Raw genomic sequence first — 56,052 nt, 5'->3', positions numbered from 1 at the left:
CTTGGGGGGAAAACCCACCCCAGTTTCTCACTGATCTCTTCGCCACCGATCCCTATTTTTGTCTCGTCTGCACCGCGCCTGCCAGCGCCACGCCACGATCGACAGGGGGATTGAAGGATGATGCAACCTCAAGGCACGCTCAAGGTCTCGATGGGCCGCACGTTTTCGGCTGCACTGTTTCGGATTGCGATCCCGGCCTGGAGAATGGCGGGGATCAAGACAGAGCCTGAAATCGATACGACCGATACGGTCACGCGCGAGGAAATCGTCGCCCTGTTTCGCTCGGATCTGACCCTGACCGCAGCGCGGCCCAAGCCGCGCATCCTCTCGCGCGCACGCCGCCCGAACTGATCCCGAATCCGGCGGCGATTAGGGCCGCGTCCGAAGCTGTGTTTCGAGATGCGCCAGAACGAAAAGCCTGATTGCCGTGGCCAGACCGGTTTCCATGCCGCGCGCCGCGTCGATTTCCGCCGCCAGCGCATTGATCCCTTTACCTTCGTCGCGGGCGATCTTGCGAAACGCCGCCCAAAACTCATCTTCGAGCGTCACCGAGGTCCGGTGCCCGCCAAGAGTCAAAGAGTGCTTTCGCGGTCGGCTCATGTGTCGCGGTCGCGTAAGTGCTGATCGAGCGCGCGCGTGGCTTTCTCGGTCTGCGCCGCCTCGATCTGGCGCTGCGCCTTGCTGCGTCCGAATTTCGCCGCATTCGCATCGCCCGCAGCCCGCTTTTCGGCGCGGGCGCGTTGCTTGCGGACCTGGTTCAAATTGGTGACCTTGGACATGAATCTATTCTGGCAGGAAGCGGCGCGCGGGGGAAGGGGGCTGTCTGCCCCCTCGGGCCTGCGGCCCTCACCCCCGAGGATATTGAGCGCGATTGGAAGACGGGACATGTTTCCAATCGCCTGAAAATATCCCGGGGGAGGCTGACGCAGGCAGCCGGGGGCAGCGCCCCCATAAAAAAGGGCGGCCAAAAGGGCCGCCCTTCGGGGTTCACAGAGCGCCAGTATCAGCCTTTCGGACCGATCATGTCTTCGGGGCGCACGATACGGTCGAAGGTCTCTTCATCCACGAAGCCAAGCGCGATGGCTTCTTCCTTGAGCGTGGTGCCGTTCTTATGCGCGGTTTTTGCGACCTTGGTGGCGTTGTCGTAGCCGATGGTCGGCGCGAGTGCGGTAACGAGCATCAGCGATTCTTTCATCAGCTTGTCGATGCGCGCCACGTTCGCTTGCGTGCCTGCGACCATGTTGTCGGTGAAGGCCGAGGCCGAGTCGCCGAGCAGTTGCATGGATTGCAGGACGTTATAGCTCATCATCGGGTTATAGACGTTGAGCTCGAAATGGCCTTGGCTGCCCGCGAAGCCGACGGCGGCGTCATTGCCCATCACATGGGCGCAGACCATGGTGAGCGCTTCGGCTTGGGTCGGGTTGACCTTGCCCGGCATGATCGACGAGCCCGGTTCGTTCTCCGGCAGGATCAGCTCGCCCAGACCCGAGCGCGGGCCCGAGCCCAGAAGGCGCAGGTCGTTTGCGATCTTGAAGAGCGAGGCGGCCACGGTCTTGAGCGCGCCCGAGAACATCACCATCGCGTCATGCGCGGCCAGAGCCTCGAACTTGTTCGGCGCGGTGACGAAGGGCAGGTCGGTGATTTCGGCGATTTGGGCCGCCACGCGGGTGTCCCAGCCCACGCGGGTGTTCAGCCCGGTGCCGACGGCGGTGCCGCCCTGCGCCAGCTCATAGATATGCGGCAGGCACATTTTCACCCGCTCGATGCCGCGCTCGACTTGCTTGGCGTAGCCCGAGAATTCCTGGCCGAGCGTCAAGGGCGTCGCATCCTGCGTGTGGGTGCGGCCGATCTTGATGATGTCCTTGAACTCTTCGGCCTTGGCGGCGAGGGCCGCGTGCAGCTTTTCGAGGCCGGGGATCAGAACGTCGCGCGCCTGCATCGCGATCGCGACATGCATCGCGGTCGGGAAGGTGTCGTTCGAGGACTGACCCATGTTGCAGTGATCGTTGGGGTGGACGGGCTTTTTCGAGCCCATAACGCCGCCCAGCATCTCGATGGCGCGGTTCGAAATGACCTCGTTCGCATTCATGTTCGACTGGGTGCCCGAGCCGGTCTGCCAGACGACCAGCGGGAAGTTGTCATCGAATTTGCCTTCGATCACTTCGGTGGCGGCAGCCGCGATGGCGTCTGCGATTTCCGCTTCCATGTCGCCTTGCGCCTTGTTGACCAGCGCACAGGCTTTCTTGATCACGCCGAGCGCGCGGATGATCGGCACCGGCTGGCGCTCCCAGCCGATCGGGAAGTTCATGATCGAGCGCTGCGTCTGCGCGCCCCAGTATTTGTCGGCGGGAACTTCGAGCGGGCCGAAGCTGTCGGTTTCGGTGCGGGTCGCGGTCATGGTGGGCCTCCGTGCGCTACAAGTGCGACAATGCAGAACTGTCGAGCGCGTCATAGAGCGCGCGCGTCGATTTTGCAATCGGTATGCGGTTGTATACGGGGGTTTGGACCGATTTTAACGTCGCCCGAACGTAGCCCGACGAGAGCAGCTCAACGGACCACGTGGATCACTTGCGCCATTGATCGAGGCTGACGACTTCGGCATCGCCCCGGATCGGCGGATCATCGGCGTCGTCTTCTTCGTCTTCGGTCTCATCCTCGTCGTCGTAAGACTGGGTTTCAAAGCGGAGGCCGAACTCGACCGAAGGGTCCACGAAGGTCGAAATGGCGTCAAAGGGAACGCGGAGCCTCTCGGGGGCGTCGCCGAAATTCAGCGTGATCGCAAAGCCGTCATCATCCACTTCGAGATTGTCGAACCAATGCTGGATGACGATCGTCATTTCCTCAGGGTAGCGGTCGCGCAGCCAACTCGCCAGCTCTGCATCGGGATGCTGCGTGTTGAAGGTGATGAAGAAATGATGGGCGCCGGGCAGACCGTGCTCAGAGGTTTCGGTCAGAACCTGCTGGATCAGGCCACGCATGGCACTGTGCATCAGGTTGCCGTAATCGATGCTGCGCGTCATTCCCCACCTATTCTGACTGCTTGGGCACAGCATAGGGGATTCGTCTGCCAAGGGAAGAGGGGCGCGGTCGCACAAGGACGCGCCCCATTCTAAAGCGATAGCTGTTCGCCCGACATGCACAAGAGCACCGTATCGGGCGGCATGGCCCCGATCTGCTCGGCAAAGCTGACAAAGTCGAAATGGTTGTAGGCCTCTGCGAATTTGTCGCCTTCGAAGCGGATGGCCAACTGCCCAGAGAACTCCATCGGTTCCAGCGTCGCGGCGCTGCGGGCTTTGATCCCGACCAGAACCCACAGCCACTCTCCCGCATCGATATGGCGCAGCACGGTGAATTCGACATCGCGGGTATGGGCGCGCAAGGCAGGAATGAACTCTTTGAAATCTTCGGGCCGGGCCTCCAGCCCGTCGATGATGCCATGTGCCGAGACCGTCGGGGCGAAAAAGCCATCCACGGCGTCCATATCGCCCTGCATCCAGACCTTTTCGAACCAGTCCTGTAGAATATCGAGTTTTGACATGGGCCACTCCATCTATGTCCGGAGGGCAGACTGCGCCGAGTCGCTTTACGGTAAGGTTAAAGCGCATGAGAATCTTCGCGCCAGCGCACGGGATTTCGATCCGAAAGAGGGGGGAAGGTGCAGGATTCTGTTGCAAGGCTCCTGCGGGCCCCGCCTTACGCTGCTAAGCGCAAGGAGTTAGGTTTCGGTTACCCGAGCTGCTTACGCAGCCAGAGCGACCGGAGCACGGTTGTCGTTGGCAACTGTACAATTTGCACCGATAACGGTGGTCGCTCACCGGGACAAAGCTAACATCTTTAGACGTTCGTCGATCCTGTTTCGGCCCCATTCGCCCCCAACGAGGGATGTTTGGTGGAGCCGCCGGGTACCGCCCCCGGGTCCGATCCGTTTATTACATGCGCGTTTATGTCCATAGTCCCCGAGGGAACACGCTCAATATAGGGAGCGCGGGGCAGGGCTTCAAGCGGCGATGCGTGCGCCGCTGGTCTTGTGCGAAAGTCGTAGGCGCTGCGTTCGGCCGGGTTTCTGCGACTGCACCTGTCTCAGGGCTGAGACATCTCAGCCATCGCCAGAGGGCAGGGCGGCTATGCAGCCCATGCAGGGATTGAGCAGGATTTCCCTATGCCGGACCCAGCACGGGCTCCGGGGTTTTATGGGAGGAAGACACAATGGCCACTGACATGGCAGCAGAATTCAAAGGCGTGATGGTTTCGCCGTTCAAATCGCGCTACGACAACTTCATCGGCGGCAAGTTCGTGCCCCCGGTGAGCGGCAAATATTTCGACAACATCACGCCGATCACCGGCGAGAAGGTCTGCGAGGTCGCCCGGTCCGACGCGGCCGATATCGAGCTTGCGCTGGACGCGGCCCATGCCGCCAAGGACGGCTGGGGCACCACTTCGGCCGCGCATCGCTCGAACGTGCTGCTGGCGATCGCGGATCGGCTCGAGGCCAATCTCGACCTGCTCGCCGCTGCAGAGACCTGGGATAACGGCAAGCCGATCCGGGAAACGACGGCTGCGGATATCCCGCTTTCGGTCGACCACTTCCGTTACTTCGCGGGCGTCCTGCGCAGCCAGGAAGGCTCGATGTCGGAGATCGACAACGATACCGTCGCCTATCACTACCACGAGCCGCTGGGCGTCGTCGGCCAGATCATTCCGTGGAACTTCTCGATCCTGATGGCGGCGTGGAAACTCGCGCCCGCACTGGCCGCCGGGAACTGCATCGTGATGAAACCGGCCGAACAAACCCCGGCTGCGATCATGGTGCTGGCGGAGCTGATCGCAGACCTGCTTCCCCCGGGCGTTCTGAACCTCGTGAACGGCTATGGTGCCGAAGTCGGCGCGCCGCTCGCCAAATCGCCGCGCATCGCCAAGATCGCCTTCACCGGCTCGACCGCGACCGGCCGCAAGATCATGCAGGCCGCGACCGAGAACCTGATCCCGGTGACGCTCGAACTGGGCGGCAAGTCGCCCAACATCTTCTTCTCGGACGTGATGGCCAAGGACGATGCGTTCCTCGACAAAGCGGTCGAAGGCTTCGTGCTCTTTGCCTTCAACCAGGGTGAGGTGTGCACCTGCCCGTCGCGCGCACTGGTCCAGGAAGACATCTATGAGGCCTTCATCGAGCGCTGCATCGAGCGCGTCAAAGCCATCAAGCAGGGCGACCCGCGTCTGATGGAGACCATGGTTGGCGCTCAGGCGAGCCAGGAGCAGCAGGACAAGATCATGTCCTACCTGCAGATCGGCAAGCAGGAAGGCGCCGAAGTTCTGGTCGGCGGTGACGCCGCGCGCTTCAATGGTGAGCTGGCGAACGGCTTCTACATCCAGCCGACGATCCTCAAGGGCCACAACAAGATGCGCGTGTTCCAGGAAGAGATCTTCGGGCCGGTCGTCTCGGTGACCACCTTCAAGGACGAGGAAGAAGCGCTCGCGATCGCCAACGACACGATGTACGGCCTCGGTGCCGGCGTCTGGTCGCGCGACATCAACACCTGCTACCGCTTCGGGCGCCATATTCAGGCGGGCCGCGTCTGGGTCAACAACTACCACGCCTATCCGGCGCATGCGGCCTTTGGCGGCTACAAGCAGTCGGGGATCGGCCGCGAGACCCACAAGATGATGCTCGACCACTACCAGCAGACCAAGAACATGCTGGTCAGCTACAACCCGAACAAGCTCGGCTTCTTCTGAGGCCAGCGGTGGGGGGCTGTCTGCCCCCCACACCCCCCGAGGATATTTCGGGCAGACTGACAAGGCGGGCCGGGATCACGATCGATCCCGGCCCGTTTTGCATGGCATCCTGAAAGGGCGCGATGTTAAGGCGCGCGGCGGAACTCGGACGGGGTCTTGCCGGTTTTCGCGTGGAAGCTGCGGGCGAAATAGGCCGCGGAGCTGAAGCCGAGCGATTGTGCGATTGTCTTGACGGGGGCCTTGGTTTCGCTGAGCAGGCGGCGGGCCTCGTAGAGGCGGCGATCCTGCAAGAGTTCGGAGGCACCGCGCCCGCAGCTTTGGCGGCAGACGCGGGTGAGGTGCGTGGGTGTCACGCCAAGCTCGCGGGCGAAATCGGCCACGCTATGACCCGAGCGGAAATCACGTTCAAGAAGCGCACTGTAGCGCGCGACGAGCCGGCGGGCGGCGGTGCTGGCTTGCCGCTCATGCGTGGGCGCGCCGATCTGGCGCTCCAGCCAGACGCCGATCAGGCCGAGATGGTGGCGGGCGGCGCGGTCGGAACCGGGACGATCGCTCGCCATTTCGCGCTGGACGGCCTCGATCTCGCTGGAAAGCTCGTTCTGGGTATGGGCCTCGCGGATGCGCAGATGTTCAACCGCGTGGGGCAGGGTGACATCGCTGTTGCGCCCGAAATAGAGCACCCAGCCATGGGTCTGCGGGCCGATCTCGAAGCCGTGCATGACGCCGGGCGGAATGAAGATCGCGTTATGCGGGCCATAGCCGCGGGTCACGCCGCCGATGGTGATCCGGCCCTGACCACGGGTGAACCACAAGAGGCACGGCTCGGACAGCGCGCGCATCGCCTCGGCGCGCCAGCGGCCGCCCTGCGCCAGACGCTGCATCTGAAGGATGCGGGTCTGCGACGGCGTCTCGGGCAAGAGACCCGCCATCCGCGGCACCTCGGTCTTTTGGGCGGGCTTGCCGGGTTTGGCGAATTGCGACAGCGGAGGGGCGGTGAAGAGTTTCACGCGAGCAGCTTTCAATGGTTCAGGGCGCGTGAAGAATAGGCCCGAACCCCTTTGAAACCAACAATTTTCTGACATCTCGGCAAGGACTCGCCATGCGGCGGTCAAGGACACGCGATCTTGTGCCAGCGGCGCATCTTGCTACGAAACCATGTGCGTTGGCGCTTTGCATATTGGCGAGAAGCCGCCTGCGCGCGCTCCGTCGCGGTCTCCAGATCGGTCTCGCCTTGCAGAAATGCAACAAGTTCGGGGGCGCCGATGGCCCGCGCCCAGAGCGCCTGCGAATCCCAGATCGGCAGCACCGCGCGGACCTCGTCGAGCGCGCCTTGGGCCAGCATCAGATCGAACCGGCGGTCGATCCGCTCGGCCAGCCAGTCGCGCTCGGCGTCAAGCAGAAGGGCATCAGTTTGGGCGAGCGGCAGGACAGGCGCGGGCGTATCGTCCTGCCATGCGGCCAGACCACGCCCGGTGGCGCGCATCACCTCCCAGGCGCGCTGGACGCGCATCGGGTTGAGCGGATCGACGCGGGATGCGGTCTCGGGGTCCAACTCGGCCAGGAGCGCCGCGTGTCCTTCGGCTTCGCGGCGTGCATCTGCCTCGGCGCGGATTTCGGGCGGGGTCGCGGGGATTTCGGCAAGCCCTTCGGTCAGAGCGGTAAAATAAAGCCCGGTCCCGCCCACGATGATCGGACGCGGCCCGCCGGCGCGATGGGTCTCAAGGATCGGGACGATATCGCGCAGCCAATGCCCGACCGAGTAATCGTCCCCCGGCGCCACATGGCCGTAAAGCCGGTGCGGCGCGCGGGCCTCTTCCTCGGCGGAGGGGCGCGCGGAAAGCACGCGCCAGCATGACCAGACCTGAAGCGCATCGGCATTGACCACAACGCCGCCCTGCGTTTCGGCAATTTCCAGCGCGAGCGCCGATTTGCCGCTGGCCGTGGGTCCTGCGATCAGCACCGGGCGCTTGGGTGAAATCTGGGGCATTTTGCCAAGCATATAAGACCGTTTCGCGTCATGGCTGGGGGGAATTTCCGCGCATCGCACGCAGAACCCATTCCCGAGGTTGAACACCGCCGCCATTTGGGACATTTTGCGCCCCGAAGACAACCGGCAATGGGGACCCGATATGAGCGCGGATGGCGAAACGAAAACGACGTATAAACGGGTCCTTCTGAAAATCTCGGGCGAGGCGCTGATGGGGACGCAGGGCTATGGCCTGCATCCGCCGACGGTCGACCGCATCGCCAAGGAAGTGAAATCGGTTCACGATCTGGGTGTCGAGATCTGCATGGTGATCGGGGGCGGCAACATCTTTCGCGGCCTCGCGGGCGCCGCGCAGGGGATGGAGCGCACCACCGCCGACTACATGGGGATGCTCGCCACCGTGATGAACGCGCTCGGCATGCAGGCCGCGCTCGAGGCGCTGAACGTGAATACGCGGGTGATCTCGGCGATTCCGATGGATCAGGTCTGCGAGCCCTATATCCGCCGCCGCGCCGTGCGTCACCTCGAGAAGAAGCGCGTCTGCATCTTCGCCGCCGGCACGGGCAACCCCTATTTCACCACCGACACCGCCGCCACGCTGCGCGCCAACGAGATGGGCTGCGAGGCGATCTTCAAGGGCACCAAGGTCGATGGGGTCTATGACAAGGACCCGAAAAAATTCGACGACGCCAAGCGTTACGATACGGTCAGCTACGACGAGGTGCTGCAAAAGAACCTCGGCGTAATGGATGCCTCGGCGATCGCGCTGGCCCGCGACAACAACAAGCCGATCATCGTGTTCTCGCTCGACGAGCCGGGCGGCTTCCGTGGCATCCTCGCGGGTGAGGGCACCTATACCCGCGTGCAGGGCTAAGCTATCTTTCCGGCCATACCTGGGCTAGAACCGGGGAAAGCCGCACCAACAAGACGGAAAACCAGACCATGTCCGACGATCTAGAGATTGACCTCGACGACCTGCAACGCCGCATGGATGGCGCGATGGGCGCGCTCAAGGCGGAATTCGCCTCGCTGCGCACCGGGCGTGCCTCTGCCACGATGGTGGAGCCGGTGATGGTCGACGCCTATGGCGCGATGACCCCGATCAACCAGGTCGGCACCGTGAACGTGCCCGAGCCGCGCATGGTCACCATCAACGTCTGGGACAAGGGCCTTGTGAACAAGGTCGAAAAGGCGATCCGCGAGTCGGGTCTGGGCATCAACCCGCAGACCAACGGTACGATCATCATGCTGCCGATCCCGGAGCTGAACGAGGAGCGCCGCAAGGAACTCACCCGTGTCGCCGCGCAATATGCCGAGCACGCACGCGTGGCCGTCCGCAACGTGCGCCGCGACGGGATGGATCAGGTCAAGAAGGCCAAGGCCGCGGGCATGTCCGAGGATGACGTGAAGCTTTGGGAGGGCGAGGTTCAGGACCTTACCGACAAGCATATCGCGCAGATCGACAAGGCGCTCGAGGCCAAGCAAGCCGAAATCATGCAGGTCTGAGGACGTGCGCAAGCCGGGAAGGCGTTTGATGGCCCTCACAGATCGCGACAATTCCGATACGCCGCCCGAAACTTCGGGGGTCGATTACGGTGTGCGCCACGTGGCGATCATCATGGATGGCAATGGCCGCTGGGCAACCAACAAGGGGTGGCCGCGGCTCGCCGGGCATCGGCGCGGCGCCGAACGGATCAAGCAGATCGTGCGCGCCGCCCCCGAGATGGGCGTGCAATACCTGACCGTCTATGCGTTCTCGACCGAGAACTGGAAGCGTTCGACCGAAGAAGTCCTTGGCCTGATGGGGATTTTCGCGCGCTATATCGAGAAAGAGGCGGATGAGCTGTCCGCGCTCGGTGTGCGGATGCGCTTCATCGGCGGGCGCGGGCGGCTCGATTCCAAGCTCAGCCGGCTGATGTCGGGGATCGAAGAGCGCACGGCGGTGAACACCCGGCTCAACCTGACGGTTGCGATCAACTATGGTGGCCGCAACGAGATCGCGCGGGCCGCAGCGCAGCTTGCACGCGATTACGCCGCAGGCCTGCTGACCGAGGATCAACTCGATGAGGCCGCTTTCGAAGCGCGGCTCGACACGGCGGGCCTGCCCGATCCGGATCTGGTGATCCGCACTTCCGGCGAGACCCGGACCTCGAACTTCCTCGCCTGGCAGGCGGCCTATTCCGAATACGAATTCACCGAGACGCTCTGGCCCGATTTCACGCCCGAGCAATTGGCCGAGATGCTGGCCCGCTTTGGTCGGCGCGACCGGCGCTTTGGCGGGGCCAAGTGATGAGCGCGCCGCAGAGCACGGCCCCGGCGGGACGCTGGGGGGACCTGAAGAAGCGCGTGGCCTCGGCCATCGTGATGCTGGCGCTTGGCGGGGTTGCGATCTGGCTGGGGGGCGCGGCCTTTGCGCTGCTGGCGATCGTCGTGACCGGGCTGATGATCTGGGAGCTTTCGACGATGACCGGGCCGAGCGCGTCCGGCAACGCAATTTTGCTGGGGGTGATCGCCGCGGGCGTTCTGGCGCTGGTGCTGTTCCTGCACTCGCCTTTCGCGCTGGCGCTGTTGGTCCTGCCGCCGCTCGCGGGGCTTTGGGGGAGCCGTCAGGACCGACCGATCTTCGGGCTGTACGCGCTTGGCATCATGCTCACGGGATACGGGCTGGTGGCGCTGCGCGAAGGGCAGGGGCTTGGCGCGATCACCTGGATCGTTGCGGTGGTGGTGATCTCGGATGTGGCGGGCTATTTCGCGGGCCGTACTCTGGGCGGCCCGAAATTCTGGCCGCGCATCAGCCCAAAGAAAACCTGGTCGGGCACGGTCGCAGGCTGGATCGGCGCGGCGGTGATCGGCTGGCTGTTCACGCTGGTGGGCGGGGGCGCGGCGCTGATCTGGATGTCGCCGCTCGTCGCCTTTGCAGGGCAGATGGGGGACATCGCGGAAAGCTGGATCAAGCGGCGCGCGGGCGTCAAGGACAGCTCGTCCCTGATCCCCGGTCATGGCGGCGTCATGGACCGCTTCGATGCGCTGTTGGGCGCGGTGCTGCTGTTACTGCTGATCTCGCAATTCATGCCCTTGCCGCTGACGGGGGGCTAAGGAATGCGCCGCGTTTCGGTTTTCGGCTCGACCGGCTCCATCGGGGTCAACACGCTCGACCTGCTGACGCGGCAGGGCGGGGCTGCGGCCTATCAGGTCGTCGCGCTTACGGGCGGACAGAATGTCGATCTGCTGGCCTCTCAGGCGCGCGCGCTGCGGGCCGAGGTGGCAGTCACGGCCTATGAAGACTGCCTGCCCGCGCTGCGCGATGCCCTGCATGGATCGGGGATCGAGGCCGCGGCGGGTGAGGCGGCGCTGATCGAGGCCGCAGACCGGCCCGCCGACTGGATCATGTCGGCCATCGTGGGGGCTGCGGGGCTGGCGCCGGGATTTCATGCGCTTCGGCACGGGACGACGCTTGCGCTTGCCAATAAGGAAAGCCTTGTGACCGCAGGGCCGCTCCTGCTGGCCGAGGCGGAACGGCACGGCGCCACGATCCTGCCCGTCGACAGCGAGCATTCCGCGATTTTTCAGGGCCTCGTCGGTGAGGATATCGCCGAGGTGGAGCGGATCATCATCACCGCCTCGGGCGGGGCGTTCCGCGACTGGCCCCTTGATAAGCTGCGCCACGCCACGGTGGCCGAAGCCTCGAGCCATCCGAATTGGGCGATGGGACAGCGGATCACCATCGACTCGGCCTCCATGTTCAATAAGGCCATGGAGGTTGTTGAAACCAAAGAATATTTCAAGGTTTCGCCCGGGATGATCGAAGTGCTCGTGCACCCGGAATCGCTGGTGCACGCGCTGGTCGGCTTTCGTGACGGGGCACTGATGGCGCATCTGGGTGCGCCCGATATGCGGCACGCGATCGGCTATGCGCTGAACTGGCCCAAGCGCGACGAATTGCCGGTTGCCCGGCTTGATCTCGCCAGGATCGGCACGCTGAATTTCAGCGCCCCGGATCTGACGCGCTTCCCGGCGCTGCGGCTTGCCCAAGAGGTAATGGCGACAGGCGGCATGGCGGGGGCGGCCTTCAATGCGGCTAAAGAGGCGGCGCTGGACCTGTTTATCGCCGAGAAGATCGGCTTTCTTGATATGGCTGAACGGGTCGAGCGCGTTCTGACGGAAATGTCAGCGCGTCAGGGCCTTGGAAATGCCGCTTTCAGCCTCGATAACATCATGGCCACCGACCGCGAGGCCCGCCGCCTTGCGCATGAGCTGACCTGAGAGGACCAGAGCATTGGATTTTCTGCCTGATTTCGGCAACCTGCTTTACACCGCCGGTGCCTTTGTCATCGCGCTCTCGATCATCGTCGCGGTCCATGAATATGGGCATTACATCATTGGCCGCCTGTCGGGCATCAAGGCCGAGGTGTTCAGTCTTGGCTTTGGCCCCAAGCTCATCAGCCGCGTGGATCGCCACGGCACGCGCTGGCAGATTTCGGCGATCCCGCTGGGCGGTTACGTGAAGTTTCTGGGCGATGCGAATGCCGCCTCGGCCGGGGTGGATGAGGCCGAGATGTCGCAACTCTCCCCCGAGGAGCGCCGCCACACGATGCATGGCGCGCCGCTCTGGGCACGCGCAGCGACGGTTGCTGCTGGCCCCATCTTCAACTTCATCCTGTCGATTTTCGTGATCGCGGGGCTGATGCTTTGGTCCGGCACGCCGATTGATGAGCCTGCCGTGGGTGAGCTGATCGAGCTTCCGGGCGGCACTTATGAGTTGCAGGCGGGCGACCGCATCTTGGCCGTGAACGGCGTCGAGACGCCCGATTACAGCGCGATGAACGCCATCGTCGAAAGCCTGCCGCCGACCGAAACGCTTCCTTGGCGGGTGAATCGCGCGGGCTCGGAGATCGAGATCACGGGTCCGCAACTCTTCCCGCCGGTTCTGATCGGTGTTGCGGCCGGTTCTGCTGCTTATGATGCGGGGATCGAGCCGGACGACGTGATCACCGCGATCGACGGCACGCCGGTTTGGCGCTTTGCCGATCTTCAAGCGGCGGTGAAGGCGGGTGAGGGGCGGCCCTTGGTCCTTGATCTGTGGCGCCCCGAAACCGGAGCACGCAGCGTTGTCACGCTCGCCCCGCGCCGCACCGATTTGCCCTTGGGCAATGGCGAGTTCGAGACGCGCTGGCTCATCGGGGCGACTGGTGCTTTCGTCTTCACGCCCGAAACCCGTCCGACGGGGATCGGTGAGGCCATGAGCGGCGGTGTGCGCCAGACATGGGGGATCATCGCGCAATCCGTGTCTGGCCTCAAGGCGATGATCTTACAGAAGATTTCGTCGTGCAACTTGTCGGGCGCGCTGCGTATCGCGGAAAGTTCTGCCGCAGCGGCCAAGGGCGGGCTTGAGGATTTCATCTGGTTCATCGCCGTGCTGTCGACGGCTGTCGGCTTCCTGAACCTGTTCCCGATTCCCGTCCTCGACGGCGGGCATTTGATGTTCCACATCTGGGAAGGCGTGACGGGCAAGCCACCTTCGGACAAGATCCTCAACGGGCTGATGGCGCTTGGCCTCTCGCTGGTGCTGACGCTCATGCTCTTCGGGCTCTGGAACGATATTTTCTGCTGAGCGGCGGCTCTGCGGCGCGGAAATCAGGCCTTTCGCCCAAATTCGGCCACATTGAGGCGTTAAACATCATCTTGTGATTTTTGTGCGCTTTCCGATAGCGCGCCGGTGAGGAGGTTCGCCATGCAGATGATGATCGCCGAAGGCTATCGCGGGCTGTCGCTGATGGTAGAGCTGTCGCTGGACCGTATTCTCGTGCCGCTGGCGACGATCGTTGCGCTGTGCGGTGCTGCGCTGATCGGTTTGCAACTGGCCGATATGTTCGGCATTGACCCGAGCCTCCTGCACCGTCTCTGAGCCAGTTCGCCCTCTGGGCCTGCGATAAACCGATACATCCGCAACAGCCGCCCCGCGATCCTGCCGGGCGGCTGTTGCGCTTTTGACAAGGTGGGCCTTTCCCGGTAGTCAATTCCCTAGACAAAACGACTGGCGGTCGGGGAGAGGGCGATGATGAAAAAGCCGCAACGGGCAAAGGGTCCGGGCATGGCGCGCAGCTTGTTGGGCAGCGCCGCAATTTTCCTTGCAATGGCAGTCACTTCGCCCGATATCGCATCGGCGCAAAGCTACAGCTTCTCCGCCCTTCAGATCGAAGGGAACGAGCGGATCGAGGCCCAGACGATCATCACCTATGCGGGAATCGCCCGCGGCGCGACGCTGTCGGCTGGTGCGCTCAACGACGCCTATCAGCGGCTTCAGGGCTCTGGTCTTTTCGAGAGCGTCGAGCTTGTGCCGCAGGGCAACACGCTGGTGATCCGCGTTTCGGAATATCCGACGGTGAATATCGTCAATTTCGAGGGCAACAAGAAGCTCAAGGACGAGGCACTTGCCGAGATCGTCTCGACCCAGTCGCGCAAGATCTATTCGCCCGCCGCCGTCGAGGCGGACGCGGCCAAGATCGTCGAAGCCTATGCTGCCGCGGGCCGTCTGGCGGCGCGTGTCGATCCCAAGGTCATCCGCCGCGATGGCAACCGCGTGGACGTCGCCTTCGAGATCAAGGAAGGCAAGGTCACCGAGATCGAGCGCATCTCCTTTACCGGCAACCGCGCCTATTCCGACCGCCGGCTGCGCCGCGTTCTGGCAACTAAACAGGCGGGCATCCTGCGCACCTTCGTGCAGCGCGACACATTCGTCCCCGAACGGGTCGAGTTCGATCGCCAGCTTCTGACCGATTTCTACCGCTCGCGCGGCTATGTCGATGTGCAGGTGACCGGCGTCAGCTCGGAAATGGCGCGCGACCGCGACGGGTTCTTCATGACCTTCAACATCCGCGAAGGTCAGCAATTCAAATTCGGCGCGGTCACGACCGTTTCGGAAATCCCGGAACTGGATGTCGCTGAGTTCGAGCGTCTGGCCAAGATCCGCTCAGGTGTCATCTACAGCCCCGCCGCCGTGGATCTTGCGATCACCCGGATGGAAGAGCAGGCGCTGCGCAAGGGCGCCAATTTCGTGCGCGTGGAGCCGCGGATCACCCGCAATGAGCGCGACCGCACGCTCGATATCGAATTCGCTCTGGTGCGCGGGCCGCGCATCTTCGTCGAGCGGATCGACATCGAGGGCAACAACACCACCCTTGACCGCGTCGTGCGCCGTCAGTTCCGCACGGTCGAAGGCGACCCCTTCAACCCGCGCGAAATCCGCGCCTCGGCAGAGCGTATCCGTGCGCTTGGCTTCTTCTCGAATGCCGAAGTCGAAGCCCGTCAGGGCAGTGCCGACGATCAGGTCGTGGTCGATGTGAACCTTGAAGAGCAGCCGACCGGCGCGCTGTCTTTCGGTGCGGCCTATGGTGCGGAATCGGGCCTCGGCCTGTCGATCAACCTTCAGGAATCGAACTTCCTCGGGCGTGGTCAATATGTCGGCCTTTCGGTCAGCTCGGCCTCGAGCGACAAGGGCGGCTCGCTGACCTTCATCGAACCGGCCTTCCTTGGGCGTGACCTGAAATTCGCCTTCCGCGGGTCGTATTCGACCACCGAGAACGCGAATTCCAACTACTCGACCAAGATGATGAGCCTCTCGCCCTCGATCGAGTTCCCGGTCTCGCGCAATGGCCGCTTCGAGCTGCGCTACACGCTGGCGCGCGACGAGCTGTTCGATGTCGATCGTGGAGACCCTGCGAACCCGGCGGATAATGGCAGCTCAATACTTCTGCAAAACGAAGAAGACAATTTCGGCCAGCTTTGGAAATCGGGGCTGGGTTACAGCTACACCTATGATACCCGCAATACCGGTCTCGACCCGCGCTATGGCGTTCTGTTCCGCTTTGGTCAGGATTACTACGGTCTGGGCGGCGATTACGAAGGCATCATGACCACCGCGCTTCTGCGCGGCCAGCGCAAGGTGTTCCAGGAAGAGGTGACGCTCAAGGCGACGCTGGAGGGCGGTGTGATGCACAGCCTTGGCGACAGCGAGTCGCGCATTCTCGAGCGGTTCTCGGGCAATGGCGTGATGCGCGGCTTCGAGCGCAACGGCATCGGTCCGCGTGATGTGACCGCCACCAATCAGGATGCTCTTGGCGGGAAATACTACGCCGTAGCCAGCGTTGAGGCGGAATTCCCGCTCGGACTGCCGTCTGAATATAACCTCTCGGGCGCCGTATTCTTCGATGTCGGCTCGGTCTGGGGGCTGGAGAATACCGCTGGCACGGCGGGCACGGTGGATGACGATCTGCACTGGCGTTCAGTCGTCGGCGCGTCGCTGCTGTGGTCCTCGCCGATCGGCCCGCTGCGTCTCGACTTTACCAAGGCGCTCGAAAAAGAGAGCTACGACAAGGAACAGACCTTCGACCTGACGATCACGACCGAGTTCTGAGGTCGTGATGGCGCGCGACACGCTGATTGCGGCGGCGCTGGCGGGGATCTGCGCGCTGGCGCCGCAGGCCGCGCTTGCGCAGGAGCAACCGGGCGCCGGCCAGTCGCGGATCGTTGTGCCCAGCCCGGTGCTGACGCTCGATTGGGAAACGCTCTACGATCAGTCGCAATGGGGCATTCGGGTGCGCCGCGAGATCGCGGCGGCTTCGCGTGCGCTTAACGCGGAGAATAACCGGATCGCCGATGATCTTGTGGCCGAGGAGCGTGCGCTGACCGACCGTCGCCCGGCGATGGACCCCAAGGCGTTCCGCCTTGAGGCGGATGCCTTCGACACCCGTGCGACCGAGATCCGGGCGGCCCAGAAAGCCAAGGCGCAGGCGATCCAGACGCAGCTTGAACAAGAGCGGCAGGCCTTTATCCAGTCCGTTGTGCCGGTGCTCGACACGATGCTGACTGAGCGGGGCGCCGTCGTCGTGCTTGACCGGCGCGCGATCATCCGCGGATTGGCCAATATCGACGTGACCGAGGATCTTGTGACCCTGATCGACCGCGATATCGGGGATGGGGCGGGCGTTGTCGCGCCGCTCGTCACGATAGACTCCGAAGGCGCGGGGGCCGACGCGCCCGCCGCCGTACCTGCGCCGACCGACCCTTCCGCGCAATAGCGCCGTCCTTGCCAAGCCCGCCGCACGTTGCTAGCAAGTTTCCCATCGGAGCGCCCCGGCGCACCCAAGAAGCCGAGGAGCCATCATGTCCGACAAGCCGACCCCCGCACCCTATACCGAGGCCGATCTCGATCTGATCAAGAAGATCATCCCGCATCGCTACCCGTTCCTGCTGGTGGACAAGGTGCGTGACATCGTGCCGAACCAGTCGGCGGTGGGCATCAAGATGGTGACCGCGAATGAGCCCCATTTCGAGGGTCATTTCCCGGCCAAGCCGATCATGCCGGGCGTGCTTATCATCGAGGCGCTGGCCCAGACTTCGGCGGTGCTGGTCGGCATCTCGATGGACATCATCGGCAAGGACCTGCTGACCTATTTCATGGGGATCGACAAAGCCAAGTTCCGCCGCATGGTCGTGCCGGGCGATTGCCTTGAGCTGCATGTCGAAGCCAAGCGTGGCGGCGGCAAGATCTGGAAATTCGAGGGTAAGGCGATGGTCGATGGCGAATTGGCCGCGCAGGCCGAATTCACCGCGATGATGGACCTCAAGGGCTGAGTCATGAGCGCGCGCATCCATAGCAGCGCCGTCATCGAAGAGGGCGCGGTCATTGGCCCCGATTGCGAGATCGGCCCCTTCTGCCATATCGGCCCCGAGGTGAAGCTCGGGCGCGCTGTGGTGCTCAAATCGCATGTCGTGGTGACCGGCGACACCGAGATCGGCGATGAGACGGTGGTCTTTCCCTTCGCCTCGCTCGGCCAGATCCCGCAAGACCTCAAGTTCAAGGGCGAGCATACGCGCCTCGTGATCGGCAAACGCAACCGCATCCGCGAATATGTCACGATGAACACCGGCACGGAGGGCGGTGGCGGGGTCACCAGGGTGGGCGATGACGGGCTGTTCATGGCGTCCTGCCACGTTGCCCACGACGCCCAGATCGGGGACCGCGTGATCCTTGTGAACTCGGTGGCGATTGCCGGGCATTGTGTGCTTGAGGATGACGTGATCGTTGGCGGGTTGTCGGGTGTGCACCAATGGGTGCGCATCGGGCGCGGCGCGATCATTGGTGCGCTCTCGATGGTGACCGCGGATGTGATCCCCCACGCCCTCGTTGCGGGACCGCGCGCGGGGCTTGAGGGGCTGAACCTCGTGGGCCTCAAGCGGCGCGGTGTTGCGCGCGCCGAAATCGGTGCCCTGCGCCAGCTTTACATGGGACTCTCCGAGGGGAATTTCCGTGAACAGGCCCGCAAACTCGCCGAAGAAGGCGCCGAGGGCGAACTCGCCCGCGAAGTGCTCGACTTCATCCTTGGCCCCTCCGACCGCTCCTTCCTGACGCCGCGATGACTGGGACGCCCGACACCGCGCTGATCGCCGGAACCGGTCTTCTGCCCGCCTTGCTGGCCAAGGCGCGGCCCGATCTGCTGATCTGCGAACTCGAAGGCTTCCCGAGCGCCGTGCCCGGTGCTACGCCAGAGCGCTTCCGGGTCGAGCGGCTGGTTCCGTTTCTGGACGGGTTGGTCGCGCGCGGGATCGAAACGGTGGTTTTCGCAGGCGCGATGCAGCGCCCGAAGCTGGAGCCCGAGTTTTTCGATCCGCAGACCGCGAGCCTCGTGCCGCGCCTTCTGGGAGCAATGCAGGCGGGTGACGATGAAACCCTGCGCGCCGTGATTGAACTCTTTGAAGAATGGGGCCTTCGGGTTGTTGGCGCGCATGAGATCGCGTCCGATCTGGTGCCCGAGGCGGGCATTCTCTGTGGGGATGTGACCGAGGCTGATCGCCGCGATCAGGCGCGTGCCGCCGAGATCGTGGCCGCGCTCGGATCGGTGGATGTCGGGCAGGGCGCTGTCGTGGCGCAGGGGTTGTGTCTGGCCGTGGAATCCCTTCCCGGCACCGATGCGATGCTCGCCTTCGCCGCCGATCATCAGGGGCTGCGCCCCGATCCGAAGGGCGCGGGCGGCGTCTTTTACAAGGCACCCAAGCCCGGTCAGGATCGCCGCATCGACCTCCCCGCAATCGGCCCGCAAACCGTTGCAAACGCTGCGAAAGCAGGTCTTTCAGGCATTGCGTGGGAAGCTGGCGGGGTGATGCTTCTCGACCGCGAGGCCACCGTTGCAGCCGCGCAAGAGGCGGGGCTGTTCCTCTGGGCCTGCGCGCCATGAGGCTTTTCGTCATCGCGGGCGAGGCCTCGGGCGACAAGCTCGGCGCTGCGCTGATGGCTGGGATCAAGCAGCTCGCCCCGGCGGTGACATTCGAAGGGATCGGTGGCCCGCTGATGGAGGCCGAAGGGCTTTCGAGCCGCTTCCCGATGGAAGACCTCTCGGTGATGGGATTGATGGAGGTCTTGCCGAAATACCGCCATCTGAAGCGCCGCATCGCGGAAACCGCCGAGGCCATCTGCGCCAATCCGCCGGACGCGGTTATCACTATCGACAGCCCCGATTTCTGTCTGCGCGTGCTGCGCGCGGCCCGTGCCGTCCGGCCCGATCTGCGCACCATCCACTATGTCGCGCCCTCAGTTTGGGCGTGGCGACCCGGTCGTGCGGCGAAAATGGCGGAGGTGGTGGATCACGTCCTCGCGCTGCTGCCCTTCGAGCCGCCCTATATGGAAGCCGCCGGGATGACCTGCGATTTCGTCGGGCATCCGGTGGTGGCCGAACCGCGCGCAAGCGCGCTTGAGGCCGAGGCCTTCCGCGAGACCCATATGATCGGCCCGGATCAGCCTTTGGTTCTGTGCCTGCCCGGCTCGCGCGCGGGCGAGGTCAAGCGGCTTGGTCCGCGCTTCGACGAGGCGCTGATGCGGCTGCGCGACCGGGAGCCGGGACTGCGTGTGGTGCTGCCGACCGTGCGCGGGGTGGCGCCCATGGTGCGCGAGATGACGGCGCGCTGGCCCGTTGCGCCAATTGTCGTCGAGGAGACCGCCGACAAGCGCGCGGCCTTTGCCGCCGCCGATCTGGCGCTGGCGGCGTCAGGAACGGTGAGCCTTGAACTCGCTGCCAGCCGAACGCCCATGGTGATCGCCTATGACATGGCGTGGCTCTCGCGTCTGATTATCGGGCGGCTCCTCAAGGTCGATACGGTGACGCTTGTGAATCTCGTCTCGGAGACGCGGGCGATCCCGGAATTTCTGGGCGCGCGTTGCGAGCCGGGGCCGATTGCGGCGGCGCTGTTCGATCTGATCGAAAACCCGGAGTCGCGCGCGGCCCAACACGCGGCGATGGCGCTGACGATGGAGCGTTTGGGCGAGGGCGGAGAGGACCCGGGTCTGCGCGCCGCGCGCTCGGTTCTCGCGCATTTGGGCAGGGCGTGAGCGCGCCTAGAGCCGCGCAAGCGTGATCCCTGCATCGTGCAGTGCCTCACGAATATCCCGGGCCATGCCGAGGGCTTCGGGCGTGTCTCCGTGCAGACAAATCGTGTTGATCCGAGCCGCTATGCGCGCCCCGTCCTCGGCAATGATCGCATCCGCCTCCAGCATGGCGAGGATACGGCGCGCGGCCAGCGCGCTGTCATGGATCACGGCGCCGGGCTTCGAGCGATCAACCAGCGTCGCATCCGGCTCATAGGCGCGGTCGGCAAAGATTTCACCAGCCCAAGGCGCGCCGAGTGCTTCGGCTGCTTCCTGTTGCCGGGTGGCGGCAAGCACAACGAGCTTCAACCCCGGATCGACGGCCAGCGCGGCCTCGAAACAGACCTTGGCGAGCGCCGCGTCCTCGCTCGCCATGTTCGCCAGCGCGCCGTGGAGCTTCAGGTGATCGAGTTTTGTCCCAAGTCCCTCGGCCACGGCCTTGGCCGCGCCGACCTGATAGGCAATCAGCGCGGTGAGGTCGAAGGTCGACAAGGCCATTCGGGTGCGCCCGAAATTGGCGCGATCGTCAAAGCCCGGATGCACCCCGATGCCCACGCCCGCATCGCGCGCCGCCGCCATCGTCTGCGCCATGATCGCGGGGCTGCCCGCGTGAAGCCCCGCGCAGATATTGGCCGAGTTCACGATCCGCAGCAGCGCCCGGTCATCGCCGCAGTTCTCGCCCAAATCCGCATTCAGATCGACCCTGCGCGCCATGGTTCCTCCTCATCGCCGCGAATGACCCCGCCGATCAGTTGATAGCTGAGCAGCGCGCGGCTGTCAGGCCCGAACCCGAATGGACGGCTGAGACGCCGAAGCGCCCGAAGCCACGTCTCTTCCGGCGGCGAGAGCGCCTCGGCGTCCTCCAGCGAGACGGGCTGAAACCGGAGCCGGGAGCCGGGGCGCGCCTGTGCGGTGCGAGGCAAATCCACAGGCAAGACGGTTCCGATCCGGGGATAGCCGCCAATGGTCTGGCAATCCGCCAACAAGATCGCAGGGTGCCCCGCGCCGGTCATCTGGATGTCGCCCGGGGTGATCGGTTCGGATAGGATCGTGGTGCCAGAGGCGATCTGAAAAGGGGCCGCTTGCCGCTCCAGCATCAAGCCCTGCCGGTTTCCCGTGGCCGCGATATGCGGACTTGCGAAAAACCGCGCCACGGTGGCAGGGTCGAAAAGCGCCGTTTGCGGGCCCGTGATCACGCGTAAAATCCCGCCCGTGCAGCGATCCTCGACAGGGAGCATCCGCGAAGGCGTGTCCGGGGCAGGGTCGGGCGCGATCGGCAGCCGATCCCCGGTCGCAATCCGCCGACCAAGCCCTGCCGCTGCCTGTGTCGCACGCGCGCCGAGACGCTCTTGGGTTCGGATGCCGCCCGCCACACTCAGGTAGCCATAAATCCCGGAGTCCGCCGGACCGATCTCGAGCACCGAACCGGCAGGCCAGAGGTGGCTCGCATTCCAGTGCAGCGGTTGGCCGTCGAGACTTGCGCGCATCGGCGCACCGGTCAGCGCGAGGCGAGTCGTCATGGTCGTGCGGAACCGCCCGCCCATGCCTGCGAGTTCCAACGCAGCCTCGGGCGCGGGATCGTTCAGGAGTGCCGCCGCCTCGTAAAGCGCGAGCCGGTCCGCTGCGCCGCCCCGCGCCAGACCAAAGGCGAGCCAGCCCTCGCGACCCATATCCTGCACGCTGAGCGCGGGACCAGCCGAGAGAACCTCGATGACGCCGCTCATGCCAGCTGCTCCAGCCGTGCCCCGCCATCCGGGTCGCGCGCGGCTTCTAGCGCTGCCAACTCGGCTCCGCCGATAGCGTGAAAGCGCATCATGTCGCCGGGACGAAGGACGAAAGGCACCTCCGCCTCGGGCCGAAACGGTCGAAACGCGCAACGCCCGATCTGGCGCCATCCGGTCGGCGAGGGATTGGCGAACAGCACGATCTGCCGGATCGCCGTGGTAATCGCCCCCGCGGGGACTTGCCCGGTGAGTGCGGATTGCCGGGGTATGTCCCAATGCGGGGGCAGGGTGCCGAGATAGGGTTGGCCCGGCGCAAAGCCAATCGCGAGAACGTTCAGCTCAAGCCCGCAAAGTTCAGCAATCAACGCCTCGGGACGCTGCCCGGCAAGGCTTGCTGTCTCGGCGAGCTGTGGGGCGGCATCACCGCCGAAATGCGCCGGCACATGCCAGATGCGGCGCGCCTGCCGCGCCACGTGACGAAGCCCCTCAAGCCTCTCCTCGATCTCACGGGCGAAACTCTGCCGGTCGGTCAGGAGCCGATTGAAGCGCAGGTGCAGGGACGCAAGCGCCGGGGCGCTCTCGACAAACCCGACGGGCGGCGTGCGCAACAGATCGGCGTGCAAAGCAGCCACACGCGCGTTTGCCTCTGGCGTGAATTGCGCGGCCATACGCACCAAGAGCCCGTCCAGCCCAAGCGGGTGGATCGTGGGTGTTCGAGGGGAAGGCGTGTCTGCTGTCATCACCCGCGCATCAAACGCGCAAAAGCCCCGCACCGCAAGCGGATGCAGATCTGAATTGACGTCGTCAGCCTTGGTGGAAAATGGCGGAGAGACAGGGATTCGAACCCTGGGTGGGCTCACACCCACAACGGTTTTCGAGACCGCCCCGTTCGACCGCTCCGGCACCTCTCCGCATCGGTGGTCTTTAGGTAGCGGTGGATTTATAGCGGCGCGCGGTGGCTTGCAACCGGTTTTTTCGGTTTTTTCACCCAAGCTTGCCGATCCCGCGATCCTGTCGCTGCACGGGGGTTGCGCCGCGGCGCGCGGCGGGTCACCGTGGGTGAGGCGGGCCGTTTCGGGCGCGCAATGGAGGGCAGGGATGGCGGCACGATTCACCCTTTGGTTTCGTCTGGGCGTCACGCTTCTCGGGTGCGCGCTTCTGGTGCTGAGCGGGCCTCAGGCGCGCGCGGATCAGGCGCGTCTTGCCGAGTTGCTACGCTCTGATGCCCTGTTCGAAATTCTTCAGCACGAGGCCGCGACCTATGGTGAGACGCTCGCCGAAGATGTGATGGGGCAGACTGCGGACCCGTCTTGGTTGGCACAGGTGGCCGAAATCCATGCGCCAAACCGTCTTGTGCCCGCTTTTGAAGCGGTTCTGTTTCGAGAGCTTCCCAAGCAATATGTCGGGCCGTTGGAGGCGTTTTTCGAAGCGCCGCTTGGCCAGCGGCTGATTACCCTCGAACTCACGGCGCGCGAAGCGTTGCTCGATCCGGCCCTCGAAGAGGCCGCCGAGGCGGAGCTTGACGCTGCAGAAATGGCGGGCGATCCGCGCCTTGAACTCATCCGGGAGATCATCGAGGTCTCCGATACGGTCGAGGCTAATGTTCTGGGCGGTCTGAATGCGAATCTGGTTTTCTACCGGGCGATGGTCGCGGGCGGAGCCTATCCCTACGATATTTCCGAGGAGGAGATGGTCGCAGATGTTCTCGCCCAAGAGCCGGAGATTCGCGCGGAAGTCTCGCGCTGGATCGAATCCTACCTGTTGCTCGCCTACCGGCCGCTGACTGACGCGGAATTGCAAAGCTGGATCGCGTTTGCCCGATCCGAGTCGGGTCAGGCCTTCGTGCGCGCGCAATTTGCGGCCTTCGACCATGTGTTTGAGCAAAGCTCGGCGGCGCTTGGGGCGGCATTGGCCTTGCGGCTGTCCGGGCAGGATCTTTGATTTCGGCAGGAGGGCCGTAAATTATACGGCGCAATCCGGTTATCACCTGTTCATGATCGTAAATTATGCAGATGCTCTGAAAATTATGTTGCGCCTCGCCTGAGACTGCCCGACACCTGTGGCTTATTGCAAACGGGGGGGGCGGGACGGAATGGACCGGACGGATCATGAGTTGCTGCGGCTGATGGGGGCGGATGCGCGCCAGTCTCTCGCCCAGCTTGGGGCTGCGGTCGGGCTTTCGCCATCGGCGGTGAACGAGCGGGTCCGGCGGTTGCAGGCAGCGGGCACGATCCGTGCCATCCGCGCCGATGTCGCCCCTGAACAGATCTCACGCCCTGTTCTCGCATTCATCTGGGTCGCGCTGGCGCCGGACGCGTCCGAGGACGGGTTTCGCCGCGCCATGAGGGATATGCCCGCGATTTGCGCCTGCCACCATGTCACGGGCGCGTGGTCTTATCTGCTGCAAATCCGCGTCGAAAGCCTCTCCGGGGTCGAGGCGTTTCTGGCAAGGCTCAAATCCGGCGGCTGGATCGCGCGTTCGGAAACCATGCTGGCGCTCTCGACGGTGGTGGATGCCCCCTTCATTTACAGGGGCGCGTGATGCTGTTTCTCAAGGCTTTGGCGATGGGGTTGGCGATTGCGGCGCCGGTCGGACCAATCGGCGCGCTCTGCATTCAGCGGGCGCTGCATCGCGGGTTCTGGGCAGGCGCGGCTGGCGGGTTGGGTACAGCACTGGCCGATGCGTTCTACGCGAGCCTCGCGGCGCTTGGCTTTGCAAGTTTCGCAGCCGTTCTCACGCGGATTTCGACACCGCTTGGGGTGATTGGCGGGCTGTTCCTGCTTTGGCTGGCCATGAGGTCATGGCCGCGCGACCTTGCCACGCCAAAGGCCGCGCAACTCGCATCCGCGACGCGGGGCCTGCTGGGGACGAGCGTTGCGACCTTTGCGCTCACGCTCACCAACCCGGCTACGATCCTCAGCTTTGCCGCGATCTTCGCGGGGCTGGGCCTTGCCGAAAGCGCGACCCCACAAACCGCCGCCGTGGTGGTGCTGGGTGTGTTTCTTGGCTCGATGGGCTGGTGGATCGCGCTGAGCGGCACCGTGGCGCTTTTGCATCGTCGGCTGCCCGCGGCATTCACACTCTGGGTCGGGCGTGTGTCGGCGCTGATGATGGCGGGTTTTGGTCTCTGGGCGATCGGCCATAGCGTGCTGACCCTCGGCACGCGTTGAAACGACCCCGGACCACGGCCCTCATCGGTCGGCGTCGATGATCCCGAGACCCCGCAGATAGACCCCGATCCCGGTCTCGAGCAAATCATCTGGCGGGAAAGGCGCCCGCGCCCCGGGCTCGCCGCGCGCATAAAGCTCCACGACACCATGGCTCATCGCCCAGATATGCGCGGCAACCATCGCTGGCAGCGGTCGCCTGTCAGCGGGCAAATGCGCCGTCAGCGCGGCCGTCGCCCGTTCCATCACAGCATGGGCGCGCTCGGCCAAGGGCGCCAGTGCCGGCACCCGGTTGGGTGAGATACCGCTTTCGAACATCGCCATGTAATGACCGGGGTAGCGCCGCGCAAACGCAAGATAGGCGCGCCCGACCGCGCCGAATGCGGCCAGCGCAGAGGGTTTGCCATCCGCCCAGGCATGCTCCATCAGATCGGCGAAGATCGCATAGCCTTGCCGGGCACCTTCCTCGATCAACGCCTCGCGGCCCTCGAAATGCCGATAGACCGCCGCCGGTGTCACGCCTGCCGACTTGGCCGCCTCCGAGAGCGTGAAACCCGTGGGCCCTTTCTCTTCGATGAGCCTGAGCGCCGCTTCGACCAGCGCCTGACGCAGATTGCCGTGATGATAGCCTTGCTTAGACATCGAGAAGATCGACGCCCCCGCAAATCAATTCATCAACAGCGCCAATGGCTTTTGCGTCTTTTTTCGCGTAATCCACCGCGTTGAGCACAGTCTGGATCGCGGCGATGCGGGCACGCTTCTTGTCATCCGAACGCACGACGGTCCAGGGCGCATGCGCTGTCGAGGATCGCTCCAGCGTCTCGGAAATCGCCGCAGAATAGGCGTCCCAACGTTTCAGCCCCTCGACATCGATCCAGCTCAGCTTCCACTGCTTGAGCGGGTCTTTCTCGCGTTCGAGAAACCGCTTGAGTTGCTCTGCGCGCCCGACATTGAGCCAGAGCTTGACCAGCACGATCCCCTCATCCACGAGCATCTTCTCAAAGTCCGGCAGCTGTGCAAAGAAATGCGCCCGTGCCTCGGGCGTGCAGAACCCGAACACATGCTCGACCACGCCGCGGTTATACCAGCTCCGGTCGAACAGCGCGATCTCGCCTGCCGCCGGCAACCAGTCGACATAACGCTGGAAATACCATTGCGTCGCCTCGGTCTCGGTCGGTTTGGGCAAAGCCACGACATAGGCCGAGCGCGGGTTCAGGTTCTCGCGCATCCGGCCGATTGTGCCACCCTTGCCAGCGGCGTCGCGGCCCTCGAACAGAACCACCAACCGCTTGCCGGTCGCCTTGAGGTCCCACAGCATCTTGACCAGTTCGATCTGAAGCGCCTCCATATGCGCCTCGTAATCCTTCTTCTTCATCTCCGATTTATACGGGTAGCTGGGCGACAGGATCTCATCCTTCTTCGCCTTATCGAGCGCCTTGCGGATTTCTTTCGGCGCCTCTTGCTCGAGATAGCTGGAGATATCGCCAACGAAAGGAATTTCGGTTGTTTTATCAGCCATTTGCATTTCCGCGTTCCGGATGTGAACTGGTTTCACTATAGCGGCGGCAGGTTGGGCCGCAAGCGCACAGTCCGGGGGCTCTGCCCCCACCTGCCTCTGGCAGGCTCCCCCGGGATATTTCGAGCGATTGGATTGGTGGAGAACCTCTTCTCTCCAATCGCGTCAAATATCCCGGGGGTGAATTTACGGAGTAAAGAGGGGGCAGCGCCCCCTCCGCGCGCTCACCGCCCGATTTCGGCCAGGTCGTAAGGTGTGTCTTGGTAGATCGCGTTTACCCAGTTGCCGTAGAGCAGATGCGCGTGGGATTTCCAGCGATTGGTCGGCGCCTTGGCCGGATCATCGTCAGGGTAGTAGTTGATCGGCACATTGATCGGCTTTCCGCTAGCGGCATCACGGTCATATTCTTCCTTGAGCGTGCCGGAATCATACTCGAAATGGTTGAAGACGTAGAGCGCGCGATGCGCGGTATCCTCGACAAGGCAAGGGCCGGTTTCGTCGCTGTCGAGCAGAATCCGCAGCCCCGCCGCCTCGATTTCGTCGCGTTTCATCTCAGTCCAGCGGCTCACCGGGACCAGAAGGTCATCCGAAAACCCGCGCAGATAGGGCGAGGCGGGCACGCAGTTGCGGTGCCGGAAGCAGCCGAAGGCCTTGTGGTCGAGGAGATGTTTCTGCACGCCGTGGAAATGATAGGCCATTGCCATGCCGCCCCAGCAGACGCCGAAGGTCGAGAAGACATGGCTCTGGGTCCAGTCAAACACGCGCTGCAACTCATCCCAATAGGTGACGTCCTCGAACGGAATCTGTTCGATGGGCGCGCCGGTAATGATCAGCCCGTCGAATTTTTCGCCGGTTTCCGCCACCTCCGCGAAGGGGCGATAGAAGGTCTCCATATGCTCTGCGGCGGTGTTCTTGGTCTGGTGCTCCGTCATCCGGATCAGTTGAAAGTCGATCTGGATGGGGGTTGCACCGATCAGCCGGGCGAACTGGTTTTCGGTCTGGATCTTTTTCGGCATCAGGTTGAGCAAGCCGATCCGCAGCGGCCGTATTTCCTGCCGCATCGCGCGCTCGGGCGTCATCACCATCACGCCTTCCCGCGACAGGATGTCGAAGGCAGGAAGCGTTTCCGGGAGGGTGATGGGCATTGTTTTCAGTCCTTTATCTGCCGAAGTTGATGTTTTGTCTTAACGGCGTGGCTCAGGCCGGGAGGGTCTGGGCTATCAGAGAGGTAAAATCTTTCTCGTCTCGCACAAGGGCGACATCCTCGGCCTTGACCTTGACGCCCCAGTTCTGCGCCATCGCGGCATAGCGCGGCTGGCGGTGTTCGAGTGCCTGACGGTAGGTCCAGCGCACGAAGTCATCGGGGTTGACCTCATCTTCCTTGAGGCCGCGCTTAACGCGGTATTCGACCCATTTCCGCTCGAGAAAATCGGGCTGATAATACATCGGTTTCGGCGCGCGGTCGAAGCGGCGGACCAACTCATCCGTATGCGCCTCCGACCCCTCGATCCAGACCATGAGCTGGTTCGAGGAAAGCGCCGTCAGGATCGGGTCTTTCGGATCAGCCGGGTCGACCACCTCGCAGATCGAACCGCCCGAGTCGCAGACGAAATGCGGGAGCTGGTAGATGTCCTTCGCGCGCTCGATGAAATGCGCGCTGTCGAGCAGCGCGGCCTTTTCGGCGGCGCGGTGCTGGTTCTGGCGGCGCATATATTCATCGAAGGGCAGGCCGCCTTTTGCGGGGCTGCCGGGCTTGCCCAGATAGGTTGAGAGCGGCGCGAGATTGTCGAAGGTGATGTTCGAAGCGATATAGACGCTGTCAGACAGCAGCAATTCGCGCAGGAACGGGACCTTCATCGCCTCGCGCTTGAAGTTGTCGGCGATGAACTCGCCCATGTAGCGGGTGCCGATGCGATAATCGACCGAGTAGTGGAACCAATCGCCCGTGCCTTCGCGCAGCATCGAGGCGAGATAGGTTTTGCCCAGACCTGACATGCCAAAAAGGAGCACGCGTTTGCGCGATGCGTTGAGCCAGTCCGAGCGCGTGGAATAGAACATGCCTTACCCCTTGATCCTGCGCAGGTTTAGCGCGGGCGGCGGCCAAGGTCACGGGGTTTTGCGACGGTTCAGCACGATCAGGCCCGCGGCGAGCAGCGCAAAGCCCAGCACCGCGTTCCAGCCGAGCCGCTCGCCATAGGCGATCCAGCCCGCAAGAATGGCGAAGGGCGGGATCAACAGGCCGACGAGCGACAGGTTCCCCATGCCCGCCAGCGCGAGCACCCGGTAATAGAGCAGATAGGCGATGGCCGAGCAGACGAAGGCCAGCCAGATCAGCCCGGCCCAAGTCGGCCACGCCCAATCGAATGTGGGTATGCCGTCCTGCCAGAGCATGACCGGGAGCATCCAGAGCGCGGCAGCGGTGAGCATCCCGGCCGCCGCCACTTCGGGGCGCAGCCCGGTGATCGCGCGGCGCGCATAGGCGGCGGCGATCCCATAAGTGATCGAAGCACCGACCACAGCCCATTGCCCGAGCGCCGTCGGATCGAGGCTGGTCAGCGCGCCGATGCCAATGGCTGTTACGACACCCGTAAAGCCGAGTGTGACGCCGATCGCCTTGCGCCGGGTCAACTGCTCGTCGGCGAAGACGAGGGCGGCGATCACGACGCCGAACACCGCGCTCGAGGCGTTCAGGATCGAGGCGAGGCTGCTCTCGATATGCTGTTGTCCCCACACGATAAGCGAGAATGGCACCGCGTTGTTCAGCAATCCCATGATCGCAAATCGGAGGAGAAAGCGCGGATCACGGGGCAGGGGCAGGCGACGGATCAGCACATAGGCCCAGAGCAGCGCTGCGCCGCCACTCACCCGAAGCGCGACGACGGTGAAAACGCTAATCTCGGTGAGTGCGGCCTTGTTCGAGATGAACGATCCACCCCAGATCATGGCCAGCAGCAAGAGCAGCAGCCACGCCAGCGGCGTCATCTGATGTTGTTGGGGCGGTGAATGGCTCATGCGATCTTCTAGGGGGATCGTGGCCAGCGATGCCACCCGGATCTTGTGCCAATTACAATTCACTCAAAGCAAAAGCCCCGCGCAGAGGGCGCGGGGCTTTCAGACTGTCGGGATCGTATCGGATCAGAAGCTGTAGCCGACGCGGATACCCGCGCCCCAGCCCGAGTTGTCCTTGAACGAGCCGCTGATCAGCGGGTTGGTGGTCGCGTTGCCGATATCGACATAGCGCAGGCCGCCCGTGATCTTCATGTTGTCACGCGTATAGGTCGCGGCTAGGCCCACGGATTTGAAGCCGTCGGTCGGGCCAAGCTGGCCTGTGGGGGTGCCGGTATGTTTTTCGTAGCCGAGGATCACGGCGCCCGACCAGTTCTCGGTGAACTTGCGGCCAAGGCCCAGCGTGTAAGTGGTCACGTTTTCGGTGTAATCCACCAAGGAGTCTTGGCCGGGAATTGAATCGTAGCCTGTGGGCGTAATATCAAAGGCTTTCCAGTCAACCCAGCGAATAGAACCAAAAAGAAGGGTATCTTTCGCAACACCTGTCTGGAACTCCAGGTTCACGGATTTCGGGATTGTAACAGTTTCGAAGCTATCTCCGGTTACGCCAGAAAAGTCTGCACTTTCGTGATAAGTAAAGTCGTGCTCAATCTCGGAATTGTAAGTGAGCGCAACGCGAGCAGCAATCTCGGGTTTTTCCCAAGCAACACCCAAAACATAGCCAAAGTCAGTCTCGGAAGTTGAGTTCATCGTATAAGCTGCAACTGCAGGCAGGTTAACGACTCCCTCAGTGCGCAGCGCCCGCACACCACCGATCAGCGAGATGTTCTGCGGCAGCTTGTAGCGCAGCAGCGCCGTCAGCGTGTGCGAGTCGATCTCGGCGGTCGAACCTTGCGCCGGATAGCCCGTCCCGGTCGGATAATCGACATCCGCCCCGATCGCCTGATCATAGATCAGAGCGAAGTCGAGCTGATCGGTCAGCGCGCGCTTATAGCCGAAGCTGAGCGAGCCATAGCTGGCCGCCATGTCGCCCGAAAGCGCAGCGCCGCCCCCGACGGAGCCACTCACATCCGGGTTGAAGCCGCCGAAGCTCAGTTCGACATAGTTGCCTTTTTCAAACAGAATGCCGACCGACTGGGTGGAACGCTCGATCCCCCCCGCGGTTGCGGCCGTTGCGCCAAGTGCCAGAGCACTGGCAGTCATCAAAACACGTCTCATTAGCGTTCCTCTTCCCTAGCGTGTTCAGTCGTATGTTTCCCCACACGAACCCTAGCATGACGTTAACGTGAATCAATTATCGCTGCGGCTTTACGTCACGTCTCGGGGTCGTGCTGCACCGCAGCTTGTGGCGCAATGGTCACGGACGGGGCGGTTTTGCGCAGGTTTATCCAGTTTGCCAACAGAATGATTGCGCCGCCGACGAGGACGGGTGCGGCAAATGGCTCTGCGTAAAACAGCGCGCCAACGACCGCGATCAGCGGCAGGCGCAGGAAATCGACGGGGGCCACGACCGAGGCTGGCGCAAGCGAGAGCGCCCGTGTCAGGCAGAAATGTGCCCCAAGCCCGGCCAGGCCAATCAACACCAGCCACGGTGCACTGTGCATGTTCGGCGGCGCCAGCGCCCCATCCGCAAGCCCCAGCACAAGACCAAAGCCGCATTGCATCACGGTCAGCCAGAACAGGATCTCGGTGATGGGCGCGGTCCGGGTCAGGCGTTTGGTGGTCAAGGCCGAACCTGCGAAACCAAAGGCGCAGCCGAGCGCCAGCAGCGTGCCAACGCCAAGACCGCCCGCCTGCCAGGGCTCGACGACGATCAGCACGCCGGCAAAACCGATCGCCGCTGCGATCAGCCGCCGCGCGCTCAGCCGTTCGTCGAGAAAGACCGGCGCCGCCAAAGCCACGATGATCGGATAGGTGAATTCCAGCGCGAAAAGCTGCGAGAGCGGGATCAGGGGCAGAGCCGCGAACCAAAGGTTCTGCCCGGTGAAATGGGCGACGTTGCGCAGCGTATGCAACCCGAGATGGCGGGCGCGGATCTCTCGGCTATGCCCTGTGAGCCATGCGCCAAACAGCACCGTCACGATGCCGACCAGTGACCGCCATGTCATGATCTCGAACGTATCGTGCCAAGGCGCGACCGCGCGGCCTGCAATCGCCATCGACACAAAGCCGGTGATCGCGCCCATCATCCAGAGGGCGGCGCGGCCGGGTCGGGCTGGCGGGTGCAAGGGCGCGAGGTCTGACATCTGGTCCTGTCCTGAGCAGGGATTTTGAATGGCGCGCCCACGGCTCTGTGTCCAGCGTTTTCACAGTGCCCCCAGCAGATGCCATGTGCCAAGGCCGATCAGCCAAAGCGCCGAAAGGGCCAATGCGATCAGCCCCGCCGCCCAAAGCGTCAGCCGTGGCGCGGGGGTCGGCGTGGTGCGTTTCGCTTGGGGCGGTCCGGCAGGTTTCATCGGTTTCCTCGGTCTTTCGCGGTGACCCTTGCGCTCATTAAGACTGTTTTAGGTAAAGCCTGTCTTAACGGGGGCATGAGAGCTTTTGAGATCCGCATCTGGGACGGGGATGACGCCGGTTGGGACGGCATGCTTGGCGCGTTTCCGACCGCGCCGATGCAGGCCTTCGCGGCCTATGGGGGTTTTGCGCGCCGCAGCGGGCGGCGGGTGCGGCGCGTTCTGTTCCAGCGCGCAGGCGGGCTGGTCGGGATGGCTCAGGTCCTGGGGCGCGGCGCGTTCTGGCTTTTGAGTCATGGCCCGGTTTTTGCCGAGGATCTGAGCGCGGATGAGCGGCGCCATCTGCTGCGCCGTCTGGCGCGGCTCTGCCCCGGTGTGCTGGTCGCCACGCTGGCTGAGCCGGTTTCAGGCTTCGGGCTGGTGCCCCTGGTGACACCGCGCCACCATGCGGTCTGGGACCTGACGCCCGAACCCGAGGCGCTGCGCGCGGCGCTGGCGGGGAAATGGCGCAACCGGCTCTGCGCGGCAGAGCGCGCCGGGCTGCGGATCACGGCCGATCCCGATCCCGTTTGGCTGCTGGAGGCCGAAGCCGCGCAGCGCAAGGCCCGCGGCTATCGCGCCTTGCCCCCCGCGCTGATCGCCGATTGGGCGCAGGCGCGACCGGGCGACGTGTGGTGCCTGCGCGCCGAGCGGCGCAACGGGCCGCCCTGCGCGGGCATCATTGTCCTGCGGCATGGGACGGGTGCACGCTACCAGATCGGCTGGAGTGGCGAGGAGGGGCGGCGGCCGGGGGCGCATAACCGGCTGCTCTGGGATGCCGCGATGCGGCTGCGCAGGGCGGGTGTGCGCCGCTTCGATCTTGGAGATGTCAACAGCGAGACGGGCGCGGGGCTGATGCATTTCAAGCGCGGCACGGGCGCGCGCCTTGAACGCCTCGGCGCGACGGTGCTGGTGCTCCCCGGTTGAGCGCGCATCGGCACACTTGCCTGCGTCACCACGCCTCGCTCGGCGCGAGTTTAGCGCTTTTCATCGCGCCTCCCACAAAATATTGCTATGTTCGTTGAAATATTCGATTGTCGGCACGAGCCTGTAGAGGAGTGCATCATGGCCTTTCACCCCCCGAAACCGACGCCCAAAGGGCTTTTTCGGCGCACCCCTCCGGCGATCTTCCCGCCCATCCTCGGGCTGTTGGGGCTGAGCATCGCCTGGCGGCGTGGGGCGGGGGAATTCGGGCTGCCGCAAGGGCTGGCCGAGGCTTTGGCTGGGGCGGTGGCGCTGCTCGCGCTTTTTGCCATCGCAGCCTATCTGGCGAAGTTCATGCGCCGTCCCTCGGTGATCCTTGACGATTTGCGCATCCTGCCGGGGCGGGCGGGGATCGCGGCGGCGGTGCTGTGCATCTATCTGCTCGCGGGCATTTTTGCGCCCTATTCCCCCGCCGAGGCCCGCCCGATCCTGTTTCTGGGCATGGGAGTTCATGCCGCGGTGACGGCGGCGGTGCTCTATGTCTTTGCCACCGGCCCGGCCGAGCAACGCCGCGTGAACCCGGTTTTTCAGCTCACCTTCACCGGCTGGATCGTGGCGGCGACTGTGGCGATTGGTCTGGGCATGACGACGCTCGCCTCGATCCTGTTCTGGATTTCGCTGCTTTCCGCGGTCTCGATCTGGGTGCTTCAGATGCAGCAACTCTCGCGCGAGACGATCCCCGCGCCGCTGCGCCCGCTGCTTGCCATTCACCTTGCTCCGGCAGCCCTCTTGGGCACGGTCGCCGCCGGTTTCCATTCCGAGGCGATCTGGGGCACGTTCGCATTGCTCAGCAGCGTCGGGGCTGTCGTGCTTGTGGCCGGTGCCTTCTGGCTGCTCAGGGCAGGGTTCAGCCCGATGTGGGGGGCACTGACCTTTCCGCTCGCGGCGCTGGCGAATTTCTGGCTGACGCTGGGCGATATGTGGCGGATCCCCGGCGGGATCGCATTGGTGGCGGCGACGCTCATCATCCCGCCAATCGCAATCCGCATCTTCAAGGATTGGGCCAAGGGTCAGCTTGCCATAAAAACCAACGCTGCGACCGCCTGAGGGCTTGCCTTTCGGGGCCATGCGTGAAACAGGGACGTGCCAATCGTTCCCTGCCACGGAGACCCCCCATGCAGATTCGTGAGGCCCTCACCTTCGACGACGTTCTTCTGGTTCCGGCGGCATCGTCCGTTCTCCCGTCCGAGGCCGATGTCTCGACGCATGTGACCAAGTCGATCCGTCTGAACATCCCGCTGCTGTCGTCGGCGATGGACACCGTGACCGAGGCGCGTATGGCGATCGCAATGGCGCAGGCGGGCGGCATGGGCGTGATCCACCGCAACCTGACCGTCGATCAGCAGGCCGCCGAAGTGAGCCGCGTGAAACGGTTCGAAAGCGGTATCGTCTACAACCCGATCACGCTCAGCCCGAACCAGACGCTGGCCGATGCCAAGGCGCTGCAAGAACGTTTCAACGTGACCGGTTTCCCGGTGGTCGATGATACGGGACGGGTGCTCGGCATCGTAACCAACCGCGACATGCGCTTTGCGTCCGACGAAAACACGCCGGTCAAGGCGATGATGACCTCGGACAATCTGGCGATGCTGACCGAGCCGGCCGATCTCGATGAGGCGAAATCGCTGATGAAGGCGCGGCGGATCGAAAAGCTTCTGGTGGTCAATCCCGAGGGCAAGCTGACGGGTCTGCTGACGCTCAAGGACAGCGAGAAGGCGGTTCTGCACCCGCTGGCCTGCAAGGACGAGCGCGGACGACTGCGTGTCGCGGCGGCCTCGACCGTGGGTGATGCGGGCTATGAGCGGTCCTGCGCGCTGATCGAGGCGGGCTGCGATCTGATCGTGATCGACACGGCGCATGGTCACTCGGAGGGCGTGGCCAAGGCAGTGGAGCGCGTGAAAGCGTATAATTCCGCCATTCAGGTCGTCGCCGGCAACGTCGCCACCGCAGAGGCCACGCGCGCGCTGATCGGCGCGGGCGCGGATGCGGTCAAGGTCGGGATCGGTCCGGGCTCGATCTGCACCACGCGGATCGTGGCAGGCGTCGGCGTGCCGCAGCTCACCGCGATCATGGATGCGTGCCAGGGGGCAGGCGACACCCCGATCATCGCCGATGGCGGCATCAAGTTCTCGGGCGACTTCGCCAAGGCCATCGCGGCGGGCGCAAGCTGCGCGATGGTCGGTTCGGCGATTGCCGGGACCGATGAATCGCCGGGCGAAGTGATCCTCTATCAGGGCCGTTCCTATAAATCCTATCGCGGCATGGGCAGCCTTGGCGCGATGGCGCGCGGCTCGGCGGATCGTTACTTCCAGAAGGACGCGGCCTCGGACAAGCTCGTGCCGGAAGGTATCGAAGGGCAGGTGCCTTACAAGGGGCCGGCAGGCGCGGTGATCCACCAGCTCGTCGGCGGTCTGCGCGCGGCCATGGGCTATACCGGCCACGCGACGGTCACTTCGATGCGCGGCGGGTGCAATTTCGTCCGTATCACCGGCGCGGGCCTCAAGGAGAGCCACGTCCATGACGTGCAGATCACCCGCGAGAGCCCGAACTACCGCATCGGCTGATCCGCAGCTATCGGACACTGAAAAACCCCGGCTTTGACCGGGGTTTTTTCATGGCGGTAAAGAAAACAAAGATCGAACAGAACGGGTTCGGCCAGTTGGTCAAGTTTCGAATCGTCTGCCGCCGAGGGCGCAGGTCCACCAAGCGGCGCGACCCGGTGAAATCCGGTCATGGCGATCTAATGGCATAATTTTGCAAAGAAATTTTGCACCAGCAAGGAGTTTGCATAAAATCCCCGGCCTGCGGGCCGTCCCGGCGCGACATTTTCTTGCGTGAGGCGAACAAAGCCTTTCGCAAATCTTTCCGCAGCGCTAGGCGATGCCATCTTTTTGAGGAGGGATGGATGGACGCCATTCAGGAAAAAATTCTGGCCAATCCCAAGTTCCATGAGCTTGTGGCCAAGAGAAACCGGTTCGCCCGCACGCTGACGCTGATCATTCTGGTGGTCTACGCGGCTTTCATCGCATTTGCGATCTTCGCGCCCAAGATGTTCGGCGCGCCTGTGCTGTCGGGGTCGGACTGGGCCATCGGGTTGCTGCTGGGCTGGCTGGTGCAGGCCTTTGCCTTCGTGATGACCGGGATCTACACGCGCCGCGCCAATGGCGAGTTCGATGCCCTGTCCAGAGACGTGCTGCGCAACTGAGGGATCAGCCATGAAACGCATTATTCTGAGTGCCGCGCTCACGCTCGCGGCGGGGGTGGCTTTTGCCGCCGGGGACGCGATCGAGGGCGATGTCGTCAAGCAGGCGACCAACTGGACCGCGATCGGGATGTTCCTGCTCTTCGTGGTGGCGACGTTGTTCCTTACCGGCTGGGCCGCACGGCGCACCAAATCGACCTCTGACTTCTACACCGCCGGCGGCGGCATCACCGGTTTCCAGAACGGTCTGGCCATCGCGGGCGACTATATGTCGGCGGCGGCGTTTCTGGGCGTGTCCGGCATGGTTTTCGCCAAGGGTGTGGACGGGGTGGTCTATACCGTGGGATTCACCATGGGCTGGCCCTTCATCCTGTTCCTGATCGCCGAGCGCCTGCGCAACCTCGGGAAATACACCTTCTCGGACATCTCGTCCTTCCGCCTTGAGCAGACCAAGATCCGCACGCTCAGCGCCTTTGGCGCGCTGACGGTCGTGGTGTTTTACCTGATCGCGCAGATGGTTGGCGCGGGTAAGCTCATCCAGCTCCTGTTCGGGCTCGATTACGCCTATGCGGTGCTGCTCGTGGGCGTGCTGATGATGCTCTACGTGACCTTCGGCGGCATGCTGGCGACGACCTGGGTGCAGATCGTGAAGGCGGTTCTGCTGCTCTCGGGGGCGACGGTCCTCGTGCTGCTGGGGCTGGCGCAGTTCGGCTTCGATCTTGAAGCCATGATGGCGGCGGCGGTGGATAACCACGCCAAGCACGACATCATCAAGATGCCGACCTCGCTGGTGACGGACCCGATCTCGGGGATCTCGCTGGCGCTGGCGCTGATGTTCGGCCCGGCGGGCCTGCCGCATATCCTGATGCGCTTCTTCACCGTGCCGGATGCGAAAGAGGCCCGCAAATCGGTCTTCTACGCGACCGGATTCATCGCCTATTTCTTCGTGCTGACGGTCACGATCGGCTTCCTTGCGGTGACGCTTGTCGGCACGCGGCCCGAGTTCCTGACCGATGGCGCGATCACCGGTGGCGGCAATATGGCGGCGATCCACCTTGCGAAAGCGGTGGGCGGCAACGTGTTCCTCGGTTTCATCTCGGCGGTGGCCTTTGCAACGATCTTGGCAGTGGTCTCGGGGCTGGCGCTTTCGGGGGCCTCGGCGGTCGCGCATGATCTTTATGCCAACGTGATCAAGAAGGGCGCGGCATCGGACAAGGCCGAGATGAAGGTCTCGCGCATTGCGACGCTCGTGCTTGGCGTGGTGGCGATCGTGCTTGGTCTCGCCTTCGAGAACCAGAACATCGCCTTCATGGTCGGTCTTGCCTTCGGCCTCGCGGCCTCGGTGAACTTCCCGGTCCTGTTCATGTCGATCTTCTGGCGCAAGATGACCACGCGCGGCGCGTTCATCGGGGGGCTGATGGGCCTCGTGACGGCGGTCGCGCTGGTGGTGCTGGGGCCGACGGTCTGGGTTGCCGTGCTCGGCTTCGAGACCCCGATCTTCCCCTATTCGCAATACGCGCTGTTCTCGATGGCGGCGGCGTTCGGGGGGATCTGGTTCTTCTCGATCACCGACAATTCGGCGCGCGCGCGGATCGACCGGGCCGGCTTCGACGCGCAGTTCGTGCGCTCCGAGACCGGGTTGGGTGCGGCGGGCGCCGTGGCGCACTAACCGCCCCACCGAAAATCAGGCAAAGGCCCCGCCCGCGCGGGGCCTTTTCACTTGGGGCGGGGCGCGTTAGGACGGGGCAAAGCCCGAGGACCCCATGACCCCAGCCGCCCGCCTTTCCGCCGCCATCGACATTCTCGATCAGATCCGCGCGGGCGGGCCTGCCGAGCAGGTCCTGACCAATTGGGCGCGGGGCAACCGGTTCGCGGGCTCGGGCGATCGCGCGGCGATCCGCGATCTGGTGTTCGACGCGCTGCGCTGCTGGCGGTCTTTCGCGGCTCTCGGAGGGGCCGAGACAGGGCGCGGGATGATGCTGGGCGCTTTGCGCGCGCGCGGCGTCGATCCGTCTACCCTGTTCACCGGCGCGCGGTTCGCACCCGCGCCACTCAGCGCCGCAGAATCCGCCGCGGGCCATGACCCCGGTCCGCAAGCCCGCGCGCGGATGGATTGGCCGGACTGGCTTATTCCCCAACTCGAAGAGTCTCTGGGTGAGGATTTTGCAGCGGTCAGCCTTCTGATGCAGGCGCGGGCACCTGGCTTCCTGCGCATCAACCATGCGCGCACGGACCGGGCCGGCGCCATTGCCGCGCTCGCGGCGGAGGGGATCGTCGCAGCGCCGCATCCGCTGGCAGAGACGGCACTCGAAGTGCAGGACGGCGCGCGCCGGGTTCAGCGTTCCAAGGCCTATGAGACAGGTCTCGTCGAGCTGCAGGATGCCGCGTCGCAGGCCGCGGTGGAGGACTTGCCGCTCGTGCCCGGACTGCGGGTTCTCGACTATTGTGCCGGGGGTGGGGGCAAGGCGCTCGCCATGGCGGCCGCTTGTCCCGAGGCGCGGATATCGGCGCATGACATTGATGCCGGACGGATGCGCGATCTTGCGCCTCGCGCTGCACGGGCCGGGGCACGGATCGAGACCTGCGCGCCGGGGCAGGCGCGCGGGGTTTACGATCTGGTGCTGGTCGACGCGCCGTGTTCGGGCTCCGGTACATGGCGGCGCACACCCGAGGCGAAATGGCGATTGACGCCAGAGCGACTGGCCGAGCTTTGCGCCCTTCAGGCTGATATTCTGACCCGCGCCTCTGACCACGTCGCGCCCGGCGGGAGGCTCGCTTATATGACCTGCTCGCTGCTGCGCGCCGAAAACGAAGACCGTATTGCGGCCTTTTCTGCGCAAGGCGGCTGGCGGATCGAGAGCCAGCGCCGTCTGGGGCCGCTGGCGGGGGGCGATGGCTTTTTTGTCACGGTTCTGAAAAAGGATTGATACAAATCAAAGGATACTGTGGAGCACAGGTTGCATCCTAGGGTTGTGTTTCTGGGCGGTGTTAATCGGGCTTTAAGCCTTTTGACGCGCAATATCAGGAGCCGATTCTGGGAGGGTATTGACCTTGGCGCATTCGGAACCGCCTTTGTTGCCACTGGCGCGCACGGCTTCGATGCTGGCGCCGGGGGCGATCTATTTGTTTTTGGTGGCACTGCTGGCCGGTGGGGCCGGGTTGATCGTTCCCGACCGCATCCTGGCGATGGTGTTGTTGTCGATCGCGGGCAGTCTTGGGTTTCTGGCGATGTTGATGCGGGGGGCGCATGCGTGGCAGAGCGCCCGCAAATCGCGGCTGCATGAGCTTCTGTCGGGGTTCATCGCGCATGATGCCTCGCCGAGCTTCACGACCGATCCGGATGGTGAAATCGGTTTTCAGAATCACGCCGCGCTGGAACGCTTCGGCGCTCGGAGCGGGCAAAGCCTGACGGGCGCACTCAGCGAATTGTTCGCCAATCCCGGCTCTGTCATCAAGCGGCTGCAAGGAAAGGCCGCGGTCCTTGGCGCCGCGCGCGAAGATCTCGTGACGCGGCGCGGTCACGTGCGGCTTTCGGTGCACCTTGTTGGTGAAGACGGGTTTTTGTGGCGGCTCGAGGATATGGCCGAGCGCGCGGCAGGCGGGCGCGGTGCGGAGACGATCAGCTTGCCGATGCTGACCGCGTCGAAGAACGGCACAATCCTGTTCATGAACGAGGCGATGCGTCGGCTCGTTGGTGAACGGGTGCGCACGCTGGATCGAATCTTCTCCGATCTGCCGCTTCAGACTGGCGAGGAGCATCAGATCATGACGCCCGGAGGGGCACTGCGTGCGACGGTTGCGCAGGTCGAAGGCAATGGCGGCCGGACAGAGATTTACCTGCTGCCCGGCGCCGAGGCCCGGACCCCTACGCATGATCCGGCCTCCTTCGAGACGCTGCCGGTGGCCTTGATGCGCATTGCCGCCGATGGACGGGTTATCGCGGTCAATCGCGCGGCACGGGGTCTGCTTGGCAAGGTCGAAGAGGAGTCTGTTTTCGGCGATCTCTTCGAGGGGCTTGGGCGGCCCGTATCCGACTGGGTTCAGGACGCGCTTTCGGGCCGTGCCGATCGCCGGCCAGAGGTGATCCGCACCCGCAGCAGCGATACCGAGGTGTTTCTCCAGGTAACCCTGAGCCGGGTGGTCGAGAATGGTGAGGCCGGGTTGATCGCAGTGCTCTCCGATGCCACGCAGCTCAAAACGCTGGAGGCACAATTCGTTCAGAGCCAGAAAATGCAGGCGATCGGTCAACTCGCCGGCGGGGTCGCACATGATTTCAACAATCTGCTGACGGCGATTTCGGGGCATTGCGACTTGTTGATGTTACGCCATGACAAGGGCGATCCGGATTACGCTGATCTCGACCAAATCAGTCAAAATGCCAATCGTGCTGCCTCTTTGGTCGGACAGTTGCTGGCCTTTTCGCGCAAACAGACCCTCAAGCCACGGATTATCGATCTGCGCGACACACTTTCCGATCTGACGCATCTTCTCAACCGACTCGTCGGAGAGAAAGTCTTCCTGAATTTCACCCATGATCCCGATCTGAGGCCGATCCGGGTCGACAAGCGGCAATTCGAGCAGGTTGTCATGAACCTGGTCGTGAATGCCCGAGACGCGATGCCGGGCGGCGGTGAGGTGCGTATCGAGACGGAAAATCTCTCACTGGCCGAGGATCTAAAACTGGACCGCGTTTCCGTTCCCAAGGGGAGCTATGTGCTCGTAAAGGTCTCAGATGAGGGAACGGGCATTGCCCCGGACAAACTCTCGAAGATATTCGAGCCGTTCTTCACGACCAAGCGCGCGGGTGAAGGCACGGGACTGGGCCTGTCCACCGCCTACGGTATTATCAAGCAGACGGGCGGATATATTTTCTGCGATTCCGTTCTTGGGTCGGGGACCTGTTTCACGATCTATCTTCCCGCGGATGAGCGTGTTGCAGAAGTCGATGCCGAGGTCGAGAAACCTGTCGTCAGCCCAGGGGCGACATCGCAAGAGAATGCAAGCGTGCTGCTGGTCGAAGATGAGGCGCCGGTGCGCGCTTTTGCCTCGCGTGCGCTCAAACTGCGTGGCTACACTGTCTTCGAAGCCGAGAACGCAGAAGAGGCGTTACAGATTCTCGAGGATGAGACGCTTTCGGTCGACGTGTTCGTAACCGATGTCATCATGCCAGGCATGGATGGTCCCACCTGGGTTGCAGAGGCCCTGAAACAACGTCCGGGAACAGCCGTCGTCTTCGTTTCGGGCTATGCCGAAGACGTCTTTACGGATGGCCGTCCGCCGGTTCCCAACTCGGTTTTCCTGCCCAAACCTTTCTCGCTGAGCGAGTTGACGGCGACGGTGCAGAATCAACTGCCCTGAAAGGCTGCCCGCCTGACTGCGGGCAACGGTTCAAAGGCTGTTGTAGAGTGTGAAATCGCGCTCGAGCACGCTACGCAACTGCACTTCAGTGCTCGGGCTCAGCGCGACATCTACCGCGGGCGGCACGTTGACACGGGGCAGGGTGATCGCGCAGTCGAGCCGATCTTCGAGGAAATGCACGAAGCCTTCAATATTCTCGTATCGGAAAATCTGGTCGATTGCGGGCCGTCCATCGGTGCCCAGCAGATAGTCGCCCTGGGTTCCAAGTCTTGCATGCGCCGGTGGGGTTTGGGCCATGTAGTCGTGAATGAACGCTTCGAAACTACGCCCCTGCATCGGATGCGTCGGGTCCTCGAAATCGTCGCGGAGACGGAAGCGATACCACGACCGTAGCCAACTGATCGGTTCACGCATGAGGGCGACCGTCGTGAATCGCGTCCCCGTCACAGATTCGAGATAGGGCGCGAGATGCGTGCGAAAGGCACTTGCGGTCATGTGTTTGAGCGGAGCCGGGCGCGGCATGGTCACGGCGGCAAGAGACTCGAGCGCGGCCTCGACAGCAGATGACCCGGCCTTCGGAGTCGCTAGAAAAACAAGCCGTTGATCCCAGAATATCAGCATGACTGCCCCATATTTTTGGTCTCAATACCCAGCTTCACCGGGCTGGTAAACCTTTCTTTAACCTCAATAGGAAATGAATGGGTGTGAAGAATTGGATTGAAATGTTCTTCTTTTGTATTCATACAGAGGCAGAACAAAGCGCAAACACCAAGGTGGCTCTGTCGATTGTCGTGCAGAGCACTCTGTGGGATAAGGAAGGCAGAAAACAGATGACGGGCCTTTTCGAGATGAAAGACAAAAGCAACGCAGACAAACAAAAAGCGCTCGAATCCGCGCTGGCGCAGATCGAGCGTCAATTCGGCAAGGGCTCGATCATGAAGCTTGGGGGGGACAACCCCGCGCCCGAGATCGAGGCGACCTCGACCGGCTCGCTGGGGCTCGATATCGCGCTCGGGATTGGTGGCCTGCCGAAGGGCCGGATCGTTGAAATTTATGGCCCCGAGAGCTCTGGGAAAACGACCCTGACGTTACATTGCGTGGCGGAAGAGCAGAAAAAGGGCGGGGTTTGCGCCTTTGTTGACGCCGAACATGCGCTCGATCCGCAATATGCCCGCAAGCTCGGCGTCAATCTCGAGGAATTGCTGATCTCGCAGCCCGATACGGGGGAGCAGGCGCTCGAGATTGTCGATACGCTGGTGCGCTCGGGCGCTGTCAGCCTTGTCGTTGTTGACTCGGTGGCGGCACTCACGCCGCGGGCTGAGATCGAGGGCGACATGGGCGATGCGACTGTCGGTGCCCAGGCCCGGTTGATGAGCCAGGCGATGCGCAAACTCACGGCGTCGATCGGGCGCTCGAACTGCATGGTGATCTTCATCAACCAGATCCGTATGAAGATCGGCGTCATGTTTGGCTCACCCGAAACCACCTCGGGCGGGAACGCACTGAAATTCTACGCCTCGGTCCGTCTCGATATTCGCCGGATCGGTTCGATCAAGGATCGTGACGAGGTCGTCGGCAGCCAGACTCGCGTCAAAGTGGTCAAGAACAAGGTCGCGCCGCCCTTCCGCGAGGTCGAATTCGACATCATGTATGGCGAGGGCATCTCGAAGATGGGCGAATTGGTCGATCTCGGTGTGAAGGCCGGCGTCGTGAACAAGTCGGGCGCCTGGTACTCCTATGGTGACGAGCGGATCGGTCAGGGCCGCGAGAACGCCAAGCAATATCTGCGCGACAATCCCGATCTCGCCTACGAGATCGAGGACAAGATCCGGGCCAGCCACGGGCTCGATTTTGGTGCGAGCGACGAGGATGCCGCGCTCACCGAAGAGTGAGACGCGCTGGCGCAGAATGCGCCGCAAGATGGCCGGGTCGATGACCCGGCCTTTTTGCTTTCTGGACAGGGCAGGGTGGGGGCGTTAAACGGGGGAAAATTTGCCCCGGAAGGCCGAAAGACATGCCCAGCCTGAACGATATCCGCTCGACTTTTCTGAACTACTTCGAACGCAACGGTCACCGGATCGTGGACAGCTCGCCGCTGGTGCCGCGCAATGACCCGACGCTCATGTTCACCAACTCGGGTATGGTGCAGTTCAAGAACTGTTTCACCGGCGTGGAAAAGCGCGATTATGTCCGCGCGACGACCGCGCAGAAATGCGTGCGCGCGGGCGGCAAGCACAACGATCTGGACAATGTCGGCTACACGGCGCGCCACCATACCTTCTTCGAAATGCTGGGGAATTTCAGCTTTGGTGATTATTTCAAGAAGGAAGCAATCCCCTTCGCCTGGGAGTTGATCACCAAGGATTTCGACATTGATCCGAAGCGTCTTTTGACGACGGTCTATCACACCGATGACGAGGCGTTCGAGATCTGGAAGAAGGTCGGCGTGCCGGAGGACCGGATCATCCGTATCGCGACGTCGGACAATTTCTGGCAGATGGGCCCGACCGGTCCTTGCGGCCCGTGCACCGAGATCTTCTACGACCATGGCGATCACATCTGGGGTGGACCGCCCGGCTCGGCCGAAGAAGACGGCGACCGTTTCATCGAGATCTGGAATGTCGTTTTCATGCAGAACGAGCAATTCGAGGACGGCTCGATGCGCGCGCTCGACATGCAGTCGATCGACACCGGCATGGGGTTGGAGCGGATCGGCGCGCTGTTGCAGGGGAAGCACGACAACTACGACACCGACCTGATGCGCGCGCTGATCGAGGCCTCGGCCAACGTGACGAACCATGACCCCGATGGGCCGGGCAACGTGCATCACCGGGTGATCGCGGACCACCTGCGGTCGACTTCGTTCCTTCTGGCGGATGGCGTGATGCCCTCGAATGATGGGCGCGGTTATGTGCTGCGCCGGATCATGCGCCGCGCGATGCGCCACGCGCATCTCTTGGGCGCCAAGGACCCGGTCATGTACAAGTTGGTGCCCGCGCTGGTGCGCCAGATGGGCGCGGCCTATCCGGAACTTGGGCGCGCGCAAGCACTGATCGAAGAGACGCTGAAGCTTGAGGAAACCCGCTTCAAGCAGACGCTCGATCGCGGCCTCAAGCTGCTCGACGACGAGCTGGGCAAGCTGCCCGAGGGGGCCGCGCTTCCGGGCGAAGCGGCGTTCAAGCTTTATGATACTTACGGCTTCCCGCTGGACCTGACGCAAGATGCGCTGCGTGAGAAGGGCCGCGAGGTCGATACCGCCGGGTTTGACAGCGCCATGGAAGAGCAAAAAGCCAAGGCGCGTGCGTCTTGGGCGGGCTCGGGCGAGGCAACCGACAGCACGCTCTGGTTTGACATCGCCGAGACCAAGGGCGTGACCGAGTTCCTTGGTTACGATACCGAAGAGGCCGAGGCGCAGATCGTCGCTCTGGTGGCGGACGGGGCTGAGCTCGCGTCGTCCAAAAGCGCGGTGCAGATCGTCGTCAACCAGACGCCGTTCTATGCCGAGGCCGGTGGTCAGGTCGGGGACCAGGGCCATATCCGGACCGAGACGGGTCTGGCGAAGGTCACCGACACCAAGAAAGTGGCCGGCGTCTTCATTCATATCGCGGAGGTGATCGAGGGCGAGATTTCGCGCGGTCAGCCCGCGAAGCTTGAGGTGGACCACGGCCGCCGGAGCGCGATCCGCGCCAACCACTCGGCAACGCACCTCTTGCACGAGGCCCTGCGCCGTGCGCTTGGTGCCCATGTGGCCCAGAAGGGCTCGCTCAATGCCGAGGATCGTCTGCGCTTCGACTTCAGCCATGCCAAGGCGCTGAGCGCCGAGGAAATGGCGCAGGTCGAGCAGGAGGTGAACGCCTTCATCCGCCAGAACAGCCCGGTCGAGACGCGGATCATGACGCCCGACGATGCGCGCGCCATCGGGGCGCAGGCACTCTTTGGCGAGAAATACGGCGATGAGGTCCGCGTCGTGTCGATGGGCGAAGAGCTTGGCTCGGGGAAGGGCGCGGACGGCAAGACCTATTCGCTGGAACTTTGCGGTGGCACGCATGTGAAGCGCACGGGCGATATCGGTGCCTTCGTCGCGCTTGGTGACAGCGCGTCGTCGGCGGGGGTGCGCCGCTTCGAGGCGCTGACCGGGCAGGCCGCGCTGGACTATCTGAACGCACAGAACGCGCGTCTGGCCGAGGTGGCCGCGACGCTCAAGACCTCGGTGAACGAGGTGGCCGACCGCGTCAAGGCGCTGGCGGACGAGCGCAAGGCACTCGCCAATGAGGTCGCGCAACTGCGCCGCGAGCTGGCCATGGGCGGCGGTGCGTCGGGTGGACTGGAAGCAATTGAAATCAATGGCTTGAAGTTCGTAGCTCAAGTGGTTTCGGGTGTCTCGGGTAAGGATCTTCCGCCGCTCGTCGACAGCCTCAAGGATCAGATTGGCAGCGGCGTGGTCCTGATCGTCGCGGATACCGGCGACAAGGCGGCCGTGGCTGCGGGCGTGACCGCCGACGCGACCGATCGTGTGAGCGCCGTCGATCTGGTGCGCGCAGCAGCGGCAGCACTGGGCGGCAAGGGCGGCGGTGGCCGTCCCGACATGGCGCAGGCCGGCGGGGCTGATCCGTCCAAGGCCGACGAGGCGATTGCCGCCGTCAAGGCCGTCATTGCAGGAGAAGCATGATGCCCACCGCTCTTTGGATTGCCCATGTGCATGTGACCGACCCCGAGCGTTACGGCGAATATGCCAAGCGCGCCACGCAGGCGATTGCCGATCACGGCGGGGTTTTCCTTGCACGCGCCACGCCTTATCACACGCTCGAGGGGGCCGAGCGCGCTCGCCACGTCGTCACGCGCTTTCCCTCGATGCAGGCGGCGGTCGATTGCTACAACTCGCCCGCCTATCAAGAGGCGCTCTCTTTCGCCAAGGGTGCGTCCGAGCGTGACCTCGTGATTGTCGAGGAAAATGCCTGATCTCCTCTTTCCCGCGAGGATGTGCTAGCATCCTTGCGGGGCAGGAATTTCAAAGTGCGGGTTAACCGCCAAGGGTCGGAAAATGTGCCGCTGGGCCGCCTATATCGGGCAAGAGATATTTCTCGATGAGATCGTGAGCCGTCCCGGCCACTCGCTGATCCATCAGTCGCAATGCGCCACGCAATGCCACACGGCAATCAATGCCGATGGCTTCGGGGTTGCGTGGTATGGCGAGAAGCGCGAGCCGGGACTTTACCGCGATGTAATGCCCGCCTGGTCCGACCCGAACCTGCGCTCGCTCACGGCCACGGTGAAATCGCATCTGTTCCTCGCCCATGTGCGCGCCTCGACGGGCACTGCGACGAGCCGCAATAACTGCCATCCATTCGTGCATGGGAACTGGTCCTTCATGCATAACGGGCAGGTCGGCGGCTATGAGGCCTTCCGGCGCGATGCCGAGATGATGATCCCGGATGGTCTTTATCCGCGTCGTCTGGGCGCCACGGATTCCGAGGCGCTGTTTCTTGTCGCGCTCGACATGGGGCTCGAGGCCGATCCGCAATGCGCGCTGGAACGTGCCACCGCGCGGTTTGAGGCGCTCAGCCGCGCGCGCGGCACCACGCCCCATATGCGGCTGACGGCGGCGTTTTCGGATGGGCAGCGGCTCTATGCCGTGCGCTATGCTTCGGACGATCAGGCGCCCTCGCTCTACCATCGCTGGTCGGACACGCGGCGGGGGCGGGCGGTCGTCTCTGAACCCCTGGAGGCGAATGAGGTCGATTGGATCGAAGTGCCGCCAAATTCCTTCTGTGTCTTCGAAGGAAAATCGGTCGAAATCCGGCCCTTCCAACCCGTTGCCGCCGACCGCGCGGCCTGACGCTTGGCAAGGCGCGCAGGCCACGCTATCAAGGCGCCATGACCACGATCCGCACCCAGATTACCATCCACATCTGCTGAGTTTTCTCAGGCGGGCCGTTTCCGAGTTTCCAAACCCTACTCGAAGCTGATAAGCCCCGCCGGGACCACCTGCGAGGGACCCATGACCCAGATCCATTTGCGTAACTCGAAGACCCGGAAGCTCGAGGAGTTCGTGCCGCTCGATCCCGCCAATGTGCGGATGTATCTGTGTGGGCCGACCGTCTATGACCGGGCGCATCTGGGCAACGCGCGACCTGTGGTGGTGTTCGACGTGCTCTACCGGCTCCTGCGCCATGTTTATGGCCCGGATCACGTTACTTACGTGCGCAATTTCACCGATGTGGACGACAAGATCAACGCGACGGCCCTTGCCCGCAAAGAGGCGGGGGCACCGGGCACGCTGGAGGAGCTGATCCGCGAGCGAACCGAAGAGACGATCGGTTGGTATCACGCGGATATGGACGCGCTTGGCGCGTTGCGCCCCGATCATGAGCCGCGCGCAACGGATTTCATTGGCGCGATGATCGCCATGATCGAGGATCTGATCGCCAAGGGCCATGCCTATGCCAAGGACGGCCATGTGCTGTTCCGCGTCCGCTCCTACAAGGAGTATGGCGCTCTGTCGGGGCGCTCGGTCGATGACATGATCGCGGGCGCGCGGGTCGAGGTCGCCCCCTTCAAGGAAGACCCGATGGATTTCGTGCTCTGGAAGCCCTCTGATGCGGGGCTGCCGGGCTGGGACAGCCCGTGGGGCCGCGGGCGGCCGGGCTGGCATATCGAGTGTTCGGCGATGAGCTATGAACTCTTGGGCGCGTCTTTCGACATTCATGCGGGCGGGATCGACCTGCAATTCCCGCATCACGAGAACGAAATCGCGCAAAGCTGCTGTGCCCATCCCGAGGGTGGCTTTGCCCGCTACTGGCTGCACAATGAGATGCTTCAGGTCGAGGGCAAGAAGATGTCCAAGAGCCTGGGCAATTTCTTCACCGTGCGCGATCTGCTTGATGGCCATGATGGCGAGCCGGGTATCCCCGGTGAGGTGATCCGGTTCGTCTTCTTGCAGACGCATTACGGCAAGCCGATGGACTGGACGGCCGAGAAGGCGCGTCAGGCGGAGGCGACGCTGCGCAAGTGGCGTGCGATGACGGCGGGGGTTGAGCCGGGCACCGTGGCGCCCGAGGTCATCGCGGCGTTGGCGGATGACCTGAATACCGCCGGGGCCATTGCGGTTTTGCACGGGATTAAAGACCCGGCCACTCTCAAGGCTTCGGCGGCGATGCTGGGGCTTCTGGAAGATGGGATGGGCGATTGGGCTCAAGCGCCCGAGGCAGACCTTTCGAGTCTCGCGGCCAAACTTGCCGCGCTCCGTGCCACCGCCATGGAAACCAAGGACTTCGCCCCCGTCGATGCGCTCAAATCCGCGCTGATCGAGGCAGGCGTCGAGGTGCGTATGTCGAAGGCGGGCGTGGAACTCGTGCCCGGAGCGGGCTTCGATTCCTCCAAGCTGGAGGGCCTGTGATGACGCGCGACCGTCTATACCTTTATGACACCACGCTGCGTGACGGGCAGCAGACGCAGGGCGTGCAATTCTCGGTCCCCGAAAAGATCGCCATCGCCGAGGCGCTCGACGCCATCGGGATCGACTATATCGAGGGCGGCTGGCCGGGTGCGAACCCCACGGATTCCGAGTTCTTCGCCGCCCGTCCGGACACGCAGGCGACCTTCACCGCCTTTGGCATGACCAAGCGGGCAGGGCGCTCGGCGGCCAATGACGATGTGCTCGCGGGCGTGATGAATGCCGGCACGCCGGCGGTCTGTCTGGTGGGCAAGACGCATGATTATCACGTGACCACCGCACTTGGGATCACGCTTGACGAAAACCTCGAAAACATCCGCGCGAGCGTCGCCCATATGGTCGCCCAGGGCCGCGAGGCGCTGTTCGATGCCGAGCATTTCTTCGACGGCTACAAGTCGAACGCGCCTTATGCGCTGCAATGCGTGCTGGCAGCCTATGAGGCGGGCGCGCGGTGGGTGGTGCTCTGCGATACCAATGGCGGCACGCTGCCCAATGAGGTGGCCGGGATCACGCGCGCTGTGATCGAGGCGGGCATACCCGGTGATCGGCTGGGGATCCATTGCCACGACGACACCGGCAATGCGGTCGCGGCGAGCCTTGCGGCGGTCGAGGCGGGCGTGCGCCAGATCCAGGGCACGCTGAACGGTCTGGGGGAGCGTTGCGGCAATGCCAACCTCACCACGCTGATCCCGACGCTGCTCCTCAAGGAGCCGTTCCGCTCGCAATTCGAGACCGGCATCACCGAGGCCGCGCTGGCGGGCATGACGAAACTTTCGCGCAAGCTCGACGATATCCTGAACCGCGTGCCGCTGCGCAGCGCGCCTTATGTCGGCGCCTCCGCCTTTGCGCATAAGGCCGGGCTGCATGCCAGCGCGATCCTGAAGGACCCCTCGACTTACGAGCATATCGACCCCGTTCTGGTCGGCAACGCGCGGCTCATTCCGATGTCCAATCAGGCGGGGCAGTCGAACCTGCGCGCGCGGCTGTCGGGCATGGGGATCGAGGTCGATCCCAAGGACCCGCGTCTGGCCGGTATCCTCGATGAGATCAAGCGCCGCGAGGATGAGGGCTATGCCTATGACGGCGCGCAGGCGAGCTTTGAACTGGTCGCGCGGCGTGAGCTTGGGCTCATGCCGAACTTCTTCGAGGTGAAGCGCTACCGCGTCACCGTGGAGCGCCGCAAGAACCGCTACGACAAGATGGTCAATTCCTCGGAGGCCGTGGTCGTCGTCAAGATCGGCGGCGAGAAGAAGCTGTCTGTCTCGGAGAGCTTCGACGAGCATGGCTGCGACCGCGGCCCGGTCAACGCGCTCTCCAAGGCGCTGGCCAAGGATCTCGGCCCCTATCAGGCCTATATCGACGACATGAAGCTCGTGGATTTCCGGGTGCGCATCACCCAAGGCGGCACCGAGGCCGTGACCCGCGTCATCATCGACAGCGAGGACGGCAAAGGCCAGCGTTGGTCGACCGTGGGGGTGTCCGCGAATATCGTGGACGCGTCCTTTGAGGCGCTGCTTGAGGCGGTCTACTGGAAGCTTCTGCGCGACGGGGCGCCTGCGGAATGACGCCGGACGACCGGATCGCGGCGGAACGGGTGCAGCGCGCGGACCCCATGCGCTTTGCCGCGATCATGGCCGCGCCCGCGCCGGTGCGACCGGTTCTCTTTGCGGTCGCCGCCTATAACGTTGAGATCGCGCGCGCCCCTTGGGCCTCGGCCGAGCCGATGGTCGCCGAGATGCGGCTGCAATGGTGGATCGACGCGCTGGAGCGCGGCCAGATCCCGCATGAAATCGGCCCGGCGCTTGAGGCTGCGATTGCGGACGGTGTGCCGGTTGCCCTGCTGGTTGAGGCCGCCGAGGCGCGCCGCTGGGATTGCTGGTCGGAGCCGTTCTCGGATCAGACAGCCTTCGAGAGCTATATCGATGCGACCTCGGGCGGGGTGCTGATGGCGGCGGCGCAGGGGCTTGGTGTGGGGACCGAGGCTGCGCCCGCGATGCGTTCAGCGGGTTGGGCTGCGGGGCTTGCCCAGTTTCTCTGCGCGATCCCGGAACTGGAGGCCCGCGGACGCGTGCCTTTGCTTGATGGCCGTCCCGAAGCCGTGTCGGCGCTGGCCCGGCAGGGGCTTGCGCGGCTTGCCGATGCAGAGGACGCCCGCAAAGCGCTGGAGGTGGACATCCGCGAACGGCTCGCGCCGGTCTGGCTTCAGACACATGCCGCGCCCGGCATCCTCAAACGTGCCGCTGCCAAACCTGTGCGCGTCGCCCAGAGCGCGCTCATGCCATCGGAATTCGCGCGCCGGGCTGGCCTGCTGTTTGCGGCGCTGCGTCGCCCCTGACCGGGGCTGGCTTAAACGAATCTTCAGGTCTTTTGTTCATGGTCCGGTCCAATGGGTCGCGGCGTTGCCGGCGCGCGTCCTCTCGATACTGGACCGGAGATTGGCCGATGAAGTTCTTTTCGAATGTGAAATTGAGTGTGAAACTGCCCCTTATTCTGGTGGCGATCTCAATCTTCGCGCTGACGATCATGGGCGTATCTGCCTATCGGTCGGCCAGCGCGATCCTTGCGGTGCAAAGCACGGAAACTCTTGAACAATCTGTGCAGGGTCAGGCGCGCCAAATTCAGGATTGGGCCGATCAGGTAGAGGCCAATCTGCGGGCAACGGCGGCCAATGCAGCCACGGCACGCGCGCTACGCGATTTCAGCGCCGCCTGGCGTCGTTTGGGGGACGATGCGCCCGCCTATCTCGAAAAGACCTTCCAGACCAAGAATCCTTACCCTGCGGAAGAACGCTACAAGCTCGAATTTTCGGGAGATGTGAACGATTATTCGATCCAGCATCGCAGCTTTCACCCCGGCATCGTGGTTCAAAATGCGCAATGGGGCTATGATGATTTTTTCCTGATCTCACCCGATGGTCGTGTTCTCTACTCAATGGCCAAAGGCCAAGAGTTTGCGCAAGATCTTATGGGGGAGAGCGCCGCCGCCTCGCCGCTTAAGGCGCTTGTCCGCAGCGCATCCGAGGCGGAGGCACCATCCCTGCACGTTTCCGAGTTTTCTGTAGCGGATGGGACCGCGGGAGGCGGTCTTTTCGCGCTGATGCCGGTTACCGTGACGGATGGGCGGCTATTGGGGTTCGTGGCAATACGTGCGGCGGGTCAGCAGATCACACAGATCCTTGACGCGGGTGGTGCAGGCGAGGGGGTAGCCTATATCGCCGATAATAAGGGTCGTGTGCGTGCGGGGCAGCTTGAGACCCCAAATGTCGACCTGAATGGGAACGCAGCGATCGGGCTGGCACTGAGAGGAGAGGCGGGGACGCGGCAGGCGTTAGGTGCGATGGGGGAGCAGGCCATGCTTGCTTACCGTCCCATGCAGCTTTTCGGTGCTGATCTCGCACTTGTCGCCGAGGTTCCGACGGCGCAGGTTTTCGCGCCCGCTCGCAAACTCGCCGGAGAGATGGCGTTCCACGCCAGCTGGAATATCTTGCTGATGATTGCGCTGTCCTGGGCGCTGGCACGTTCGATCTCCGGGCCGCTTGTGCGTATCGGCGACGCAATCCGCAAGATTGCGGGCGGCGACCGCGAGGACGCGGTTGAGATCGGGGCGCGCAAGGATGAAATCGGAGAGATCGCCAATGCTCTGGAGACACTCCGCTTCGATCTGGCGGTCGCGGATGCGACAATGGTCCAGTCCGTCATGCAGGGGACCGCATTCGATGCATCTTCCGCGGCCATGATGATTGTCGATCATGATTTTCGGATCATCCACTGCAACAAGGCCCAGTTCAAACTGCTCGATGCAAAGATTGAGGAGTTCCGAAAGATTGCGCCGGATTTGAGTTCCGACAATATTGCCGGCAAGTCGATGGATGTGTTTCACAAGCTTCCCGAACGCGCGCGTTCGATTTTGCGCGATCCCAAGAACCTCCCCTATCACACCGATATTGCGGTCGGGGATGGGCGCTTTGGCCTTGATGTGAGTGAGATTACAGACGAAACCGGCGCGCAGATCGGTTTCGTTGTTGAATGGCGTGATGTGACTGCGCTGCGGATGCATCGCGCGCTGTTGGACGTCATCGAAGCCCGCCAGATCATCTGCGAGCTGTCTCCGGCAATGCAGATCCGGCGTGTCAATCACAATGTTGAGGCGGCTTTGCAGATCGATGGCAACGGGCTCATCGGGGCGAAGTTCGAGGATGTCGTGGAGGTGCTGGGATATAAGGGTGACTATGAAGCTGAACTTCGGGCTTTCCGCCCGGTGATTGGCCGTTTCCGCTTCAAATCCTCGACAGGACAGCAGCTTATCGCAGATGGATCGATCACCCCTGTGCCCGATCGCAACAATATCATGTTGAAGCTGGTGCTGATCGCCAATGATGTCACAGAGGCGCAAACGAACCTGGCACATGCGCAGCAGCGCACAGATCAGATCCTTGAGCGGCAGCAAATGGTTTTCGATGCCCTGCGGGTTGGCCTCAATAAGCTCTCCGATGGCGATCTTTGCGTGCGCCTTGAAGACGGGTTCGGTGAGGAGCACATGCAATTGCGTGACGATTTCAACCTGGCGCTTGAAAAGCTTTCGGCGGCGATGGAAACCGTGATCGGAAATGCGGTCGAGATCGACGGAGAGGCCAATGAGATCACGCGCGCAGCGGAGGATCTGAGCCAGAGGACAGAAAAACAGGCCGCCACGCTTGAGCAAACAGCGGCTGCGCTTGACGAGCTAACCTCCTCGGTTCGTTCCTCTGCCGATGGTGTTGCCGAAGCGGATCGCGTGGTTGTTCTGGCGCGGCGCGGCGCTGAATCTTCGGGCGAAATCGTCAAGCAAGCGGTTGAAGCTATGACCGAAATCGATGACTCGTCCAAGGAGATATCGAAGATTATCGGCGTCATCGACGAAATCGCCTTTCAGACCAATCTGCTCGCGCTCAATGCCGGGGTCGAGGCTGCCCGTGCCGGTGAGGCTGGCCGCGGCTTCGCAGTCGTCGCTTCCGAGGTTCGCGCGCTTGCGCAGCGCTCCTCCGATGCCGCCCGCGAGATCGATGCCCTTATCACGGCGTCGACTGGTCATGTCCGGCGCGGTGTGGATCTCGTCGGAGAGGCTGGTCAAGCTCTCGAAGGGATTTTGAACTCGGTCAATGACGTCGCAAAACGTGTTTCCGACATTGCTTCGGGCGCGAAAGAACAGTCGATCGGTCTCCAAGAAATCAATTCAGCGATGAATCAACTGGATCAGGTAACGCAGCAGAATGCTGCAATGTTCGAACAGACCACCGCCGCAAGCCACTCGTTGAGCCGTGGTGCCGCGACGCTTCGCGCAACTGTCGGACAATTTCGCACCCGCAGCGCATCACTCGATCAGATGGAGCCGAAAGCCACGAAAATCACCCCGGCAATTACGGCTTCCCAACATTCAGCGTCTTCGACTTTCGTCACTGGAAATGCAGCATTGGAGTCGGCACCTACCGATGAGGAATGGGAGAATTTCTGAGCCAATGCGTGTGAACTTCAGAGTTTGGAAGGGGGCATTTTCATGCGACAGAAGCGCGTTTTGATCGTCGACGATTCAGCGACGATTCGACAGATCATCAGAGCACGTGTCGCTCAAGACCCGCGCCTCGTCGTAGTGGGCGAAGCCGGTGATCCTTATGAAGCACGCGAGAAGATAAAACTACTGTTGCCAGATGTGTTGACGCTTGATGTCGAGATGCCGCGGATGAACGGAATCGCGTTTCTGGACAAGATCATGCGCCTCAGACCGATGCCAGTGATCATGATTTCGACGCTCACACATCGCGGCTCAGCAGCCGCCATCGAAGCAATGTCGCTCGGGGCCGTTGATTGTGTGGGGAAGCCGATATCGGGCGATATCGGGGCTGCGTTCGCCGATCTGCCGGATAAGCTTTTTACTGCCGCGTCCGCAAACATTCGGATACGCGAAAGCGTGAGCCGGCCCCCGCCGCGTGAGCATTTCCAATGGAACGGCAGTTACGTCCTGATCGGTTCGTCGACGGGGGGGGTAGATGCACTGGAGACTGTTCTGGCCTCTTTTCCGCAAAACTGTCCGCCGACGCTCATCGCTCAGCACATGCCTCCGACATTTCTCGAGAGTTTCGCACGCCGGCTAGACACGCGTATCGCTCCGCGACTTACTTTGGCATCCGAAGGCGCGGCCCTTTTACCAGGACATGTCTATCTCGCCCCCGGCGGCGAGTATCATCTCGAACTGGATGTCGGACAACCGCCGCGCTGTCACCTTCGCGCATCGGAAAAGGTAAGCGGGCATCGCCCTTCGGTAGACCTACTGTTTGCGTCCGCGAAAGAGATTGCGAGCAGAGCGGTTTGCGTACTCCTCACGGGAATGGGCCGCGATGGCGCACATGGCATGGGCATTATGCGCAAAGCAGGCGCGCGATGTCTCGCTCAGGACGAGGCGACGTCAGTCGTATATGGGATGCCCAAGGCTGCGATCGAAACGGGGGCTGCTGAGAAGGCACTCCCGCTTTCCGAAATAGCTGAAGAAGTCCTCTCGATCTGTTCGCAAAAAAAGCGCGTCAGCGCGTTCGGAGGCAGCGAAAATGCAACATGGTGATGTAGCGGCTCTCAGGCCGCGCCACATCTCGCAAGGTGAGTATGTCACGGGCTCACCGGATGGCCGGTCCATCACCACGATCCTCGGATCGTGCGTCGCAACTTGCCTCTACGATGCCCAGTGCGGGATTGGTGGAATGAACCACTTTCTTCTTCCGGAAAATACCGGTTCTGCGATCCAGAGTGCTAGTTTCGGCGTCAACGCGATGGAGCTCCTGATCAATGAACTGATTAAACAAGGTGCACGACGGACAGCGTTGTGTGCCAAGGTATTTGGAGGCGCAAGGATGATGGAGGGTCTCTCGGATATTGGGGCTAAAAACGCCGCGTTTGTCCTGGAGTTTGGTAGCGTCCACGGACGTGGTGTAAATTCAGCGCCGTCTTCGGTGTAATCTCAGGTGGCCATCGAGGTGTATGGTCG

The 56,052-nt window shown here is 63.2% G+C and carries 54 protein-coding genes, 1 tRNA gene and 1 other RNA gene; 35 read left to right on the top strand and 21 right to left on the bottom strand.

Translation table 11 applies throughout. From position 1 onward, the window contains the following. The first annotated feature begins 117 nt into the window (after positions 1–117). Positions 118–351, top strand: coding sequence for a hypothetical protein (locus tag P0X85_RS13925; RefSeq protein ID WP_275814608.1), 234 nt, complete (start codon positions 118–120; stop codon positions 349–351). Positions 352–369: 18 nt separating this feature from the next. Here P0X85_RS13925 and P0X85_RS13920 read toward each other — a convergent pair whose 3' ends face one another. The 6 genes from P0X85_RS13920 to ssrA form a co-directional block, all read right to left on the bottom strand. Continuing rightward, positions 370–600 carry a ribbon-helix-helix domain-containing protein gene (locus tag P0X85_RS13920; protein ID WP_275814604.1) on the bottom strand — a complete coding sequence of 77 codons (231 nt, stop codon included), beginning with the start codon at positions 598–600 and terminating at the stop codon, positions 370–372. After that, positions 597–779 (bottom strand): DUF4169 family protein, encoded by a 183-nt coding sequence (locus P0X85_RS13915; protein ID WP_275814601.1) that lies wholly within the window; start codon positions 777–779, stop codon positions 597–599. The genes P0X85_RS13920 and P0X85_RS13915 overlap by 4 nt, the downstream gene beginning before the upstream one ends. A 224-nt stretch (positions 780–1,003) precedes the next feature. Further along, positions 1,004–2,398, bottom strand: a complete 1,395-nt coding sequence (gene fumC / locus P0X85_RS13910; protein ID WP_275814598.1) for a class II fumarate hydratase — start codon at positions 2,396–2,398, stop codon at positions 1,004–1,006. Positions 2,399–2,564: 166 nt separating this feature from the next. Next, positions 2,565–3,020 carry an SspB family protein gene (locus P0X85_RS13905; RefSeq protein WP_275814595.1) on the bottom strand — a complete coding sequence of 152 codons (456 nt, stop codon included), beginning with the start codon at positions 3,018–3,020 and terminating at the stop codon, positions 2,565–2,567. Between the two features lie 89 nt (positions 3,021–3,109). Then, complete coding sequence (locus P0X85_RS13900; protein WP_275814592.1) at positions 3,110–3,538, bottom strand: nuclear transport factor 2 family protein; 429 nt, start codon at positions 3,536–3,538, stop codon at positions 3,110–3,112. A gap of 116 nt (positions 3,539–3,654) precedes the next feature. After that, positions 3,655–4,005, bottom strand: a transfer-messenger RNA (tmRNA) gene (gene ssrA, locus P0X85_RS13895). Between the two features lie 201 nt (positions 4,006–4,206). Between ssrA and adh the strand changes: the two genes are divergently transcribed. After that, positions 4,207–5,733, top strand: a complete 1,527-nt coding sequence (gene adh, locus P0X85_RS13890) for an aldehyde dehydrogenase (RefSeq protein WP_275814589.1) — start codon at positions 4,207–4,209, stop codon at positions 5,731–5,733. Positions 5,734–5,858: 125 nt separating this feature from the next. Here the strand turns inward: adh and P0X85_RS13885 are convergent, their stop codons facing one another. Both P0X85_RS13885 and miaA read right to left on the bottom strand, forming a co-directional pair. Then, a complete protein-coding gene (locus P0X85_RS13885) occupies positions 5,859–6,740 on the bottom strand; it encodes an AraC family transcriptional regulator (protein WP_275814586.1) in 882 nt (293 codons plus the stop codon). Positions 6,741–6,841: 101 nt separating this feature from the next. Then, the gene (gene miaA, locus P0X85_RS13880) at positions 6,842–7,720 is read right to left on the bottom strand and encodes a tRNA (adenosine(37)-N6)-dimethylallyltransferase MiaA (protein ID WP_420851844.1); all 879 of its coding nucleotides are present in this window, start codon (positions 7,718–7,720) and stop codon (positions 6,842–6,844) included. Between the two features lie 142 nt (positions 7,721–7,862). Here miaA and pyrH point away from each other — a divergent pair, with 142 nt between their 5' ends. The 13 genes from pyrH to lpxB all read left to right on the top strand — a co-directional run bounded on the left by pyrH (position 7,863) and on the right by lpxB (position 20,102). Beyond that, a complete protein-coding gene (gene pyrH, locus P0X85_RS13875) occupies positions 7,863–8,594 on the top strand; it encodes a UMP kinase (protein WP_275814580.1) in 732 nt (243 codons plus the stop codon). 68 nt (positions 8,595–8,662) lie between these two features. Continuing rightward, positions 8,663–9,226 carry a ribosome recycling factor gene (gene frr, locus P0X85_RS13870; RefSeq protein WP_275814577.1) on the top strand — a complete coding sequence of 188 codons (564 nt, stop codon included), beginning with the start codon at positions 8,663–8,665 and terminating at the stop codon, positions 9,224–9,226. Between the two features lie 28 nt (positions 9,227–9,254). Next, positions 9,255–10,010, top strand: a complete 756-nt coding sequence (uppS, locus tag P0X85_RS13865) for a polyprenyl diphosphate synthase (RefSeq protein ID WP_275814574.1) — start codon at positions 9,255–9,257, stop codon at positions 10,008–10,010. After that, complete coding sequence (locus P0X85_RS13860) at positions 10,010–10,816, top strand: phosphatidate cytidylyltransferase (protein ID WP_275814571.1); 807 nt, start codon at positions 10,010–10,012, stop codon at positions 10,814–10,816. The genes uppS and P0X85_RS13860 overlap by 1 nt, the downstream gene beginning before the upstream one ends. A gap of 3 nt (positions 10,817–10,819) precedes the next feature. After that, the gene (dxr, locus tag P0X85_RS13855) at positions 10,820–11,983 is read left to right on the top strand and encodes a 1-deoxy-D-xylulose-5-phosphate reductoisomerase (RefSeq protein WP_275814568.1); all 1,164 of its coding nucleotides are present in this window, start codon (positions 10,820–10,822) and stop codon (positions 11,981–11,983) included. A gap of 13 nt (positions 11,984–11,996) precedes the next feature. Continuing rightward, on the top strand, positions 11,997–13,331 hold the full coding sequence (rseP, locus tag P0X85_RS13850) for an RIP metalloprotease RseP (protein ID WP_275814565.1): 1,335 nt from the start codon (positions 11,997–11,999) through the stop codon (positions 13,329–13,331). 120 nt (positions 13,332–13,451) lie between these two features. Further along, positions 13,452–13,625 carry a hypothetical protein gene (locus P0X85_RS13845; RefSeq protein WP_275814562.1) on the top strand — a complete coding sequence of 58 codons (174 nt, stop codon included), beginning with the start codon at positions 13,452–13,454 and terminating at the stop codon, positions 13,623–13,625. Positions 13,626–13,775: 150 nt separating this feature from the next. Then, positions 13,776–16,133 carry an outer membrane protein assembly factor BamA gene (bamA, locus tag P0X85_RS13840; RefSeq protein WP_420851842.1) on the top strand — a complete coding sequence of 786 codons (2,358 nt, stop codon included), beginning with the start codon at positions 13,776–13,778 and terminating at the stop codon, positions 16,131–16,133. Positions 16,134–16,140: 7 nt separating this feature from the next. Further along, positions 16,141–16,797 (top strand): OmpH/Skp family outer membrane protein, encoded by a 657-nt coding sequence (locus tag P0X85_RS13835; protein WP_275814556.1) that lies wholly within the window; start codon positions 16,141–16,143, stop codon positions 16,795–16,797. A gap of 85 nt (positions 16,798–16,882) precedes the next feature. Continuing rightward, positions 16,883–17,353 (top strand): 3-hydroxyacyl-ACP dehydratase FabZ, encoded by a 471-nt coding sequence (fabZ, locus tag P0X85_RS13830; RefSeq protein ID WP_275814553.1) that lies wholly within the window; start codon positions 16,883–16,885, stop codon positions 17,351–17,353. A 3-nt stretch (positions 17,354–17,356) separates the two neighbouring features. Then, positions 17,357–18,139 carry an acyl-ACP--UDP-N-acetylglucosamine O-acyltransferase gene (gene lpxA / locus P0X85_RS13825; RefSeq protein WP_275814550.1) on the top strand — a complete coding sequence of 261 codons (783 nt, stop codon included), beginning with the start codon at positions 17,357–17,359 and terminating at the stop codon, positions 18,137–18,139. Continuing rightward, entirely contained in the window at positions 18,136–18,954 is an 819-nt protein-coding gene (locus P0X85_RS13820; protein ID WP_275814547.1) for an LpxI family protein, read from the top strand. The genes lpxA and P0X85_RS13820 overlap by 4 nt, the downstream gene beginning before the upstream one ends. Beyond that, the gene (gene lpxB, locus P0X85_RS13815) at positions 18,951–20,102 is read left to right on the top strand and encodes a lipid-A-disaccharide synthase (protein WP_275814544.1); all 1,152 of its coding nucleotides are present in this window, start codon (positions 18,951–18,953) and stop codon (positions 20,100–20,102) included. Before P0X85_RS13820 ends, lpxB begins: the two co-directional genes overlap by 4 nt. 6 nt (positions 20,103–20,108) lie before the next feature. On the opposite strand, the gene P0X85_RS13810 is transcribed toward lpxB, so the two are convergent. The 4 genes from P0X85_RS13810 to P0X85_RS13795 form a co-directional block, all read right to left on the bottom strand. Next, positions 20,109–20,852, bottom strand: a complete 744-nt coding sequence (locus P0X85_RS13810; protein ID WP_275814541.1) for a LamB/YcsF family protein — start codon at positions 20,850–20,852, stop codon at positions 20,109–20,111. Beyond that, positions 20,831–21,862 carry a 5-oxoprolinase subunit C family protein gene (locus P0X85_RS13805; protein ID WP_275814538.1) on the bottom strand — a complete coding sequence of 344 codons (1,032 nt, stop codon included), beginning with the start codon at positions 21,860–21,862 and terminating at the stop codon, positions 20,831–20,833. The genes P0X85_RS13810 and P0X85_RS13805 overlap by 22 nt, the downstream gene beginning before the upstream one ends. Beyond that, positions 21,859–22,602: a 5-oxoprolinase subunit B family protein gene (locus P0X85_RS13800; RefSeq protein WP_275814534.1), complete on the bottom strand. Its 744-nt coding sequence runs from the start codon at positions 22,600–22,602 to the stop codon at positions 21,859–21,861. Before P0X85_RS13800 ends, P0X85_RS13805 begins: the two co-directional genes overlap by 4 nt. Before the next feature lie 81 nt (positions 22,603–22,683). Further along, positions 22,684–22,773, bottom strand: a tRNA-Ser gene (locus P0X85_RS13795). 187 nt (positions 22,774–22,960) lie between these two features. Between P0X85_RS13795 and P0X85_RS13790 the strand changes: the two genes are divergently transcribed. The 3 genes from P0X85_RS13790 to P0X85_RS13780 all read left to right on the top strand — a co-directional run bounded on the left by P0X85_RS13790 (position 22,961) and on the right by P0X85_RS13780 (position 25,033). Continuing rightward, positions 22,961–23,803, top strand: a complete 843-nt coding sequence (locus tag P0X85_RS13790) for a DUF2059 domain-containing protein (protein ID WP_275814531.1) — start codon at positions 22,961–22,963, stop codon at positions 23,801–23,803. A 151-nt stretch (positions 23,804–23,954) separates the two neighbouring features. Next, positions 23,955–24,404 (top strand): Lrp/AsnC family transcriptional regulator, encoded by a 450-nt coding sequence (locus P0X85_RS13785; protein ID WP_275814528.1) that lies wholly within the window; start codon positions 23,955–23,957, stop codon positions 24,402–24,404. Continuing rightward, a complete protein-coding gene (locus tag P0X85_RS13780) occupies positions 24,404–25,033 on the top strand; it encodes a LysE family transporter (RefSeq protein WP_275814525.1) in 630 nt (209 codons plus the stop codon). Before P0X85_RS13785 ends, P0X85_RS13780 begins: the two co-directional genes overlap by 1 nt. A gap of 21 nt (positions 25,034–25,054) precedes the next feature. Here P0X85_RS13780 and P0X85_RS13775 read toward each other — a convergent pair whose 3' ends face one another. The 8 genes from P0X85_RS13775 to P0X85_RS13740 all read right to left on the bottom strand — a co-directional run bounded on the left by P0X85_RS13775 (position 25,055) and on the right by P0X85_RS13740 (position 32,008). After that, positions 25,055–25,672, bottom strand: a complete 618-nt coding sequence (locus P0X85_RS13775) for a TetR/AcrR family transcriptional regulator (protein WP_275814522.1) — start codon at positions 25,670–25,672, stop codon at positions 25,055–25,057. Beyond that, positions 25,665–26,549 carry a polyphosphate kinase 2 gene (ppk2, locus tag P0X85_RS13770; RefSeq protein WP_275814519.1) on the bottom strand — a complete coding sequence of 295 codons (885 nt, stop codon included), beginning with the start codon at positions 26,547–26,549 and terminating at the stop codon, positions 25,665–25,667. Before ppk2 ends, P0X85_RS13775 begins: the two co-directional genes overlap by 8 nt. Before the next feature lie 221 nt (positions 26,550–26,770). Then, positions 26,771–27,691 carry a homoserine O-succinyltransferase gene (locus P0X85_RS13765; RefSeq protein ID WP_275814516.1) on the bottom strand — a complete coding sequence of 307 codons (921 nt, stop codon included), beginning with the start codon at positions 27,689–27,691 and terminating at the stop codon, positions 26,771–26,773. Between the two features lie 52 nt (positions 27,692–27,743). Continuing rightward, positions 27,744–28,604, bottom strand: a complete 861-nt coding sequence (locus tag P0X85_RS13760) for an ATPase (protein ID WP_275814514.1) — start codon at positions 28,602–28,604, stop codon at positions 27,744–27,746. A 48-nt stretch (positions 28,605–28,652) separates the two neighbouring features. Further along, positions 28,653–29,558 carry a DMT family transporter gene (locus P0X85_RS13755; protein ID WP_275814511.1) on the bottom strand — a complete coding sequence of 302 codons (906 nt, stop codon included), beginning with the start codon at positions 29,556–29,558 and terminating at the stop codon, positions 28,653–28,655. 123 nt (positions 29,559–29,681) lie between these two features. After that, complete coding sequence (locus tag P0X85_RS13750; RefSeq protein ID WP_275814508.1) at positions 29,682–30,770, bottom strand: outer membrane protein transport protein; 1,089 nt, start codon at positions 30,768–30,770, stop codon at positions 29,682–29,684. A gap of 95 nt (positions 30,771–30,865) precedes the next feature. Then, the gene (locus P0X85_RS13745; protein WP_275814505.1) at positions 30,866–31,798 is read right to left on the bottom strand and encodes a DMT family transporter; all 933 of its coding nucleotides are present in this window, start codon (positions 31,796–31,798) and stop codon (positions 30,866–30,868) included. Between the two features lie 60 nt (positions 31,799–31,858). After that, positions 31,859–32,008, bottom strand: coding sequence for a hypothetical protein (locus P0X85_RS13740; RefSeq protein ID WP_275814502.1), 150 nt, complete (start codon positions 32,006–32,008; stop codon positions 31,859–31,861). A gap of 75 nt (positions 32,009–32,083) precedes the next feature. On the opposite strand from P0X85_RS13740, the gene P0X85_RS13735 reads away from it, so the two are divergent. The 7 genes from P0X85_RS13735 to P0X85_RS13705 all read left to right on the top strand — a co-directional run bounded on the left by P0X85_RS13735 (position 32,084) and on the right by P0X85_RS13705 (position 41,588). After that, positions 32,084–32,971 carry a GNAT family N-acetyltransferase gene (locus tag P0X85_RS13735; RefSeq protein ID WP_275814500.1) on the top strand — a complete coding sequence of 296 codons (888 nt, stop codon included), beginning with the start codon at positions 32,084–32,086 and terminating at the stop codon, positions 32,969–32,971. Positions 32,972–33,109: 138 nt separating this feature from the next. Continuing rightward, positions 33,110–34,075: a TDT family transporter gene (locus tag P0X85_RS13730; RefSeq protein WP_275814497.1), complete on the top strand. Its 966-nt coding sequence runs from the start codon at positions 33,110–33,112 to the stop codon at positions 34,073–34,075. A 68-nt stretch (positions 34,076–34,143) separates the two neighbouring features. Beyond that, complete coding sequence (gene guaB / locus P0X85_RS13725; RefSeq protein ID WP_275814494.1) at positions 34,144–35,592, top strand: IMP dehydrogenase; 1,449 nt, start codon at positions 34,144–34,146, stop codon at positions 35,590–35,592. 341 nt (positions 35,593–35,933) lie between these two features. Then, positions 35,934–36,233, top strand: coding sequence for a DUF485 domain-containing protein (locus P0X85_RS13720; protein WP_275814490.1), 300 nt, complete (start codon positions 35,934–35,936; stop codon positions 36,231–36,233). A 10-nt stretch (positions 36,234–36,243) separates the two neighbouring features. Further along, positions 36,244–37,899: a cation acetate symporter gene (locus P0X85_RS13715; RefSeq protein ID WP_275814487.1), complete on the top strand. Its 1,656-nt coding sequence runs from the start codon at positions 36,244–36,246 to the stop codon at positions 37,897–37,899. Between the two features lie 94 nt (positions 37,900–37,993). Next, positions 37,994–39,157 carry an RsmB/NOP family class I SAM-dependent RNA methyltransferase gene (locus P0X85_RS13710; RefSeq protein ID WP_275814484.1) on the top strand — a complete coding sequence of 388 codons (1,164 nt, stop codon included), beginning with the start codon at positions 37,994–37,996 and terminating at the stop codon, positions 39,155–39,157. Between the two features lie 172 nt (positions 39,158–39,329). Further along, positions 39,330–41,588 (top strand): ATP-binding response regulator, encoded by a 2,259-nt coding sequence (locus P0X85_RS13705; RefSeq protein WP_420851845.1) that lies wholly within the window; start codon positions 39,330–39,332, stop codon positions 41,586–41,588. 30 nt (positions 41,589–41,618) lie between these two features. On the opposite strand, the gene P0X85_RS13700 is transcribed toward P0X85_RS13705, so the two are convergent. Next, the gene (locus tag P0X85_RS13700) at positions 41,619–42,209 is read right to left on the bottom strand and encodes a hypothetical protein (RefSeq protein WP_275814481.1); all 591 of its coding nucleotides are present in this window, start codon (positions 42,207–42,209) and stop codon (positions 41,619–41,621) included. Between the two features lie 209 nt (positions 42,210–42,418). On the opposite strand from P0X85_RS13700, the gene recA reads away from it, so the two are divergent. From recA to P0X85_RS13650, 10 genes are all read left to right on the top strand, one after another. Then, positions 42,419–43,480, top strand: coding sequence for a recombinase RecA (gene recA, locus P0X85_RS13695; RefSeq protein ID WP_275814478.1), 1,062 nt, complete (start codon positions 42,419–42,421; stop codon positions 43,478–43,480). Between the two features lie 122 nt (positions 43,481–43,602). After that, positions 43,603–46,257 carry an alanine--tRNA ligase gene (alaS, locus tag P0X85_RS13690; RefSeq protein ID WP_275814475.1) on the top strand — a complete coding sequence of 885 codons (2,655 nt, stop codon included), beginning with the start codon at positions 43,603–43,605 and terminating at the stop codon, positions 46,255–46,257. Then, positions 46,257–46,547: a DUF1330 domain-containing protein gene (locus P0X85_RS13685; protein WP_275814471.1), complete on the top strand. Its 291-nt coding sequence runs from the start codon at positions 46,257–46,259 to the stop codon at positions 46,545–46,547. The genes alaS and P0X85_RS13685 overlap by 1 nt, the downstream gene beginning before the upstream one ends. Before the next feature lie 82 nt (positions 46,548–46,629). Then, positions 46,630–47,424, top strand: a complete 795-nt coding sequence (locus tag P0X85_RS13680; RefSeq protein ID WP_275814468.1) for a class II glutamine amidotransferase — start codon at positions 46,630–46,632, stop codon at positions 47,422–47,424. Between the two features lie 162 nt (positions 47,425–47,586). Beyond that, a complete protein-coding gene (gene cysS / locus P0X85_RS13675; RefSeq protein WP_275814465.1) occupies positions 47,587–48,984 on the top strand; it encodes a cysteine--tRNA ligase in 1,398 nt (465 codons plus the stop codon). Beyond that, positions 48,984–50,606 (top strand): citramalate synthase, encoded by a 1,623-nt coding sequence (gene cimA / locus P0X85_RS13670; protein ID WP_275814462.1) that lies wholly within the window; start codon positions 48,984–48,986, stop codon positions 50,604–50,606. The genes cysS and cimA overlap by 1 nt, the downstream gene beginning before the upstream one ends. Then, the gene (locus P0X85_RS13665) at positions 50,603–51,376 is read left to right on the top strand and encodes a squalene/phytoene synthase family protein (RefSeq protein WP_275814459.1); all 774 of its coding nucleotides are present in this window, start codon (positions 50,603–50,605) and stop codon (positions 51,374–51,376) included. Before cimA ends, P0X85_RS13665 begins: the two co-directional genes overlap by 4 nt. Before the next feature lie 107 nt (positions 51,377–51,483). After that, positions 51,484–54,531 carry a methyl-accepting chemotaxis protein gene (locus tag P0X85_RS13660; RefSeq protein WP_275814456.1) on the top strand — a complete coding sequence of 1,016 codons (3,048 nt, stop codon included), beginning with the start codon at positions 51,484–51,486 and terminating at the stop codon, positions 54,529–54,531. A 42-nt stretch (positions 54,532–54,573) separates the two neighbouring features. Further along, on the top strand, positions 54,574–55,632 hold the full coding sequence (locus tag P0X85_RS13655) for a protein-glutamate methylesterase/protein-glutamine glutaminase (protein WP_275814453.1): 1,059 nt from the start codon (positions 54,574–54,576) through the stop codon (positions 55,630–55,632). Continuing rightward, complete coding sequence (locus P0X85_RS13650) at positions 55,619–56,023, top strand: chemotaxis protein CheD (RefSeq protein WP_275814450.1); 405 nt, start codon at positions 55,619–55,621, stop codon at positions 56,021–56,023. Before P0X85_RS13655 ends, P0X85_RS13650 begins: the two co-directional genes overlap by 14 nt. Positions 56,024–56,052: the final 29 nt, after the last annotated feature.

Origin of the sequence: Pseudothioclava nitratireducens (assembly GCF_029210495.1) — a bacterium.
In the GTDB taxonomy this organism is placed as follows: Bacteria; Pseudomonadota; Alphaproteobacteria; order Rhodobacterales; family Rhodobacteraceae; genus Pseudothioclava; species Pseudothioclava nitratireducens.
Note: the sequence above shows the minus strand (reverse complement) of the source record. Positions and strands in the feature narration are given on the sequence as shown.

Bases quoted from the DNA above. Each gene is read 5' to 3' on its own strand.
- P0X85_RS13720 (WP_275814490.1), top strand. From the start codon at position 35,934: ATGGACGCCATTCAGGAAAAAATTCTGGCCAATCCCAAGTTCCATGAG.
- P0X85_RS13765 (WP_275814516.1), bottom strand. From the start codon at position 27,691: ATGCCCATCACCCTCCCGGAAACGCTTCCTGCCTTCGACATCCTGTCG.
- P0X85_RS13790 (WP_275814531.1), top strand. From the start codon at position 22,961: ATGGCGGCACGATTCACCCTTTGGTTTCGTCTGGGCGTCACGCTTCTC.
- bamA (WP_420851842.1), top strand. From the start codon at position 13,776: ATGATGAAAAAGCCGCAACGGGCAAAGGGTCCGGGCATGGCGCGCAGC.
- fabZ (WP_275814553.1), top strand. From the start codon at position 16,883: ATGTCCGACAAGCCGACCCCCGCACCCTATACCGAGGCCGATCTCGAT.
- P0X85_RS13730 (WP_275814497.1), top strand. From the start codon at position 33,110: ATGGCCTTTCACCCCCCGAAACCGACGCCCAAAGGGCTTTTTCGGCGC.
- P0X85_RS13705 (WP_420851845.1), top strand. From the start codon at position 39,330: ATGCTGGCGCCGGGGGCGATCTATTTGTTTTTGGTGGCACTGCTGGCC.
- P0X85_RS13650 (WP_275814450.1), top strand. From the start codon at position 55,619: ATGCAACATGGTGATGTAGCGGCTCTCAGGCCGCGCCACATCTCGCAA.
- P0X85_RS13680 (WP_275814468.1), top strand. From the start codon at position 46,630: ATGTGCCGCTGGGCCGCCTATATCGGGCAAGAGATATTTCTCGATGAG.
- alaS (WP_275814475.1), top strand. From the start codon at position 43,603: ATGCCCAGCCTGAACGATATCCGCTCGACTTTTCTGAACTACTTCGAA.
- P0X85_RS13775 (WP_275814522.1), bottom strand. From the start codon at position 25,672: ATGTCTAAGCAAGGCTATCATCACGGCAATCTGCGTCAGGCGCTGGTC.
- P0X85_RS13845 (WP_275814562.1), top strand. From the start codon at position 13,452: ATGCAGATGATGATCGCCGAAGGCTATCGCGGGCTGTCGCTGATGGTA.
- P0X85_RS13745 (WP_275814505.1), bottom strand. From the start codon at position 31,798: ATGTCAGACCTCGCGCCCTTGCACCCGCCAGCCCGACCCGGCCGCGCC.
- P0X85_RS13685 (WP_275814471.1), top strand. From the start codon at position 46,257: ATGCCCACCGCTCTTTGGATTGCCCATGTGCATGTGACCGACCCCGAG.
- P0X85_RS13800 (WP_275814534.1), bottom strand. From the start codon at position 22,602: ATGACAGCAGACACGCCTTCCCCTCGAACACCCACGATCCACCCGCTT.
- P0X85_RS13860 (WP_275814571.1), top strand. From the start codon at position 10,010: ATGAGCGCGCCGCAGAGCACGGCCCCGGCGGGACGCTGGGGGGACCTG.
- fumC (WP_275814598.1), bottom strand. From the start codon at position 2,398: ATGACCGCGACCCGCACCGAAACCGACAGCTTCGGCCCGCTCGAAGTT.
- P0X85_RS13735 (WP_275814500.1), top strand. From the start codon at position 32,084: ATGAGAGCTTTTGAGATCCGCATCTGGGACGGGGATGACGCCGGTTGG.
- P0X85_RS13900 (WP_275814592.1), bottom strand. From the start codon at position 3,538: ATGTCAAAACTCGATATTCTACAGGACTGGTTCGAAAAGGTCTGGATG.
- dxr (WP_275814568.1), top strand. From the start codon at position 10,820: ATGCGCCGCGTTTCGGTTTTCGGCTCGACCGGCTCCATCGGGGTCAAC.
- pyrH (WP_275814580.1), top strand. From the start codon at position 7,863: ATGAGCGCGGATGGCGAAACGAAAACGACGTATAAACGGGTCCTTCTG.
- P0X85_RS13660 (WP_275814456.1), top strand. From the start codon at position 51,484: ATGAAGTTCTTTTCGAATGTGAAATTGAGTGTGAAACTGCCCCTTATT.
- frr (WP_275814577.1), top strand. From the start codon at position 8,663: ATGTCCGACGATCTAGAGATTGACCTCGACGACCTGCAACGCCGCATG.
- P0X85_RS13805 (WP_275814538.1), bottom strand. From the start codon at position 21,862: ATGAGCGGCGTCATCGAGGTTCTCTCGGCTGGTCCCGCGCTCAGCGTG.
- miaA (WP_420851844.1), bottom strand. From the start codon at position 7,720: ATGCCCCAGATTTCACCCAAGCGCCCGGTGCTGATCGCAGGACCCACG.
- P0X85_RS13755 (WP_275814511.1), bottom strand. From the start codon at position 29,558: ATGAGCCATTCACCGCCCCAACAACATCAGATGACGCCGCTGGCGTGG.
- P0X85_RS13820 (WP_275814547.1), top strand. From the start codon at position 18,136: ATGACTGGGACGCCCGACACCGCGCTGATCGCCGGAACCGGTCTTCTG.
- adh (WP_275814589.1), top strand. From the start codon at position 4,207: ATGGCCACTGACATGGCAGCAGAATTCAAAGGCGTGATGGTTTCGCCG.
- P0X85_RS13710 (WP_275814484.1), top strand. From the start codon at position 37,994: ATGACCCCAGCCGCCCGCCTTTCCGCCGCCATCGACATTCTCGATCAG.
- P0X85_RS13700 (WP_275814481.1), bottom strand. From the start codon at position 42,209: ATGCTGATATTCTGGGATCAACGGCTTGTTTTTCTAGCGACTCCGAAG.
- P0X85_RS13925 (WP_275814608.1), top strand. From the start codon at position 118: ATGATGCAACCTCAAGGCACGCTCAAGGTCTCGATGGGCCGCACGTTT.
- uppS (WP_275814574.1), top strand. From the start codon at position 9,255: ATGGCCCTCACAGATCGCGACAATTCCGATACGCCGCCCGAAACTTCG.
- cimA (WP_275814462.1), top strand. From the start codon at position 48,984: ATGACGCGCGACCGTCTATACCTTTATGACACCACGCTGCGTGACGGG.
- lpxB (WP_275814544.1), top strand. From the start codon at position 18,951: ATGAGGCTTTTCGTCATCGCGGGCGAGGCCTCGGGCGACAAGCTCGGC.
- P0X85_RS13785 (WP_275814528.1), top strand. From the start codon at position 23,955: ATGGACCGGACGGATCATGAGTTGCTGCGGCTGATGGGGGCGGATGCG.
- P0X85_RS13715 (WP_275814487.1), top strand. From the start codon at position 36,244: ATGAAACGCATTATTCTGAGTGCCGCGCTCACGCTCGCGGCGGGGGTG.
- P0X85_RS13655 (WP_275814453.1), top strand. From the start codon at position 54,574: ATGCGACAGAAGCGCGTTTTGATCGTCGACGATTCAGCGACGATTCGA.
- P0X85_RS13780 (WP_275814525.1), top strand. From the start codon at position 24,404: ATGCTGTTTCTCAAGGCTTTGGCGATGGGGTTGGCGATTGCGGCGCCG.
- P0X85_RS13810 (WP_275814541.1), bottom strand. From the start codon at position 20,852: ATGGCGCGCAGGGTCGATCTGAATGCGGATTTGGGCGAGAACTGCGGC.
- P0X85_RS13915 (WP_275814601.1), bottom strand. From the start codon at position 779: ATGTCCAAGGTCACCAATTTGAACCAGGTCCGCAAGCAACGCGCCCGC.
- P0X85_RS13740 (WP_275814502.1), bottom strand. From the start codon at position 32,008: ATGAAACCTGCCGGACCGCCCCAAGCGAAACGCACCACGCCGACCCCC.
- P0X85_RS13750 (WP_275814508.1), bottom strand. From the start codon at position 30,770: ATGAGACGTGTTTTGATGACTGCCAGTGCTCTGGCACTTGGCGCAACG.
- cysS (WP_275814465.1), top strand. From the start codon at position 47,587: ATGACCCAGATCCATTTGCGTAACTCGAAGACCCGGAAGCTCGAGGAG.
- P0X85_RS13760 (WP_275814514.1), bottom strand. From the start codon at position 28,604: ATGTTCTATTCCACGCGCTCGGACTGGCTCAACGCATCGCGCAAACGC.
- P0X85_RS13665 (WP_275814459.1), top strand. From the start codon at position 50,603: ATGACGCCGGACGACCGGATCGCGGCGGAACGGGTGCAGCGCGCGGAC.
- lpxA (WP_275814550.1), top strand. From the start codon at position 17,357: ATGAGCGCGCGCATCCATAGCAGCGCCGTCATCGAAGAGGGCGCGGTC.
- recA (WP_275814478.1), top strand. From the start codon at position 42,419: ATGACGGGCCTTTTCGAGATGAAAGACAAAAGCAACGCAGACAAACAA.
- P0X85_RS13920 (WP_275814604.1), bottom strand. From the start codon at position 600: ATGAGCCGACCGCGAAAGCACTCTTTGACTCTTGGCGGGCACCGGACC.
- ppk2 (WP_275814519.1), bottom strand. From the start codon at position 26,549: ATGGCTGATAAAACAACCGAAATTCCTTTCGTTGGCGATATCTCCAGC.
- P0X85_RS13905 (WP_275814595.1), bottom strand. From the start codon at position 3,020: ATGACGCGCAGCATCGATTACGGCAACCTGATGCACAGTGCCATGCGT.
- P0X85_RS13835 (WP_275814556.1), top strand. From the start codon at position 16,141: ATGGCGCGCGACACGCTGATTGCGGCGGCGCTGGCGGGGATCTGCGCG.
- guaB (WP_275814494.1), top strand. From the start codon at position 34,144: ATGCAGATTCGTGAGGCCCTCACCTTCGACGACGTTCTTCTGGTTCCG.